41 protein-coding genes and 1 pseudogene (1 of these 42 cut by a window edge) are annotated in these 50,387 nt (G+C 65.3%); 17 read left to right on the top strand and 25 right to left on the bottom strand.

Annotated elements, in window-relative coordinates; genetic code table 11:
* Positions 1 to 270 precede the first annotated feature (270 nt).
* The 12 genes and pseudogenes from EVC45_RS24155 to EVC45_RS24100 form a co-directional block, all read right to left on the bottom strand.
* A complete protein-coding gene (locus EVC45_RS24155) occupies positions 271 to 1,794 on the bottom strand; it encodes a SpoVR family protein (protein WP_129960749.1) in 1,524 nt (507 codons plus the stop codon).
* A 244-nt stretch (positions 1,795 to 2,038) separates the two neighbouring features.
* Positions 2,039 to 3,310: a YeaH/YhbH family protein gene (locus tag EVC45_RS24150; RefSeq protein ID WP_129960748.1), complete on the bottom strand. Its 1,272-nt coding sequence runs from the start codon at positions 3,308 to 3,310 to the stop codon at positions 2,039 to 2,041.
* Positions 3,311 to 3,473: 163 nt separating this feature from the next.
* On the bottom strand, positions 3,474 to 5,396 hold the full coding sequence (locus EVC45_RS24145) for a PrkA family serine protein kinase (protein WP_129960747.1): 1,923 nt from the start codon (positions 5,394 to 5,396) through the stop codon (positions 3,474 to 3,476).
* Positions 5,397 to 6,100: 704 nt separating this feature from the next.
* Positions 6,101 to 6,862, bottom strand: coding sequence for a 2-keto-4-pentenoate hydratase (locus EVC45_RS24140; RefSeq protein WP_129960746.1), 762 nt, complete (start codon positions 6,860 to 6,862; stop codon positions 6,101 to 6,103).
* Positions 6,863 to 7,228: 366 nt separating this feature from the next.
* Positions 7,229 to 9,013, bottom strand: coding sequence for a methyl-accepting chemotaxis protein (locus EVC45_RS24135; RefSeq protein WP_129960745.1), 1,785 nt, complete (start codon positions 9,011 to 9,013; stop codon positions 7,229 to 7,231).
* A 354-nt stretch (positions 9,014 to 9,367) separates the two neighbouring features.
* Positions 9,368 to 10,297 carry a ribokinase gene (gene rbsK, locus EVC45_RS24130; protein WP_129960744.1) on the bottom strand — a complete coding sequence of 310 codons (930 nt, stop codon included), beginning with the start codon at positions 10,295 to 10,297 and terminating at the stop codon, positions 9,368 to 9,370.
* Between the two features lie 86 nt (positions 10,298 to 10,383).
* Positions 10,384 to 11,427, bottom strand: a complete 1,044-nt coding sequence (locus tag EVC45_RS24125) for a LacI family DNA-binding transcriptional regulator (protein WP_129960743.1) — start codon at positions 11,425 to 11,427, stop codon at positions 10,384 to 10,386.
* 115 nt (positions 11,428 to 11,542) lie between these two features.
* On the bottom strand, positions 11,543 to 12,619 hold the full coding sequence (locus EVC45_RS24120; protein WP_129960742.1) for an ABC transporter permease: 1,077 nt from the start codon (positions 12,617 to 12,619) through the stop codon (positions 11,543 to 11,545).
* The gene (locus tag EVC45_RS24115) at positions 12,616 to 14,211 is read right to left on the bottom strand and encodes a sugar ABC transporter ATP-binding protein (RefSeq protein ID WP_129960741.1); all 1,596 of its coding nucleotides are present in this window, start codon (positions 14,209 to 14,211) and stop codon (positions 12,616 to 12,618) included. Before EVC45_RS24115 ends, EVC45_RS24120 begins: the two co-directional genes overlap by 4 nt.
* Positions 14,212 to 14,577: 366 nt before the next feature.
* Positions 14,578 to 15,552, bottom strand: a complete 975-nt coding sequence (locus tag EVC45_RS24110) for a sugar ABC transporter substrate-binding protein (RefSeq protein WP_129960740.1) — start codon at positions 15,550 to 15,552, stop codon at positions 14,578 to 14,580.
* A 313-nt stretch (positions 15,553 to 15,865) separates the two neighbouring features.
* Positions 15,866 to 16,844, bottom strand: a pseudogene (gene corA, locus EVC45_RS24105) (magnesium/cobalt transporter CorA).
* Between the two features lie 179 nt (positions 16,845 to 17,023).
* Positions 17,024 to 17,521, bottom strand: coding sequence for a hypothetical protein (locus tag EVC45_RS24100; protein ID WP_129960739.1), 498 nt, complete (start codon positions 17,519 to 17,521; stop codon positions 17,024 to 17,026).
* Between the two features lie 302 nt (positions 17,522 to 17,823).
* Here EVC45_RS24100 and cydX point away from each other — a divergent pair, with 302 nt between their 5' ends.
* Both cydX and EVC45_RS24090 read left to right on the top strand, forming a co-directional pair.
* The gene (gene cydX, locus EVC45_RS24095; protein WP_129960753.1) at positions 17,824 to 17,970 is read left to right on the top strand and encodes a cytochrome bd-I oxidase subunit CydX; all 147 of its coding nucleotides are present in this window, start codon (positions 17,824 to 17,826) and stop codon (positions 17,968 to 17,970) included.
* Entirely contained in the window at positions 17,967 to 18,548 is a 582-nt protein-coding gene (locus tag EVC45_RS24090; RefSeq protein ID WP_129960738.1) for an ATP-binding protein, read from the top strand. Before cydX ends, EVC45_RS24090 begins: the two co-directional genes overlap by 4 nt.
* A gap of 152 nt (positions 18,549 to 18,700) precedes the next feature.
* Here the strand turns inward: EVC45_RS24090 and EVC45_RS24085 are convergent, their stop codons facing one another.
* On the bottom strand, positions 18,701 to 19,798 hold the full coding sequence (locus EVC45_RS24085) for a saccharopine dehydrogenase family protein (protein WP_129960737.1): 1,098 nt from the start codon (positions 19,796 to 19,798) through the stop codon (positions 18,701 to 18,703).
* A gap of 280 nt (positions 19,799 to 20,078) precedes the next feature.
* Positions 20,079 to 20,537, bottom strand: coding sequence for an Lrp/AsnC family transcriptional regulator (locus tag EVC45_RS24080; RefSeq protein WP_008922942.1), 459 nt, complete (start codon positions 20,535 to 20,537; stop codon positions 20,079 to 20,081).
* 340 nt (positions 20,538 to 20,877) lie between these two features.
* On the opposite strand from EVC45_RS24080, the gene EVC45_RS24075 reads away from it, so the two are divergent.
* Positions 20,878 to 21,396, top strand: coding sequence for a Spy/CpxP family protein refolding chaperone (locus tag EVC45_RS24075; protein WP_129960736.1), 519 nt, complete (start codon positions 20,878 to 20,880; stop codon positions 21,394 to 21,396).
* 345 nt (positions 21,397 to 21,741) lie between these two features.
* Entirely contained in the window at positions 21,742 to 22,179 is a 438-nt protein-coding gene (locus EVC45_RS24070) for a PGDYG domain-containing protein (RefSeq protein ID WP_129960735.1), read from the top strand.
* A 29-nt stretch (positions 22,180 to 22,208) separates the two neighbouring features.
* On the opposite strand, the gene EVC45_RS24065 is transcribed toward EVC45_RS24070, so the two are convergent.
* The 8 genes from EVC45_RS24065 to EVC45_RS24030 all read right to left on the bottom strand — a co-directional run bounded on the left by EVC45_RS24065 (position 22,209) and on the right by EVC45_RS24030 (position 30,170).
* Complete coding sequence (locus tag EVC45_RS24065; protein WP_129960734.1) at positions 22,209 to 22,574, bottom strand: DUF3022 domain-containing protein; 366 nt, start codon at positions 22,572 to 22,574, stop codon at positions 22,209 to 22,211.
* Between the two features lie 99 nt (positions 22,575 to 22,673).
* The gene (locus EVC45_RS24060) at positions 22,674 to 23,570 is read right to left on the bottom strand and encodes a YhfC family intramembrane metalloprotease (protein ID WP_129960733.1); all 897 of its coding nucleotides are present in this window, start codon (positions 23,568 to 23,570) and stop codon (positions 22,674 to 22,676) included.
* Between the two features lie 84 nt (positions 23,571 to 23,654).
* Positions 23,655 to 24,743: a LacI family DNA-binding transcriptional regulator gene (locus EVC45_RS24055; RefSeq protein ID WP_129960732.1), complete on the bottom strand. Its 1,089-nt coding sequence runs from the start codon at positions 24,741 to 24,743 to the stop codon at positions 23,655 to 23,657.
* Positions 24,744 to 24,805: 62 nt separating this feature from the next.
* Complete coding sequence (locus tag EVC45_RS24050) at positions 24,806 to 25,771, bottom strand: D-glycerate dehydrogenase (RefSeq protein ID WP_129960731.1); 966 nt, start codon at positions 25,769 to 25,771, stop codon at positions 24,806 to 24,808.
* Positions 25,771 to 27,060: an MFS transporter gene (locus EVC45_RS24045; RefSeq protein ID WP_129960730.1), complete on the bottom strand. Its 1,290-nt coding sequence runs from the start codon at positions 27,058 to 27,060 to the stop codon at positions 25,771 to 25,773. Before EVC45_RS24045 ends, EVC45_RS24050 begins: the two co-directional genes overlap by 1 nt.
* Before the next feature lie 121 nt (positions 27,061 to 27,181).
* Positions 27,182 to 28,165 carry a sugar kinase gene (locus EVC45_RS24040; RefSeq protein ID WP_129960729.1) on the bottom strand — a complete coding sequence of 328 codons (984 nt, stop codon included), beginning with the start codon at positions 28,163 to 28,165 and terminating at the stop codon, positions 27,182 to 27,184.
* Positions 28,166 to 28,256: 91 nt separating this feature from the next.
* Positions 28,257 to 29,051, bottom strand: coding sequence for a sugar phosphate isomerase/epimerase (locus EVC45_RS24035; protein WP_129960728.1), 795 nt, complete (start codon positions 29,049 to 29,051; stop codon positions 28,257 to 28,259).
* 225 nt (positions 29,052 to 29,276) lie between these two features.
* Positions 29,277 to 30,170, bottom strand: coding sequence for a LysR family transcriptional regulator (locus EVC45_RS24030; protein ID WP_129960727.1), 894 nt, complete (start codon positions 30,168 to 30,170; stop codon positions 29,277 to 29,279).
* A 136-nt stretch (positions 30,171 to 30,306) separates the two neighbouring features.
* Here EVC45_RS24030 and EVC45_RS24025 point away from each other — a divergent pair, with 136 nt between their 5' ends.
* From EVC45_RS24025 to EVC45_RS24000, 6 genes are all read left to right on the top strand, one after another.
* On the top strand, positions 30,307 to 31,386 hold the full coding sequence (locus EVC45_RS24025) for a YeiH family protein (RefSeq protein ID WP_129960726.1): 1,080 nt from the start codon (positions 30,307 to 30,309) through the stop codon (positions 31,384 to 31,386).
* 178 nt (positions 31,387 to 31,564) lie between these two features.
* Positions 31,565 to 32,302: a glutathione S-transferase gene (locus EVC45_RS24020; protein WP_129960725.1), complete on the top strand. Its 738-nt coding sequence runs from the start codon at positions 31,565 to 31,567 to the stop codon at positions 32,300 to 32,302.
* 112 nt (positions 32,303 to 32,414) lie between these two features.
* Positions 32,415 to 34,148, top strand: coding sequence for a ClcB-like voltage-gated chloride channel protein (locus tag EVC45_RS24015; protein WP_129960724.1), 1,734 nt, complete (start codon positions 32,415 to 32,417; stop codon positions 34,146 to 34,148).
* 167 nt (positions 34,149 to 34,315) lie between these two features.
* Positions 34,316 to 35,653 (top strand): C45 family peptidase, encoded by a 1,338-nt coding sequence (locus EVC45_RS24010; protein ID WP_129960723.1) that lies wholly within the window; start codon positions 34,316 to 34,318, stop codon positions 35,651 to 35,653.
* Positions 35,654 to 35,872: 219 nt separating this feature from the next.
* Entirely contained in the window at positions 35,873 to 36,127 is a 255-nt protein-coding gene (locus tag EVC45_RS24005) for a hypothetical protein (protein ID WP_129960722.1), read from the top strand.
* Positions 36,128 to 36,318: 191 nt separating this feature from the next.
* On the top strand, positions 36,319 to 36,549 hold the full coding sequence (locus tag EVC45_RS24000) for a DUF2795 domain-containing protein (RefSeq protein WP_129960721.1): 231 nt from the start codon (positions 36,319 to 36,321) through the stop codon (positions 36,547 to 36,549).
* A 31-nt stretch (positions 36,550 to 36,580) separates the two neighbouring features.
* Here EVC45_RS24000 and EVC45_RS23995 read toward each other — a convergent pair whose 3' ends face one another.
* Positions 36,581 to 37,648 (bottom strand): LysR family transcriptional regulator, encoded by a 1,068-nt coding sequence (locus EVC45_RS23995; RefSeq protein ID WP_129960720.1) that lies wholly within the window; start codon positions 37,646 to 37,648, stop codon positions 36,581 to 36,583.
* 270 nt (positions 37,649 to 37,918) lie between these two features.
* On the opposite strand from EVC45_RS23995, the gene EVC45_RS23990 reads away from it, so the two are divergent.
* Positions 37,919 to 38,131 (top strand): hypothetical protein, encoded by a 213-nt coding sequence (locus EVC45_RS23990; RefSeq protein ID WP_129960719.1) that lies wholly within the window; start codon positions 37,919 to 37,921, stop codon positions 38,129 to 38,131.
* 95 nt (positions 38,132 to 38,226) lie between these two features.
* Here EVC45_RS23990 and EVC45_RS23985 read toward each other — a convergent pair whose 3' ends face one another.
* On the bottom strand, positions 38,227 to 38,844 hold the full coding sequence (locus tag EVC45_RS23985) for a TetR/AcrR family transcriptional regulator (RefSeq protein WP_129960718.1): 618 nt from the start codon (positions 38,842 to 38,844) through the stop codon (positions 38,227 to 38,229).
* Positions 38,845 to 39,062: 218 nt separating this feature from the next.
* Here EVC45_RS23985 and EVC45_RS23980 point away from each other — a divergent pair, with 218 nt between their 5' ends.
* The 5 genes from EVC45_RS23980 to EVC45_RS23960 all read left to right on the top strand — a co-directional run bounded on the left by EVC45_RS23980 (position 39,063) and on the right by EVC45_RS23960 (position 46,650).
* Positions 39,063 to 40,211, top strand: a complete 1,149-nt coding sequence (locus tag EVC45_RS23980) for an efflux RND transporter periplasmic adaptor subunit (protein WP_129960717.1) — start codon at positions 39,063 to 39,065, stop codon at positions 40,209 to 40,211.
* Positions 40,208 to 43,336, top strand: coding sequence for an efflux RND transporter permease subunit (locus EVC45_RS23975; RefSeq protein WP_129960716.1), 3,129 nt, complete (start codon positions 40,208 to 40,210; stop codon positions 43,334 to 43,336). The genes EVC45_RS23980 and EVC45_RS23975 overlap by 4 nt, the downstream gene beginning before the upstream one ends.
* Positions 43,337 to 43,350: 14 nt before the next feature.
* Complete coding sequence (locus EVC45_RS23970) at positions 43,351 to 44,937, top strand: efflux transporter outer membrane subunit (protein WP_129960715.1); 1,587 nt, start codon at positions 43,351 to 43,353, stop codon at positions 44,935 to 44,937.
* 706 nt (positions 44,938 to 45,643) lie between these two features.
* Positions 45,644 to 46,075, top strand: coding sequence for a type VI secretion system tube protein TssD (locus tag EVC45_RS23965; protein ID WP_129960714.1), 432 nt, complete (start codon positions 45,644 to 45,646; stop codon positions 46,073 to 46,075).
* Positions 46,076 to 46,131: 56 nt separating this feature from the next.
* Entirely contained in the window at positions 46,132 to 46,650 is a 519-nt protein-coding gene (locus EVC45_RS23960) for a DUF2778 domain-containing protein (RefSeq protein ID WP_129960713.1), read from the top strand.
* Between the two features lie 349 nt (positions 46,651 to 46,999).
* Here the strand turns inward: EVC45_RS23960 and EVC45_RS23950 are convergent, their stop codons facing one another.
* Entirely contained in the window at positions 47,000 to 49,501 is a 2,502-nt protein-coding gene (locus EVC45_RS23950; RefSeq protein ID WP_129960752.1) for a penicillin-binding protein 1A, read from the bottom strand.
* 558 nt (positions 49,502 to 50,059) lie between these two features.
* On the opposite strand from EVC45_RS23950, the gene EVC45_RS23945 reads away from it, so the two are divergent.
* Positions 50,060 to 50,387: the 5' portion of a hypothetical protein gene (locus EVC45_RS23945; RefSeq protein ID WP_129960711.1), read on the top strand. It continues 368 nt past the right edge of the window; the window shows 328 of its 696 coding nt (coding positions 1-328); it begins with the start codon at positions 50,060 to 50,062; its stop codon lies beyond the right edge, outside the window.

Genomic DNA, 50,387 nt, shown 5'->3' with positions numbered 1-50,387 from the left:
GAAACATAAGAAAAAGCACAGCAAAACCCGACATTTCTATTTAGCTGGAGGCACGACATTTGAACTTAGCGGAGACAGACTTTGGCGGCGCAACTGCAGGAAAGCCCTGGGTATGGGCTCGCGGCGAATTTGCGGTGCCATAAAAGCGAAGCCCCCGTCAGCCGGGAGGCTGCGGGGCCGTCGGGTGATCGACCCGGACCGGTCGGGCAACGTCAGGAACCGTTGCCGCCAGCGGGTGAAGACGTCAAATTGGCCGTTGGATGTCGGGCATCAAATCCTCACGGACGGCGGCACATACCGGCACTCGAAGCGCTTTCTGACGGTGCCGTTTTCGTCGACACTTTCGAGGTACACGTCGAATTGCCACAAGCGCGCCATGTGCTTGAGCACCTCGTCGCTATCCGACGACAGGTGCCGGTTGTCGCTCATGAAGTGCCGCAGCGTCAGGCTGCGATCGCCACGTGTATTGACGGCCCACACCTGAATGTTCGGCTCGCGGTGATGCATGTCGTACTGCCGTGACAGCGCCTGGCGCACGTACTGGTAGCCGCTATCGTCGTGAATCGCCGACACTTCGAGCGCATCGCGCATGTCGTCGTCGAGCACCGAGAACAGGCGCATCTCGCGGATCAGATGCGGCGACAGATACTGCGCGACGAAGCTCTCGTCCTTGAAGTTGCGCATCGCGTAGTGCATCGCCGGCAGCCACGGACTGCCTGCCAGCTCCGGAAACCAGCGGCGATCTTCGTCGGTCGGCGCCTCGCAGATGCGCCGGATGTCGCTCATCATCGAAAAGCCGAGCGCATACGGATTGATGCCGCTGTAGTACGGCTTCGTGACCGGCGGCTGGTAGACGACGTTGCTATGCGAATGGAGGAACTCCATCATGAAGCCGTCTTCCAGCTTGCCCTGGTTGTACATCGTGTTGAGCAGCGTGTAGTGCCAGAACGTCGCCCAGCCTTCGTTCATCACCTGGGTCTGCCGCTGCGGATAGAAGTACTGGCCGATCTTGCGCACGATGCGGATCACCTCGCGCTCCCACGGTTCGAGCAGCGGCGCGTTTTTCTCCGCGAAATACAGCAGGTTTTCCTGCGGCTCGGGCGGATAGCGCCCTTCGACCTCTTCGGGCAGCGGCGTATGGCGCGTGGGCAACGTGCGCCACAACTCGTTGACCTGCGACTGCAGATACGCCTCACGTTCACGACGCGCGGCGAACTCTTTCTGCAGCGACAGCTTCTGCGGCCGCTTGTAGCGGTCCACCCCGTAATTCATCAGCGCGTGGCACGAATCGAGCAATTCTTCGACGCGATCGAGCCCATAGCGCTCCTCGCATTCCGCGATGTAGTTCTTCGCGTAGACGAGATAGTCGATGATCGCGTGCGCGTCCGTCCACAAGCGGAACAGATAGTTGCCCTTGAAGAACGAGTTGTGACCGTAGGCCGCATGCGCGATGACGAGCGCCTGCATCGTCATCGTGTTCTCTTCCATCAGATACGCGATGCAAGGATTCGAATTGATGACGATTTCGTACGCGAGCCCCATCTGGCCACGACGATAGCTTTTTTCGGTTGCGAGGAAATGTTTGCCGAACGACCAGTGACGGTAGTTCACCGGCATGCCGACGGACGCGTACGCGTCCATCATCTGTTCGGCGCTGATGAGTTCGAGCTGGATCGGATACACGTCGAGCTCGTATTGCTCCGCAACACGGGCAATATGCGAGTCGTACTCTTCGATCAATTCGAAGGTCCAGTCGGACGGGCACGGCAGAGGCCGTCTATCGGCTACGTTCATACGGACTTCCCTTTGCCCCTCGATGGGCGTTCCGGTGTGTCCCGTGCTGCAGCATCGCGGACTGCTCCGGCGCAAGCGGCTCCCGTGTTGGCCGCTCCCTGCCTCGGCATGCCCCGACTGTTACTGCGGCACGCCTTTGTTGCGTTGCGGCGCTTTCATACGATGGGTTGCCCCACGTCGCACGAATCGCCGCCCGCTGCGTCCTTCAGGTGCTTCAGGTGCTTCAGGTGCCACCCGCATTCCATCACGAAGTCGCCGCCTGCTTCTCGAACAGCTCGCGAAACACCGGATAAATATCGGCCGCAGTTTCGACCTTCTTCATCGCCATGTGCGGTTGCGATAGTGCCAGCTGCGCGTATTCGAGCCACAGATTCTGCTCTTCGGGCGTCACCTGAATATACGCAAAATACCGCACCTTCTCCAGGATGTCATCCGAGAGTATCTTGCGGCACTTCGGCGAGTCGTCGGTCCAGTTGTCGCCGTCGGAAGCCTGCGCCCCGTAAATGTTCCATTCAGATGGCGAGTAGCGTTCGTCCATCACCTTGCGCATCAGTTCGAGCGCGCTCGACACCACGGTGCCGCCGCTTTCGGTCGAATGGAAGAACGTGTCTTCGTCGACTTCCTCGGCGCGCGTGTGGTGGCGAATGAACACGACTTCGATCTTCTCGTAGTTACGTTTCAGGAACAGGTACAGCAGGATAAAGAAGCGCTTCGCGAGATCCTTGCGCTGCTCGTCCATCGAACCGGACACGTCCATCAGGCAGAACATCACCGCCTGGCTCGACGGCGTGGGCTGCTTCACGCGATTCACGTAGCGCAGATCGAACGGATCGATGAACGGAATCCGCCAGATGCGGCCTTTCAGATGATGGATGTCGTCTTCGAGCAGCTTGATCTCTTCGCGTCGATCGGCGGGATCGGCCTTCATTTCTTCGAGCTGCCGCTCCATCTCGTGCAGCTGGTTGACGAGCGGCGCGCCGAGCGCGATGCGCCGGCCGAGCGCGCTGCGCAGCGAGCGCACCACGTCGATGTTGTTCGGCGTGCCTTCCGCGGCCCAGCCCGCGCGGATGCTTTTCCACGTCGGCACGGCCATCAGATGGGTTTTGACGAGACGCGGCAGTTCGAGGTCGTCGAAGAAATACTGCATGAACTCTTCGCGGCTCAGCTCGAACACGAAGTCGTCCTGACCCTCGCCCTCGTTGCTGGCCTGACTGCCTCCGCCGCCGCCACCGCCGCCCTGCGGGCGCTGGATCTTGTCGCCGCGGATGTAGTCCGAGTTGCCGGGATGCACCATCTCGCGCTTGCCGCCCGGTCCATGACGGAACGACGGCTCCGCGATGTCCTTGCGCGGAATGGTGATGCTCTGGGTGTTCTGGATGTCTTTGATGCTGCGATCGCGCACCGCCTCCGAAACGGCGCGACGAATATAGTTTTTGACGCGGCGCAAAAAGCGCTCCCGGTTCGCAATGCTCTTGTTCTTGCCTGCCAACCTGCGGTCGATGATTTGATGAAGCACGCCCGGTCTCCCGTCCATGCAACCGCGTTCGCGCTGCGGCCGCACTAATATTTCGGGTGCGCGAGACGCCCGCCGCGCAGTGCAACGCTATGCGGCTTGCGCCTCGCCGGTTGCCCGTACGGTCGAACCGTACGGGCGGCACACCATGAGTATCATGCGCGCATCAAGACGACTTGCGTACGCGCAGATACCAGTCGCACAGCAAGCGCACCTGCTTCGGCGTATAGCCCTTCGCCACCATGCGATTGACGAAGTCTTCGTGCTTGCGCTGCTCTTCGGCCGAGCCCTTCGCGTTGAACGAGATCACCGGCAACAGCTCTTCCGTGTTCGAGAACATCTTCTTTTCGATCACGACGCGCAGCTTCTCGTAGCTGATCCAGGCGGGGTTCTTGCCCGCATTGGCAGCTCGCGCACGCAGCACGAAGTTCACGATCTCGTTGCGGAAGTCCTTGGGATTGCTGATGCCCGCGGGCTTCTCGATCTTCTCCAGTTCGGCGTTCAACGCGGCACGGTCGAAGCTTTCGCCGGTGTCGTGGTCGCGGAACTCCTGATCCTGGATCCAGAAGTCCGCATACGTGACGTAGCGATCGAAGATGTTCTGGCCGTACTCGGAGTACGACTCCAGATAAGCGGTCTGAATCTCCTTGCCGATGAACTCCGCATAGCGCGACGCGAGCACGTCCTTGATGAAGGACAGATACTTCTGCTCGGTTTCCGGCGGAAACTGCTCGCGTTCGATCTGCTGTTCGAGCACGTACATCAGATGCACCGGATTGGCCGCGACCTCGGTCGAGTCGAAGTTGAATACGCGCGACAGAATCTTGAACGCGAAGCGGGTCGACACGCCGGTCATGCCTTCGTCGACGCCCGCGAAGTCGCGGTACTCCTGGTACGACTTCGCCTTCGGGTCGGTGTCCTTCAGATTCTCGCCGTCGTAGACCTGCATCTTCGAGAACAGGCTCGAGTTCTCCGGCTCGTGCAGACGCGTGAGCACGGACAGCTGCCCCATCATCTTCAGCGTGCCCGGCGCGCACACCGCGTTGGCCAGCGACGAGTTGCGCAGCAGCTTCTCGTAGATCTTGACCTCTTCGCTATAGCGCAGGCAGTACGGCACCTTGACGACGAAGATCCGGTCGAGCAATGCCTCGTTGTTGCGGTTGTTGCGGAATGCCTTCCACTCCGATTCGTTCGAGTGAGCGAGGATGATGCCGTCGAACGGAATCGCGCCGAAGCCTTCCGTACCCTTGAAGTTGCCTTCCTGGGTCGCGGTGAGCAGCGGGTGCAACACCTTGATCGGCGCCTTGAACATTTCGACGAATTCGAGCAGACCCTGATTGGCGAGGCACAGGCCGCCCGAGTAGCTGTACGCGTCGGCGTCGTCCTGCGCATACTGCTCGAGCTTGCGGATATCCACCTTGCCGACCAGCGACGAAATGTCCTGATTGTTCTCGTCGCCCGGTTCGGTCTTCGCGATACCGATCTGCCGAAGGATCGACGGAAAGCGGCGCACCACGCGGAACTTGCGGATGTCGCCGTTGTATTCATGCAGGCGTTTGACCGCCCACGGACTCAGGATGTTTTTGAGGTAGCGGCGCGGAATGCCATATTGCTCTTCGAGGATCGGACCGTCTTCCTCGTAGTCGAACAGACCGAGCGGCGATTCGTTGACGGGCGAGCCCTTGATCGCATAGAAAGGCACGCGTTCCATGAGCTGTTTCAGACGTTCCGCGATCGACGACTTGCCGCCGCCGACCGGTCCTAATAGATACAGAATCTGCTTCTTTTCTTCGAGCCCCTGGGCCGAATGCCGGAAGTAGGCGACCACCTGCTCGATCACCTCTTCCATTCCGTAGAACTCACGGAACGCGGGGTATACCTTGATGACCTTGTTCGCGAAGATACGCGATAAACGCGGATCGTTGCGCGTGTCGATCTGTTCCGGTTCTCCGATTGCCGTCAACATGCGTTCGCCAGCGGTGGCGTACGCGGCGGGATTGTCTTTGCAGAGCGCGAGATACTCCTCGAGAGAGAGTTCGTCCTCCCGTGTTTTCTCGAAGCGGGTCGCGAAACTGCTGTAGATATCCATGCTACCTCCTCGCCGAAGTCTGGGGCGATGTCGTGCGCGGCGCGCTATTCGGAAACGACATCGCTCGAATTCATCCTAAACCCTTTTAAATTTTTTTTCACGGACTACGTTGCGAAAATCGCGCCGTAACCGCCACACCACAGTCCTCACTTGGAAACAAAGAATCGACCACCTACAATTCTTCACTCACGCGGCAACCCATCACTATCATCTGCCGCTCCGTTGTATCGCTGCTTTCTTCAGCACCGCATCGCTATTCAGTGCTCCTGCACGAACATCGCCGTAACGCTGCATCGCGCCACGTGATCGCGTTGCTCTTGCACATCCCGTACCTGCAACGTCGGCCGTTCACAAAAATGCGGCTGTCTGCGCACGCACACTTCGTCACGAAAAGCATGCACGTGATGACGTTTTCGCTGCCCCACCGCCCTTCATGCTCACAGCTGTTGCAAGCGCTGCGTTCACTTCATCGGCAAGCCGCCGTTGCGCGCGTGATCCGTATGACTGGATGACGGCTGCAGTTTGCGACGCTCTCATAGGTGTATACGGAAGGGACGCGGCAAAGTTGCAACAAACGCATTCGAACAGGGTAACGATTCAAAGACTGCCACCGTTTCAGATTGGTCAAAATAAAAACGGCTGCACACTGGCAGCCGTTTGCAATGAAGCGTTGTAATTTGCGGTTACAAGCGCCGCAACATCGCTCAGGTCAATTCGATTTCCACTTCACCCAGTCCGTCGATATGACCACGCACGATGCCGGGCTCGTCGATCTTGTGCGCGCCGACGTATGAGCCGGTGGTCAGGGTCCAGTCGCGCTCGATCGTGATGCCCATCGCCGCGCAATGATTGACGAACCAGACGAGCAGTTCGCGCGGATCGCCGGCCGGATTGCCGGTCACTTCCGGTAGCAGCGAGCGACCGTTGAAACTCAGCTCCAGTTCCGGCGACACGAAGTCGAAGCCGCGCGCGAGGCTCGCATAGACGGCCGGATGGCCGGCGATCAGCGCGCCGTTGTTCTGCGCGTCGGCCAGCTGCGCGAGCGGCGCGACGTTCGGCCATTCGGCAAAGCGGCTGTCGACGATCTCGATGGCCGGCAGCACGGCGCCGACCTTCGACAGCACCTCGTCGCGCGCATACGCCTGAGCGCGCGGCTCGATCGTCACGTCGAAGCGGAACGCGATCTCGAGTTCGACCAGCACGCGAAAGAAACCGTCTTGCGCGAGCCGCGCCGGCGACGGCATCACCAGCGAGGCCGGAATCGGTGCGCCCGACGCGGCGCCGCCCGGCGACTTGGCGCCGATCTTCCAGGCGCCTGTCGACTCGCCGAGAGCCGTGATCACCGCCTGCTGGATCGCGTAGGCGGTCGCCGCATCGGGCGGCAGGCTGTCGGGTGCGGGCGCGTCGATCGGCCGGTGCTGCCGGCGGGCCTCGACGAGGCAGTGCGCAAGATCGTAGCGCGTCATGTCGGTTCTTTGTGGCTGGCGCATGGCAGGGTTCACGGGATGTAGCAATATGTGGGAACCACCTGTTGAAGGTGCGGGCAGCCGCGCGCCGCGCACGCGGATCGGGGCCGTGCCCGTCAATGTACCGGATCGCGACTCGCGCCGGTGAAAGGCGGAAGCGCGCAAACGTTAATTCTTGCGCGCACCGAAAAAAAACCGCGCATGCGGATCCATGCACGGCTTTTTGCGAAGCGTTCGTCGCTGGTGCGGCGGGTGTGCCGGACGGTTAGCGCGCGAACGGGAACGGATGTTGCAGCGAACGGCGCGTCCCGAATCTTCTGACGCGCCGCAGCGTCACTACCTATGGGCCCCTGAACCCGAGCCAGCTCAGAAGGTCTCCCAATCCTGATCGCTGCCGGCCGTCGCCGCGGACCTGGCCGGCGCGCGCGTGGGCGCGGGCGCGGCCGCTACCTGCGGCGCGACCGCGGCCGCGACCGATGCCTTCGCCGGCGACGCCGCCTGCGCCGTAGCCGGCGTGAACTTGCGCGCACGCGCACCGACCGGGCTCGCGGACACCGCGCGCTTCGGCGCCGCCAGCGCCGACGCCGCTTCGTGAGCGCCACGGCCGCTGTCATCGACCTGGAACACCGCAACCGCGTGGCGCAGCCGGGCCGCCTGCTCCTCGAGCGACGACGCCGCGGCGGCCGCTTCCTCGACGAGCGCCGCGTTCTGCTGCGTGACCTCGTCCATCTGCGTCACTGCGCGCGCAACCTGGTCGATGCCGCCGCTCTGCTCCTCCGACGCGGCCGCGATCTCACCCATGATGTCGGTCACGCGCTGCACCGCGCCGATGATCTCGGTCATCGTGCGGCCGGCCTCGTCGACGAGCGCCGAGCCCGACTGCACGCGCTCGACCGAGGTGTCGATCAGCTCCTTGATCTCCTTGGCCGCCGCCGACGAACGCTGCGCGAGGCTGCGCACCTCGCCCGCGACGACCGCGAAGCCGCGGCCCTCCTCGCCGGCCCGCGCCGCCTCGACGGCGGCGTTCAATGCGAGGATGTTGGTCTGGAAGGCGATGCCCTCGATGATCGAGATGATGTCGGCGATCTTCGCCGAACTCTGGTTGATGTCGCCCATCGTGCCGACCACCTGGCCGACCACCGCGCTGCCCTTGTTGGCGATCTCCGACGCGTTGGCGGCGAGCGCGCTCGCCTGGCGCGCGTTGTCGGCATTCTGGCGCACGGTGCCGGTCAGCTGTTCCATGCTCGACGCGGTTTGCTGCAGCGCGGACGCCTGCTCCTCGGTCCGCGACGACAGGTCGATGTTGCCCGCCGCAATCTCACGCGTCGCGGTCGCGATCGACTCGCTGCCGCCGCGCACGCTGCGCACCGTTTCGGTGAGGCTGCGCTGCATTCTGGCGATTCCTTCGAGCAGTTGCCCCATTTCGTCGCGCGATGTCACGATCACCGGACGACGCAGATCGCCGGCCGCGATCGCATCGAAGTGGCCGAGCGCTTCGTCGAGCGGACGCGCGATCGCGCGGCTCAGCGTCAGATACGACAGCGCCGCCGCAAGCACGCCGACCACCAGCGCGCCGATGCTGACCATGCGGAACATGGCGAAACTGCTTTGCGCGGAGTCGAAGCCCTGCTTGGCCGAGTCGAACTGGAATTTGCGCAGCACGTCGTCGGCGCCGACGAGGTCGTTGAAGACGGCCTGCAGGTTCTTCGCATCCTCGACCAGCTTGCCCTGATCGTTAGCGGCGATCGCCGTTGCGAACGCTTCGAGCTGCTGATGCAGCGCGTTGCGCTTCGCGGCGACGTCCTGCGCGAGCCGGTCTTCTTCCGCGTCGCGCGGCAGATCGAGGTATTTCTTCCACCACATGTCGGACGTGCCGCCCAGCATGCGCGCGCGCTCGATGGTGGTCGCAGCTTCCGGCGTACCGACCATGAACGCGGCGCGGTCGAGCGCGAGACGTTCGCGTGCCGAGTAGATTTCCGCATTGCCGATATTCACCGCGCTCGGCATCGCGTTGGTGAATGTGTCCTCATAGGCGTCGTTCGTGTGGCCCATGCCGACCAGACCGAAAACGCCGATCCCCACCAGTAGCGCGGCGAGAAACGCCATCGTGAGCCCGATTCGCGCCTTGATCGTGATGCCTTTATTCAACATGCTGGGTCCTGTGGGCTGTACTAAATGAGAGGCTGCCTTCGCAGCGTTGGGCGGCGTGTGTTGGGTCCGGCGCTTTTCGAATCAGCGCTCTAATTACCGTTTACGGCAGCACTCATGGAGACTTGAAGCATTTAAAAGGTATGAACAAAGACGTTGTAAGACGTTGAAAGCAAATTGGCGGGAGGCGGACGTGGTCGCGGCGGGTTGGCGCGACCCGGCGGCAGTCGTCGAAGCATGACTTTCGACGTTTTGGCGGCGGGATTCGGTTGATGGCGCGAGCGTTCCGGGTCGCTCGCGGCGTTGGCGGGACAGATCGATCGGGCAGCTTGCGGGCGGGCTCACGCCGCGACCGCATCAGCCCATTGCGTCGACTTCGGCGCGCGTCGGAATCGACGGCTGGGCGCCAGCGCGCGTCACCGATAGCGCGGCGGCGCGTTGCGCGAAGCGGATCGCCGCTTCGACGCTCGCACCCTGCGCGAGCTGCGCCGCGAAGCCGCCGATGAAGGTGTCGCCGGCTGCCGTCGTGTCGACCGCCTCGACCCGCGGCGCTTCGTACAGCGTCGCGGCGGCGCCTTCGAGCGCCGCATGCACGCCGCGTGGCCCCAGCGTGATCAGCACGTTGCGCGCGCCGGCCGCACGCAACGCGGCAGCAGCCCGCGCGGCGTCCTCGGGCGAGTCGACGGCGAGACCGCTCAGCGCGGCGGCTTCGAGTTCGTTCGGAATCAGGTAGTCGATCAGCGGCAGCCAGTCGGCCGGCAACGGGCCGATGGCGGGCGCCGGGTTCAGAATCACGGTCTTGCCGAGCCGCCGCGCCGCGGCCAGCGCCGCGCGCACCGATTCGGGCGGGGTTTCGAGCTGGCAGATCACGACGTCGGCGGCGGCGAGCGTCGTTTCGTGTCGCGCGATGGTGGCCGGCGTGACCTCGCCGTTGCTGCCCGCGACGATCACAATGGTGTTCTGGCTCGCATCGTCGACGACGATCAGCGCGACGCCGCTCGGCTCGCTGCCGGTTTCGAGCGCCGCGCAGTCGATGCGCTCCGCTTCGAGGCCCGCGCGCAGCTGCACGCCGTTCGCATCGGCGCCGACGCAGCCGAGCATCGACACCTGCGCGCCGAGCCGCGCGGCCGCGACCGCCTGGTTACCGCCTTTGCCTCCCGCGACCTGTGCGAAGCTGCGGCCGGCCAGCGTCTCGCCCGGCTGCGGCAGGCGTGGCGAGCGCACGACGAGGTCCATGTTCAGGCTGCCGACCACCGTGACGCGCGCGCGCGTTTGGTTGCTTGCCACTTGAGTGTCCTCCGTTGCGCGACGGGTCGCGTTGCGATTGCACACGCGCCCTTCAAGTACCCGTCATGCGTCCTTCGTGCGGCGCATCAAGCCGCCAGATCCCGCCGTCCTTCGCCCGCCCATGTCGCGGTGGACTCGCGCACGATCAGCCGCGGCGACACCACGCGCCGGCGGCCCGGCGCCCGCGCGGTGCTGTTCGACGACGCCTCGGCGATCCGGTCGATCAGCGTCTGCGCGGCCGTGTCGCCGAGCGCGCGCACCGACTGCCCGACCGTCGACAGCGACGGGAACGTGAAGCGGCCCAGCTCGATATCGTCGAAACCGATGATCGAGCAATCGCGCGGCACGCTGATATTGCGCTCCGCCGCCGCGCGCAATGCGCCGATGCCCATCATGTCGTTGCCCGCGAAAATCGCCGACGGCCTGACCGTGTCGAACAGCTGCGCGGCCGCGCGGTGTCCGCCCGTCCCCGAAAAATCGCTTTCGACGATCGCATCGGCGGCAATTTCGATGCCGCGCTCGGCCATCGCGCGAATGAAACCGTGCACGCGCATTGCGCTGACCGCGGTCTGCACCGGCCCCGTGATGCAGCCGATCCGCACATGCCCGAGCTCGAGCAGATGCCGGGTGGCCAGATACGCGCCCTTCTCGTGATCGATCTGCACGAGGTCAGCGTTGATTCCTTCGATGTTGCGGTCCACCACGACGAGCGGCTCGCGCGAGTCGGCGAGGGTCTGCGCGAGCACGGCGTCGTCGCCGGCGGACGCGACGATCAGCCCGTCGATGCGCTTTTCCTGCAGCACGCGCAGATAGTTGCGCTGCTTCGCGGGGTCATCGTCGGAGTTGCAGAAGAACACGCAGTAGCCGTTGCGCGCGCAGCCGTCCTCGATGCCGCGCGCGAGCTCCGCGAAATACGGGTTGGTGCTGTTCGGCACCACCAGTCCGATCGTCGCGGTCGCGCGCGCCTTCAGCGAACGCGCGACCGCCGACGGCACATAGTGCAGTTGACGGATCGCGTGCTCGACTTTCGCACGCACATCGGCCGACACCGGCCGCGAGTTGTTTACGACGTGCGATACCGTCGTGAACGACACACCCGCCACGGCCGCTACATCCTTGATCGTCGCCATAACCTGTTGCTCTCCCACTGCCTGTTGTTCCCGCCGGCCGCACCGCCTGGCGACCCGCGGACGTCTTCATCGAAGACAGACCACACTGATTCATCGTTGCGCCGACGCGCACACCTCAGGCGCGTTTGCGGCGGCTGCGGTACGTATCGAGCACCACGGCCACCACGATCACCGCGCCGGTGATCATGCGCTTGGTCGGCTCGTTCGCGCCGATCTGCGCGAGGCCCGCCGCCAGCACCGAAATGATCAGCACGCCGAAAAACGTGCTGATCACCGACCCGCGCCCGCCCATCAGACTCGTGCCGCCGATCACGACCGCCGCGATCACCTGCAGCTCCATGCCGACGCCCGCATTCGGATCGGCCGCCTCGAGCCGCGAGATCTGGAACAGCGCCGCGAGACCCGACAGCGCGCCCATCAGCGCGAACACGATCACCTTGTACGGCCGCGGATTGACGCCCGCAAGCCGGACCGCTTCCTCGTTGGTGCCGATCCCGACCAGATAGCGCCCGAACACCGTGCGCGTCAGCATCAGCTGCGCGATCACCATCACCGCGACCGCGATCAGGAAGGCCGGCGAGATGCCGAGCGCGATCGGATTCGACAGGAAGTCGAACGCGTCGCCGATATACGCGGTGCGCGAATTGGTCATCTGATACGCCATGCCGCGCGCGGCCTCGAGCACGCCGAGCGACACGATGAACGACGGAATCCGCCAGCCCACGGTCACCGCGCCGGTCACGGTGCCGGTCAGCGCCGCGACCGCGACACCGAGCAGCGCACCGGCGGCCGGTCCCCAGCCCCACTTCAGCGTCACCACGCTGACCACCGACGCCCCCAGCGCGAGCACCGAGCCGACCGACAGGTCGATCCCCGCGATGATCAGCACGAAGGTCATGCCGACCGACATCACGACGAGATCCGGAATCTGGTTCGCGATCGTGCTGAACGTGTCGTAGGTCAGAAAGTGCGAACTCAGCAGCGAGAACAGCACGATCATCGCAAGCAGCGCGCCGGCGAGGCCCAGGTAGTTCGAAAAGCCGAGCCGCGTGCCGGCCGGCTTGCCGCTCGCGAGCGGCGCCGACGGATCGGCCGGGGGCGTCACAGTGGGCACGTCCGGCGCGCCACCGGGCTGGCCGTCCTGCTTGCCCGGTTTGACACCTGCCGCGTCGCGCCACGATCGATCGGTCATTGCAGACTCCCTGCTTCGTTGGCGCCGTGCGTGTGCAGCAGCGCCTCGCGGCCGCGGTAGCCGGCGAACGCGGCCGCGAGCAGCGCATCCTGGCTCCAGCTCGCGCGTTCGAACACGCCCGTCATGCTGCCCGCCGACATCACGCCGATCCGGTCGCAGATCAGCATCAATTCGCGCAGGTCGCTCGACACCACGACCAGCGCGCGGCCGTCGCGCGCGAGCGCGCCCATCAGGCCGTAAATATCGAACTTCGCGCCGACGTCGATGCCGCGCGTCGGTTCGTCGAACAACAGCACGCGGCAGTCGCGCGCGAGCCAGCGGCCGATCACGACCTTCTGCTGGTTGCCGCCCGACAGCTCGCCGACGATCTGCCCGGGCCCCGAGCTGCGAATCCGCATCGCGGCGATCTGCTTTTGCGCTAGCGCATTCTCGCGCTTCGCATCGACGAGGCCGTGCCGCGCGACGCTGCCGAGATTGCCGAGCGACACGTTGGCCGCGATCGGTTGCGGCAGCAGCAGACCTTCGCCTTTGCGGTCTTCGGTGATCAGCGCGATGCCCGCGCGCACCGCGTCCGCCGGCGAGTCGATCTGCACCGGCGTGGGCGGCGCGCCCGGCGTCGCGGCGAGCGACACGCTGCCGCCGTCCTTGCGGTCGGCGCCGTAGATGAGCCGCATCAGCTCGGTGCGGCCCGCGCCGATCAGCCCGCTGACACCGAAAATCTCGCCCGCGCGCACCTCGAACGACACGTCGCGCACGACCTTGCCGCGCGCGAGCCGCTCCACTTTCAACAGCGGCGCGCCGATGTTGCGCTCGCCGAGATCGATATGCTCGCCGAGTTCGCGGCCGACCATCCACGTGACGATCTGCTCGCTCGTCAGGTTGGCCATCGCGTCGACGTGCACGAGGCGGCCGTCGCGCAGCACCGCGACCCGTTCGGCCACCCGCGCCAGCTCTTCGAGCCGGTGCGAGATATAGACGAGCGCGACGCCGCGCGCCTTGAGCCGCCCGATCTGCTCGAACAGCAGATCGACCTCGCGCGCGGTCAGCATCGCGGTCGGCTCGTCGAGGATCAGCACGCGGCAGTCGTCGATCAGGTTGCGGGCGATCTCGACCATCTGCTGATGACCGATGCCCAGTTCGCCGACCAGCGTGTCGGGATCGATCGCGTCGAGCCCGACCTGCGCCATCGCCACGCGTGCGTTCTCGCGCAGCTTGCCGCGGTCGATCCAGCCGAAGCTGAATGCGCCCGCGCGCGGCAGCCGGTTCAGGAACAGGTTCTCGGCGACCGACAGCGTCGGCAGCAGATTCAGCTCCTGCATGACCATCCGCACGCCGAGCGCCTCGGCCTCGGTGCGGCTCGCGGGCGCGTACGGCGCGCCGGCCAGCTGCATCGTGCCCGCGCTCGGCTCGACCAGCCCGCCGACGATCTTCGACAGCGTGCTCTTGCCCGCGCCGTTCTCGCCGGTCAACGCCAATACCTTGCCTGCTCGCAGCGACAACGATACGTCGGCGAGCACCGGTTCGGCATACGTCTTGCCGATGCCGCTGACGGTCAGTACGACAGGCAAGGCGTCGTGGTCGGTTGAATCCATCGCGCTCCTGGTTGCATGGCGCTTCTTGCGCCTTCGCGGCGCTTCGGCGGCCGACCGTGCTTGCCGCACGGCACACCGCGCCCGGCTGCCACGAGTCATGCCTGCACGCTCGCGCGAAATGCGCGGGTGCTCGCGGCCGCGCTTCCTCTCACCACGCGAGCCGCCGTCATGACGCTTATCTCTGGAATTAACGGCGGCGCGGCGGGATTCTTGAGCGTTCGTTGAATAAAAGCGGACCGGCGGGTTGCCGGATTGCCGCTGAAGCATGCGGTTCGCGCGCTTCGTCGCGGCGATTGCGGCTATCGCGGCTTCCCGCACGCAGCTCCAGCGGCGCCCGGCGCAGGCTTCAGGCCGGGCGCGCCGCGCTTACTTCAGCGTCTCTTTCGTCACCAGAACGACCGGTGTTTCGACGACGCCCGACAACTCCGACTGTTTCTTGTGTTCGCTCAACGCCTTCAACGCGGTATCGATGCCGAACACGGCCTGCTTCGCCGCGTACTGGTCGGCGGTGGCGAGCACGCGGCCGTCCTTCAGCATCGGATGGATCGCATTGATGTTGTCGTAGCCGACCACCATCACCTTGCCCTGCTTGCCCGCCGCGCGCACGGCCGACACCGCGCCGATCGCCATGTTGTCGTTGCCGGCGAGCAGCGCCTTCAGGTTCGGATACTCGTTGAGCATCGCCGACGCGACCGCGTTGCCCTTGTCGATTTCCCACTCGCCCGACTGCACCGACACGATCTTCGCGCCGACCGCCTGCATCGCATCCTTGAAGCCGGCGGTACGCTGCTGCGCGTTGGTGGTGGTCGACACGCCTTCGAGGATGCCGACCTCGTCGCCGGCCTTCAGGCGCTTCGCGAGGTAGTCGCCGACGAGGCGCGCGCCCTTGCGGTTGTCGGGGCCGACGAACGGCACGTTCAGGTCTTTCGACTTCAGCACGTCCTGATCGAGCCGGTTGTCGATGTTGACGACGATGATGCCCGCGTCGACCGCCTTCTTGACGACCGGCACGAGCGCCTTCGAATCGGCCGGCGCGAGCACGATCGCGTCGACCTTCGACACGATCATCTGCTCGACGATGCGGATCTGGTTGGCGGTGTCGGTTTCGTCCTTGATGCCGTTGGTGATCAGGTCGAACTTGTCGGGGTTGTGCTTCTGGTAGTCCTTCGCGCCGGTCTCCATGGTCAGGAAGAACTCGTTGGCGAGCGACTTCATCACGAGCGCGACCTTCGGCTTATGAGCCGGGGCGTTCTGCGCGTAGGCGACGGAAAAAGGCAGGACGGCGGAGGCGGTGGCGAGAACTACGGCGGCAAGAATGCGACGGCGGGTTCGATGGCTCATGCGTATCTCCAGGTTATCAGGCTCGCGGGCGAGCCGTATTTTTCTGATGCGCAAACGTTTGCGATGGCTATTCTCAGCGCACGCCTTTCGGAATGTCAACGAATCGCGGTGTTGCAATGCACCGGCGCGCAATTTCCGCGGCGCCGCAATGCGCTCGATGGATCCGGGCAGTGTGTAGCAAGCTCCCCTCGCTCAGTCCGTGCAGTCGATGACGCCGGTGCGTCGCATGCGGCGCGACGTACCGGCCGCTTATGCTGGCCTGGTATCGGGCGCGCTGCAAGCGAAACCGCGAGGAAATCGAAAGGTGCGCGCGCTACAGCCAGCCGGCCTTGCGAAAACGCCGGTACAGCACGAAGTCGATCGCCAGCATCACGACCAGCACGACCGGATAGCCGAACTTGAAATGCAGCTCGGGAATGCGCTCGAAGTTCATCCCCGTAGATACCGGCGATCATCGTCGGCACCGCGAACAGCGCCGCGAACGAGCCGAGCCGCTTGGTGATTTCGCTCTCGGCGAGCGAGATCATGCCGAGGTTCACCTGCACTGCCGTGACGACGATTTCGCGGCGCCCCTCGATGATTCTGACGATCCGGTCGAGGTGATCGTAGACGTCGCGGAAGTACGCCTGCATGCCGGCGCAGATGGCCGGAATGCGCCCGCCCGTCAGTTTGCCGACCGCTTCCTGCAGCGGCACGATATGGTGCTGCAGGATCACCAGCCGGCGCTTCATCGTGTACAGGTCCTGCACGATCGCGCGCGAGGCGGCCGAATCGTTCTTCTCGAAGATGCGGTCCTCGAGCGTTTCGAGCTCGGTGCTCATCGCCTCGACGACCGGGAAATAACGGTCGACCACGTCGTCGATCAGCGCGTACAGCACGAACGCCGAACCTTCCTTCAACAGATGCGGCTCGCGCTCGCAGCGCGCCCGCACGCCCTGAAAACCGGTGCGCGTGCCGCGGCGCACCGACAGCACGTAGTTCGTGCCGACGAACACGTCGACTTCGCCGATCACGAATTCGCCCTGCTCGTCCATCTCGACCGTGTGCATCACGGTGAACAGCGAGCCGCCGTACTCCTCGATTTTCGGGCGCTGGTGGCCGTGTTGCGCGTCTTCGATCGCAAGCTCGTGCAGATCGAACTCGTCTTTCATCACCGCGAGTTCGTCGGGGCTCGGGTCTTTCAACGCGACCCAGACGAAGCATTCGGGCCGCGCGACGTAGTCGCTGATGCTGTCGATATCGATGTCGGCGAGTTTCCGGCCGTCCTGATAGGCGGCGCAATTGATCAGCATGTTCGGATTACCTTGCAGACGAAAGCAGACCTCGCCGGCCGCTCGCGCAAGCCTTGCGCAATACGCTCGACGGGGTCTGCATGAATGGACGGGCGCGCTTCCGGGCGCCCCGATCAGCCGCCATGTTAAGGCCCGCTGCGAAAGCCGCGCGTATCGAATTGTTAATGATCGACCGCATGCTATTGCGCGACCCGCTGCAGGCCGATGCGATGATCGTCGTTGAACGTGACCGAGGCGCGGTTCGTGTAGCGCGGATCGGCCGTCACGATGAAGTTCAGCTCGATGACCGGATCGAACTGCGTCGATACGCCGATCCGATGCGCGCCGGGTGGCAGATAGAACACCACGTGCTCGCCGTTCATCAGGTCGGTGATGCGCTCGCCGTCGATATAGACGAGCGCATCGCGGAACCGCACGATCACGTCGCGCGAACGCTCGCGCCGCACGTCCACCGCGACGAGGCCGGGGCCCGGCTGCGTATAGCCCTGTCTGACGATGCGCTCGGCCGGCACCGGTTTGAACGGCACCGGCTCGGCCGGCGTCGACGCGCAGCCGGCCAGCGTGAACCCGCTGATCGCGCCGACCACGCTGAATGCAACGCATGCGGCCAACGCGGCGCGGCGCGCGGACCCGGCCGGCCGTGCAGTTCGGCCGCGGCAAGACAGGCGCATCGGCATGCTGGTTCTCCCGTGTGCTCTCGATCGTGGCCCGAGTGTCCGACTACGCGGTGTGGATCGCCGCCGTGCGTGCGCCGGTTCGGCGCACACGGCACGCTCGTACGCATGACTGTTCCGCATCATAGCAACGCGCGGAGAATCCGCCAGCCGACACGAACGACGCGCGGGCCCCGCACCTCTTGCATGGCGCGGCGTTCTTCTTCATGATCGTCGACACGGCAGCCGGGCTCGCGGCTTGCCGCCGTCGGTTGCCGGCATGCCTGTCGATCCGCGTCGCCGGACGCACGATCAAGGAGACTGCGATGTGGTATTTCACCTGGATTCTCGGCGTGGGTGTGGCGCTCGGCTTCGGCATCATCAACGTGATGTGGCTCGAGACCAACGGCAAGTTCGCGCGCGACCCGCGCCCCGATGCGGCCGCCGGGCCGGGTGAGGACAAGTCTGCGTGACTTCTCTGGTGTTCTTTTGCGGTCATGCGGGCACGGGCAAGACGACGCTGGCGAAAAAACTGCTCGGCCCGCTGATGGAAGCTGGCGGCACCCCCTTCTGCCTGCTCGACAAGGACACGCTGTACGGCGGCTACAGCGCGGCCGCGATGTCGATGCTGACCGGCGATCCGAACGATCGCGACAGCCCTCTTTTCCTTCAACATCTGCGCGACCCCGAGTATCGCGGCCTCATCGATACCGCGCGCGACAATCTCGAACTCGGCGTCAGTGCGTTGGTCGTCGGTCCGCTGTCGCGCGAGGTGCGCGAGCGGCGGCTGTTCGATCATGCGTGGCTCGGCGTCGCGCCGGACGTGAAGTTGCGTGTCGTCTGGGTGCAGACCTCGGAGGACGTGGCGCGACAGCGGATCGTCGCGCGCGCGAATCCCAACGATGCGTACAAGCTCGCGCACTGGGACGACTATCGGCAGCGACGCTTCGTGCCGAGCGGCGCGAGCCGCGATGGTCTGCTGATGTTCGACAATACCGCGCCCAGCCCGGCGGACTACGAAGCGCTCGTCGCGCAGATCGTGGCTGGATGACGGCCATTTTCATCGCAAAGTCGTCAAACAACAGCAATCCTCCCCTTCTGCCCGTAGGGTGCGGCGCCGGCCCGATGATGGGCTGAAAAACGAAAAATCCCCGTACGTCACCGACGTACGGGGATTTTTATTGGACGCGAGCTATCGCGGCCTCAAACCGTCGCCATCGCCTCCAGCGACTGCCCTTCGTACAGCTTGCCGAAGCGGTTCGCCAGAAAATCGCCGAGCGACACCTGCTCCTGCCGCACGAAGCCCTTTTGCGGCAGCTTGCGCTCGCGGAACAGATCGAGCACCGCGCACATCGCGCCGGCGGTGGTGATCTGGATTGCGCTCATCGGCACCCCGCAGACGGTCTTCGCGAAGATCTTGCGGGTGAACACCTCCTGCACGAGCTGACCATCGCGCATGCCGCTCACGGTGATGAACACCAGCACGACGTCCTGCGCGGTCGACGGCACCGAGCGGCGCATGATGGTCTTCAGCGTGTCGCGGTCGCTCGACAGACGCAGGTCCTCCAGCAGAAACTGCATCAGGTTGCGATGCCCCGGATAGCGCACCGACTTGTAGTCGAGCGATTCGACGCGGCCCGACAGCGTTTCACACAGCGTGCCCAGACCGCCCGACGTGTTGAACGCTTCGTACTCGGTGCCGTCGAGCGAGAAATGCTCGAGGCCTTCGAGCGGCTGCACCCATTGCGTGCGGCTTTCGCGGATCGCTTCGCACGGCTGGCAGTACTCGTTGATCAGACCGTCGACGCTCCACGTCAGGTTGTACTTCAGCGCATTGGTCGGAAACTCGGGCAGCGCGCCGACGCGCATCTTCACGTCGCGGATTTCCGTGAAGCGATTCGCGAGTTCATGCGCGGCGATGCCGATGAAGCCCGGCGCGAGACCGCACTGCGGCATGAAGGCGTGGTCGGAGTCTTCGGCGATCGCGCGGATCGCGTGCGTCGCGCGCACGTCTTCGGTCAGGTCGAAGTAATGGACCCCCGCGCCCTTCGCCGCCGATGCGACGTTGACCGCGAGGTAGTACGGCAGCGCGTTGATCAGCACGTCGAAGCCCTGGATCGCGGCGCGCAGCACGGCGGCGTCGGCGGAATCGATGCGGCGCGTCGGAATGCCCTGGGCGGCGAGCTTGTCGAGCGCGTGCTGATCGCGGTCGAACGCGACGACTTCGTAGTCGCCGGTTTCGCGCAGCATATGCGCAATGGTGTGACCGATCAAACCTGCGCCAACGATAGCTACTTTCATCTGCTTCTCCTTGTTGTCCATGTGCTGTCTCTGAGCTTGGGAAGTGCGCCGCGCGTTGCATGCGGCGCCTCTCGGGCCGAACCCTTGAATGACAGTGTAGGAAGAAGCAAAAACAGTTCATACGCGCAAAATGCTGCGGTATGACCATCAGGTTCGACGTTCTGACGAACCCATCAAACGATTCGTCGAAAATGCGTAAAAAAGGCGTTAATAAGGGACTCGGGAAGGACTCGCGAAGGATCCGCGGATCACCCGCTAAAGGGTTACGCCGCGCGCCGACTCACACCGTGCCGCGGTCGATCTTGCGCGCGAGAATGATCGACGTCGTCGTCCGTTCGACGCCTTCGAGGCCGCCGATCTGATCGAGCAGATCGTTGAGCCGCTCAGGCGAATCGGCACGCAGCCATGCCACGTAGTCGAACTCGCCGCTCACCGCGCACAGCAGTTGCACTTCGGGCATTTTGCCGAGACGCTTCTGCACGGCCGGCCCGTGCTTCGGCGCGATGATGATGCCGACGTACGCGACGATGCTCGAATCGAGCACGTCCTGGCCGAGCCGCACGCTGTAGCCCGCGATCACGTTGCTGCGCTCGAGCCGCGCGATGCGCGCGATCACGGTCGTGCGCGCAACGCCGAGCTGCCGCGCAAGATTCGCGACGCTCTCGCGCGCGTTGGCTTGTAATAGTGCAACGAGGTTGCGGTCGAGGTCGTCGAGCTGGTCGAGGCGCGGAGGTCTCATCGATGGGCAAAGGAAGTTGGTATGGAATGTCGCGGATTATCGCGCGTCTGCGCTGGCAGCGGCGCTGTGTCACGGTGTGCGCTCACAGACGCACGGCACACTGTCGAGCCTGGGGGCGCAGCGTGTCGCTGCAATTGCCGCTCGGGTGCGAGCCGTTTCCCTTTCGTTTCGGTTGTAAGCGTTTGTGGCACAACCATCGAATCGTACGGATATCGTGTTACTAATAGCGGCCACGGGGGAATGCGGCAGCCGCTTGCGGTGCGCCGCTATTCGTCGCTGGCGCGGGGCAAGAAGCACGCCGCGCGCCGAGTCTCAATACGAACAGACATCAGGAGTTTCGATGAAAAAAGCACTGGTTATGCTGGCTACGGCCGTTTCGATGGGCGGCGCGTTCGCTCAAACCGCCGCGCCGGCCTCGGCGCCGGACACCACGGCCTCGGCCTCCGCAGCCAAGGCGGGCCACGAACGAAACGTCGAAGACCGCATCGCTTATCTGCACTCGCAACTGAAGATCACGCCCGCGCAGGAAACGCAATGGAAGGCTTTCGCCGACGTCATGCGCAACAACGGCGAGACGATGGGCAAGCTGTTCGAGCAGCGCAAGGCGGAAACCAACGTGAGCGCGCTCGACGACATGAAACAGTACGCAACGATTGCGCAGGCGCATGCGGACGGCATGAAGAAGCTCGTCGATGCGTTCGAGCCGCTGTATGGCAGCCTGTCGCCGGAGCAGAAGAAGCTCGCCGACGCGACGTTCCACAACGGCGGCCCCGAGGGTCATCATCGCGGTCACCATGGCAAGGGTAAGGGCGGCAAGCCCGCGGCCGAAGCCGCCAGCGACGCGACCGCCAAACAGTAATGAAACGGCGCCCGCGGCGGGGGTTCGCCGCGTTGCGGGCGCGGGTCCGGCTGGACGCGATTGCTTTCAGCGGTTCCTTTAGCGATTCCCTTGGCGGCCGGCTTGCGGCTTCCTCAGGCAGCCACGCAACACCGCCACAGCGTTCCCGGACCCCGTGAGGGTAGTCGCGCCGCACACGGCTCTACACTTCCCCAGCTCCTCAAACCGCCCCGCCCGCACCATGCATCTGGCATGATTCGGGTGCGCGGCGTCTGGGCCGGCTCTCCGTCCCAGCGACCCCACACACGCTCGCCGCCAAGCGGCAAGTCTCACCGCAATGCCTACCCCTAACCTCTCACCCGCTTCATGACCGAACTCAGGAATCTCGATCTGCGTGACGATCCGCACGCCCAACGCGTCGTCAAGGACGAAACGGTAAGCGTCGAATTCGCCGCGGCCGAAGGCCAGCTGATGAGCCTCGAAGGCCCGAACCGCTATGCGCGCGGCGATGCGCTGATCACCGGCTCGACCGGCGACCGCTGGGTCGTGTCGCGCGAGCGCTTCGACGCGAAGTACCTGCCCGCCGATGCCGCGCTCGCGCACGGCGAAGCCGGCGCCTATCGCAACCGCCCGGCGGTGGTGCTCGCGCGCCGGATGGACGAGCCCTTCTCGCTCGCGCGCTCGGCGAGCGGCGGCGACGTGTTGCACGGCGCGGCTGGCGACTGGGTCATGCAGTACGCGCCCGGCGACTATGGCGTCGTGCAGGCCGCACGCTTCGCGAAGGTCTATCGGCTTGCGGATTGAAATCGCGTTAGCCGCGCTTCATTTGCGCATCAAGCGAACTCGTCGCCGAGATCGACCGTGACTTCGCGCGGGACCGACTCGCCGTTCGCGTACATTTCTTCGAGCGAGCCCAGGCTCGCTTCGACGTACGCGCGCAATACCGCGAAGCTGCGGCCACGCAGCCGTGCCGGCATCGCGCGATAACGCGCGAGCGCCGCCGGCGCGATCGCGACCGTCATCACGATACGGCGCGCGGTCGAACCGAAGCGCATCGCTACCCAGTGAATCGTCAGCGTGGGCGTACCGTCGTCGGCGGCACGCTCGATGAACTGCGTCTGCTCGGGAAACAGATCGCTGATGACGCGCGCGAGCTCGTCGAACTCCGGATGCGCGCAGTCGTATTGGTAAGCTTCCATGAAGGCTGCCGGGAAATGAAGATCCTGAAACGTAGGCGCATTTTAGAGAAACGCCGAACGGATAGCGAGGCGCGTGACGCCGGCTACCTGGGCGCTCATTCACGCCGCGGCCGGCCGCCGGTAAATCCGTATCAGCAGTCCCGCGACGAACACCGCCGCCACCGCATAGATCGTATCGACCGCCGCGAGCGGCAGCAGCCGCGCCTGCGTCATTGCCGCGGGCACGTCGATCAGCGCGTGCACGACGATCGCGAGCGGCAGGATGCCGCGCGAGCCGGCCCGCACGCCACGCCACATCAGCACCGACAAGCCGATCTGGAACACCAGAGCCGCAATGCGTTCGAGCGCGAAAATGCCGGCCAGTTGCGGCGTCAGGCTAGCGAGAATCAGATGCACGCGCATCACCGACTCGGCCGGCAGATTGTCGAGGTAGTCGCCGAGCCGGCCGCGGTTTTCGAGGATGGCGAATACGAGCCACTCGAACTGCACGAGCACGCCGACCATCCACGCTTCCGCGCCGCCGTGGCCAAGGCCGTAGCTGAGCGCCGCGCCATCGTCGGCGCGCAATGCGGCGGTGCGGGTGTCGGCAGTCGTGGTCTCGCCATTTGTGCTCCCGGTGGTGCTGGTCCCCGCGTTCGCACCGACGTTCGCCTTTGCGCGAACCGCCGGCCGTGCCGCTGCGCGCTTCACGAGCAGCCGCATCCCGAAGAACCGCCCCACTTCCTCGCAAACGCCCGCGGCCAGCGCACCATAGGCGACGAACGCGAGCGGCTGCGACAGAAACGCCGCCGTCGCCTCGTTGCCACGCAGCAGATAGTCGTGCAGCGCACGCTCGATCACCATCGCGAACAACGCGAACACCGCGACGCCGGCGATCGCGTCACGCGGCCTGAGCGCGAGCGGACGGCGCAACTGCCGGTAAATCAGAAACGGTAAAGCGGCGATGACGAGCGTGGCGAGCGCGAGGCTCGCGAGGGTAAGCGGTGGCACGGCCATGAGTATCCTTGCGGGGTTCCTTGCAGTCCCCGGCGCGCAACCGCTGCGCGCCGCAGCCCCGAATGATCGCAGATTGACCGGAACTCAGCGCGCCGTCGACGCACGCACGATCAGCTCGCCGGGCAGCAGGCAGTCGCGCGCGCCCGTCTGCGCGCCTTCGATGCGCTCGTGCAGGAATTCGACCGCGCGGTAGCCGATGTCGTAGGTCGGCTGGCGGATCGTCGTGATGCCGGCGAGCTCGGCCCATTCCGGATCGTCGATCGAAAGCAGCGCGACGCGGCTCTGCCAGTGCGCGCCGTAACGCGCGTGCAGATGCAGCGCGAGGCGCAACGCGACCGGTGCGTTGGCCGCGAACAGCGCGACGCGTGGAGAGGCGCCGGCGTGCTCGCCGCCGTCCGCGCCCGGCGAGTCGATCGCACGATCCAGCTGCGCGAGGCCACGTTCGAGCGCGGCCGGATCGGCGAGATCGAGCACCAGCTTATGACCGGCCGCGCGGCCGGCGTCGCGCATCGCGCGATCGAACGCTTCGACGCGCTGCTGCCGCGAGCTGACCTGCTCGAACGGCTGCACGACGAACCAGATCTGCTCGAAGCCGCGTTCGAGCAGATGCCGCGTGCCGAGCTCGGCGGCCGCGCCATTGTCGAGACCGACCATATCGGCGACCAGCCCCTCCACCCGCCGATCGACCAGCACCGCAGGAATGCCGCCGTCGCCGACCGGCCGCAACGTCTCTTCGCGCACGCCCAGCGCGTTGACGATCACGCCTTCCACGCGATACGTGGTCAGCAGTTGCAGATAGCGCCGTTCCATCTCGACTTCGTTCGCCGCGTGGCAGATCAGCGGCATCAGACCGAGCGCGTGGCACGCGGCCTCGACGCCTTGCAGCACTTCGACGGAGTACGGATTGGTCAGGTCGGCGACCAGCATGCCGATCAGCCGGTTGCGGCCGCGCTTCAGGCCGCGCGCCATCTGGTTCGGCTGATAGTCGAGCCGCGCGATCGCGGCTTCGATGCGTGCGCGCAGCTCGGGCGACAACGCGCTGATCTCGCCGTTCAGATAGCGCGAGATGCTGGTCTTGCCGGTGCCGGCTTCGCGCGCGACATCGGTGATCGTCGCGCGGCGCGGCGCCGCGGGCGGCATACCGGGTGGCGTGCTGGGCGGGGTCGTGCTCATTCGCTCATTCGCTCATCGCTCGTGTCGGTGCGGGGGCGGGAGCGTGCGCGCCGCCCCGCGATTCACTTCGCCAGTACTTCACGGTTGACGATGTTGGTCGTCAACGTGCCGTCGAGCGCGGCGACCAGGTTCTCGGCCGCGTTGAGCGCCATCGCATGACGGGTCTCGTGCGTCGCCGAGCCGATATGCGGCAGCGCGACCACGTTCGGCATCGACAGCAACGGCGAGTCGGCGGGCAACGGTTCGGTGTCGAACACGTCGAGGCCCGCGCCGTGAATCGTGCCGTTCTTCAACGCTTCGATCAGCGCCGGTTCGTCGACGGTCGCGCCGCGCGACGCGTTGATCAGGATCGCGCTCTTCTTCATCGCGCGCAGTTCGGCCGCGCCGATCAGATGCCGCGTCTCCTGCGTGAGCGGCACCTGCAAACAGACGAAATCGGACTGCGCGAGCAACTCGGCCAGCTCGACGCGCCGCGCGCCATACGCCTGTTCCGCTTGAAGGTTCGCGCTGCGGTTCGTGTACAGCACCTTCATGTTGAAGCCGAGCGCCGCGCGTCGCGCGACCGCGCCACCGATCCGCCCCAGGCCGACGATGCCGATCGTCTTGCCCTGCACGTCGAGCCCGAAGTGCGCGGGCCCGATGCTCGCGCGCCACTGCCCTGCCTTGACCCAGTCGGCCAGCTCGACGACGCGCCGCGCGGACGCGAGGATCAGCGAGAACACGGTATCGGCGGTCGATTCGGTCAGCACGTCCGGCGTGTGCGCGAGCACGATGCCACGGCGCGTGAGGTCGTCGACGTCGAACTGGTCGTAGCCGACCGAGATGGTCGACAGCGCCTTCAGCCGGCTCGCGCCTTCGAGCATCGCCGGGGTGATCTTCACGCTCGCGCCGATGCCGCCGTCGGCGTCGCGCAGCGCGGCGACGAACGCATCGTGCTGCGACGGATCGACCTGCACGACCTGCGCATGCTGTTGCAACCAGGCGAGCACATCCTCGGGCAGCGACTTCCAGGCGACGATCTTCTTCATCAGCTAATTTTCCTTGCGACGGTGGGACGAGCGGGCTCGCGTTGTTCAGCGGCGGCCGGCTTGACGGCAAGCGTCAGGATCACCGCGGCGACGAGCGCCACGCTCATGAATGCATACGATGCGGCGGGCGATCCGGTCGCGCCGTTCAGATAGCCGACCACGTACGAGCCGACGAACGAACCGAGCGCGCCCATGCTGTTGATCAGCGCCATCGCGCCGCCCGCGACGTTCTTCGGCAGCAGCTCCGGCACGATCGCGAAGAACGGGCCGTACGGCGCATACATCGCGGCGCCTGCGATCACGAGCAGCGCATACGAACCCCAGAAATGCGTGGAGCCAAGTCCGTACGACGCCGCGAACGCGATCGCGCCGATCAGCAGGCACGGCCACACGAACACCTTGCGGCGGTTGAGTTTATCCGATGCCCACGAAGCCGCAAGCATCGCGATCGTCGCGGCCGCATACGGCAGCGCCGACAGCCAGCCGGTTTCGACCATGCCGAGCGACGAGCCGTTCTTCAGGATCGACGGCAGCCACAGCACGAAGCCGTACACGCCGATGCTCCAGCAGAAATACTGCGCGCACAGCTTGATGACCGAGGGGTTGCGAAACGCCTCACTGTAGTTGCGCACCGGTTTGATCGCGGCCTGCTCGGCGCGCAGCGTCTGCGCGAGCGCATCCTTTTCCTGCTGCGTGAGCCACGACACCTGCTCGGGCTTGTCCTTCACGAGGAACCACCAGCAGACCGCCCAGACGATCGCGGGCGCGCCCTCGGCGATGAACATCTGCCGCCAGCCGAACGAATGCACGAGATAGCCCGACACGACCGACATCCACAGCACCGTGACCGGATTGCCGAGAATCAGGAAGGTGTTCGCGCGCGAGCGCTCGCTCCTGGTGAACCAGTTGCTGATGAAGATCAGCATCGCCGGCATCACCGCGGCTTCGACGACGCCGAGGGCGAAGCGGATCACCATCAGCGACGGAATGTTGCTGACCATCCCGGTCAAGGCCGCGCAGCCGCCCCACAGAATGAGGCTCCAGAACACGAGCTTCTTCACGCTGCGGCGCTCGGCGTAGATCGCGCCCGGAATCTGGAAGAAGAAATAGCCGAGGAAGAACAGCGCGCCGATCAGCGACGCGAGTCCCTTGCTGATGCCGAGGTCCTGGTTGATGCCGGCCGCCGCCGCGAAGCCGAAATTCGCGCGATCCAGATACGCGAGGCTGTAGGTGATGAATACGATCGGCATGATCGTCCACCAGCGGCGAATCGCAAGCGATGAGGTCATGGAAGTCTCCTTGGACGGCGTCGTCCCGAATCAATGATGAAAAAATCTGGGCGCGCTGCGCGCGCTCCTGTTGTCGTCGATGCTTGTATCGATGCGCGTTGTCGGCGCGCTCCGGGCGGTGTCAGGCCGCGCTGGCAACGCCCGGCACGTCGGCCAGCTCCAGCGCGTCGAGTTCGGCGCGGCTCGGCAACCCTTCCGAATCGCCGATCACCTGGATCGCGAGCGCACCGATCCGGTTGCCGCGCGCGACCGCCTGCGCGAGCGTGCGGCCTTCGAGCAGCGCGCTGATCACGCCGACCGCGAAACCATCGCCCGCGCCGACCGTATCGACGACGTTCGCGACCGGCCGGCCGACGACCGTCGCGGCATCGGTCGCGGTGCGGTAATACGCGCCCTGTGCGCCGAGCTTGACGATCACGCCGCGCGCGCCGTGATCGAGGTAGAACTTCGCGATGTCCTCCGGTTGCGTGTAGCCGGTCAGAATCTCGCCCTCGCCGATGCCGGGCAGCACCCAGTCAGCCAGCGCCGCGAGCGCGTTCAGGCCTTCGACCATCGCCGCGCGCGACGGCCACAGCGTCGGACGCAGGTTCGGGTCGAACGAGATGGTCCTGCCTGCCGCACGCATTTCGCGGGCCAGGTGGAACGCGAGCTCGCGCGAACTCGCCGAGATCGCGGGCGCGACGCCGGTCAGATGCAGATGACGCGCGGGCAGCACGTAATCGGCGACGTAGTCGTCGAGCGACAGATGGCTCGCCGCCGAGCCCTTGCGGAAGTATTCGACCGCCGGGTCGCTGCCGTCGTCGTTCTTCGACTTCAGCTGGAAGCCGGTCGGGTAGCGCGCGTCGGTGCTCACGCACTGCTGGTCGATGCCCTCTTTCGTCAGCGTGTCGCGCACGTACTGACCGAACGAATCGTCGCCGACGCGGCTCATCCAGCCCACCTTGAAGCCGAGCCGGGACAGGCCGATCGCGACGTTCAGGTCCGCCCCGGCGATGCGCTTCGTGAAGTGCCCGACGCTCGCGAGCGGGCCGGTTTCGGCGGCGACGAACATCGCCATCGCTTCACCGTAGGTGATCACGTCGAGGGCGGGGTATGGATGGGTCATGCTGGGCTCCTGGGGGTGCTTTTGCTGCCGGTGTTTCGTGTTGCGTGGGAAGTGTGGTTGGCTGGGTTGGCGCTTCGGTTGCGCAGCGCGTCTACACCCGCGCGAGCCAGCTCACATAATGCGCGGCATCCGCGTCGATCCGGCTGGGGTCGAACGGAAACTCGATGCCGCGCGGCAGATCGCGCGGCAACCGGTCGAGGACCGCGCGGAACGGCGCGTCATCGTCGGCCGGCGCGATTGCAAAGCGCCGCGCGCCCTCGCCCGTCGTGCTCTTGCAATGGATGTACTCGACGTACGGCGCAAGCTGCGGCGCTATCCGCAGCGGCGCGACGTCGAGCCACGCCCAGTTGCCGGTATCGAAGGTCATGCCGAGCGCGCCCGCGTGGCCTTCACGCGCGAGCGCGTCGAACAGCTCGACGAACTGCGCGGGCGAGCCGCCCTGCGCCAGTTGCCCGTTTTCGACGACGAGCCGTGGCTGCGCGCCGCCCTTGACGCCCGAACCGCTCGCGACCTGCGCGACGATGGCCGCGCCGTGAGCCTCGCCCGCGAAGCCGCCGAGTTGCAGCTTGACGAAGCGCGCGCCGAGCGCGGTCGCTTCGTCGAGCGCGAGACACAGCGCGTCGATATCGAGCTGGCCGTTCGCCGCGTACAACGATGCCGGGGTCGAAAACACCGACCACAGGCCGAGATCGGCCAGCGCCGCGCCGAGCGCGCGCAGTCGTTGCGGGTCGGTGTCCGCGTCGCTCGCGAACAACTCGCGGCGCACCTCGAAACCCGCTGCGCCGGCGCGCCTTGCCGCCTGCGCCCATTTCAGATGGCCGTCGGCACGCACCGCGCTCATGCCGAACGCGCTGGCGACGATCACGATCTCTACTGCATCAGCCATGTCGAACTCACTCGAATCTGTCGTGAAACTGGCGCTTGGAACCGGTTCCAAAACCACCTCAAAAAAAAGCGCCGAGGCGCTGCGATGTGCGAATAGTGCGCGGGACGGCCATCGCGCACCATAGAGGAAATCCCCAGGCGCGGCGGGCACGAAGCGCGGCGCACCGGCCACGCCCGCGTCCGTCGCGTGCACATTCGCGCCGGACGCACCGTGCCGGCGTTCGATTCAACCGCCCTCGTCCGCGATACACATCGCCAGAAACTGCTCGACCACCCGCGACGGCGCGCTCGCATGCGGCACCAGAATCGACAGCCGCCGCGTCAGCGGCTGCGGGCTGAGCGACATCAGCCGCAGCGCGCCGTTCTCGTGCCGCATCGACATCGCCGACACGAAGCCGACGCCCATGCCGGCCCGCACCGCCTCCTTCACCCCTTCGACCCCCGCGATCTCGAGCGCCACCCGCATCGGCACGCCCGCCCGCGCGAACTCGCGCTCGACCGTCTGGCGCACGCCCGAGCCTTCCTCGCGCAGCACCAGCGGGTACGCGCCGAACGCGGCCAGCTCGATCCTCCCGCCGCTGTCCGCCTGCGCGAGCGGATGCGAGCGCGGCATGATCGCGACGATCTCGTCCTCGCGCCACGCGTGGACGGCCGTGTCCGGCGGCAGATCGGCGCCGGCGGGACCCTCGATCATCGCGATGTCGACCGAGCCGAGCGCAGCGACGATCTCGGTGGTATTGCCGTTGGCGGTATGCACGGTCACGTCCGGATAGCGGCGATGGAATTCGGCGATCAGGTACGGCAGCAGATAGCTCGCCGGCGTCGTGCTCGCGCCGATCCGCAAGGTGCCCTGCTCGAGACCGCGCAACGCGTCGCGATAGGCATGCGCCTGCCGCCAGGTGTCGCGCAGCCGCGCCGCATAGCTGGCGAGCTGCTCGCCGGCCGGCGTCAACCGCACGCCGCGGCCATCGCGCTGATACAGCGGTTCGCCGAACTCGTCCTGCAATTGCCTCAGCTGGCCGGACACCGCCGGCTGCGACAGATGCAGCGCCACCGCCGCCCGGCTGATATTGCGATGCTCAGCGACGGCAGCGAACGTTATAAGTTGATCCGGGGTCATCTCGATTAAATATCCGTTGAACCGATACTTCACATTCTAAATCACGATTTTTCATATCGATATACGTAATTTAGGATTAGCCCTGTTGCTGCTCATCCAGTTCCGTGCAGTCCGTTACGAAGCCAGGCACCCGATCATGTCCACACCTACCGTCCCGCTCACCGCCGCCTCCCCCGCGCTGTCCGCCCGCGGCCAGCTCAATGGCGTGCTGTTCGTCGCACTGTTCGCCGCCGCCGTCACGCGCATCGCGGCGATTCCGGCGATTGCCGGCCTCGGTCTGAGCCCGCTGATCGTCGGCATCGTCGCCGGTGCGATCTACGGCAACGCGCTGCGCGACGGCATGCCGGCCAGCTGGGCGGCCGGCGTCAACTTCTCGGCGCGCAAGCTGCTGCGCATCGCGGTCGCGTTCTTCGGCCTGCGCGTGAGCCTGCAGGAAATCGCCCAGGTCGGCCTGCCGGGTCTTGCGGAGTCGGTGGCGATCGTCGTCAGCACGCTCGTGATCGGCACCTGGGCCGGCATGAAAATCATGAAACTCGATCGCGACACCGCGCTGCTGACCGCGGCCGGCAGCGCGATCTGCGGCGCGGCCGCGGTGCTTGCGTTCGAATCGACGCTGCAGTCGAAGCCGCACAAGAGCGCGATGGCGGTCGGCAGCGTGGTGCTGTTCGGCACGCTGTCGATGTTCCTGTACCCGGTGCTGTTCAACGCAGGCTGGCTGCATCTCGACACGGTCGGCGCGGGTCTGTTCTTCGGCGGCACGATCCACGAGGTCGCGCAGGTGGTCGGCGCGGCGAGCAACGTGAGCCCGGAAGCAACGCACATCGCGACGATCGTCAAGATGACCCGCGTGATGCTGCTCGTGCCGGCGTTGCTGGTGGTCGGCCTGTGGGTGAATCGCGCGGCGCGCGGCGCGAAGGATGGCAGCGCGGACGGCGCCGCTCCGCGCAAGCTTGCGATTCCCTGGTTCGCACTCGGCTTCCTCGCCTGTGTCGTGATCAACTCGCTGCACGTGCTGCCGGAAAGCGCGACCTCGACGCTGAACCTGTTCGACACCTTCGCACTGACGATGGCGATGACCGCACTCGGCATGGAAACGCGGATCTCGCAGATTCGCGAAGCGGGTCCGCGCGCGCTGACCACCGGCCTGATCCTGTATGTGTGGCTGATCGCCGGCGGACTGGGCATCACATGGACCGTCCAGCACCTGTTCCACTGAGCCGTCGCCGGCTTCCCCGCCTTCCCCGACACCCCGCCGCGCGCGGGGTTTTGCGCTTTCTGACGCCCCATGCGGGCCGATCACACGGCATACTCGTTGCTGCGAACTTTGCTCCCCCAACCCGCCTGTACGCATCCTTCCCGCGACGCGTCAGGGCGACCGGAATGAGGATCGATCGATGAGCCTGGAACTGTACTACTGGGACGGTCTGCAAGGCCGCGGCGAATTCGTGCGGCTCGCGCTGGAGGAAGCCCGCGTCGACTATGTCGAAGTGGCGCGCGGCAAGCCTTCGAAGGGCCTTGGCACCAAGGCGATGATGGCGGTGATGGACAGCCCCGACGAGCCTTATCCGCCGTTCGCGCCGCCGTTTCTGAAAGACGGCGATCTGGTGATCCCGCAAACCGCCAACATCCTGTTCTATCTTGGCCCGCGCCTCAAGCTCGCGCCGGAGGTGGACAGCCTGCGCTACGTCGCGAACGGCCTGCAGCTAACCATCGCCGACGTCGTCACCGAAGCGCACGACACCCACCATCCGCTCGCGAGCGGCCTCTACTACGAGGAGCAGAAAGACGCGGCGAAGGTGCGCGCGCACGATTTCATCGACCAGCGGATTCCGAAGTTCATGTCGTATTTCGAACGCGTGCTCGCGCAGAATCCGGCCGGCGACGGCTTCATGGTCGGCGACACGCTGACCTACGTCGATCTGTCGATGTTCCAGTTGATCGACGGTCTGCTGTACGCGTTTCCGCGCGCGCTGAAGCGCTTCGGCGAGCACTACCCGCGGCTCGCCGCGCTGCACGACAGGGTGATCGCCAGACCGAACATCGCCGCGTATCTGGACTCGGACCGGCGCATCGGCCATAACGAAAGCTGCATCTTCCGGCACTACCCGGAACTCGACAAGGCGGCGAATTGAACCGCGCCGCCCGCCCCCGCCCGCTCGCCGCCGCGCGCCCGCCATTCGAGGCGGGCGCGCGGCTGTCGTGGCGCGGGTTTATCAACCTTTCATCACGCCCCGTACCGTCGACGTGCTTTCATTCCTGCTGAAGCTGCGCACCCGCGCCCAACGCCTGTTCCGTCTCTCCGATGCCCACACGATGCTGGTCTGGTCGGTGGTGGTCGGCATTGCCGGCGCATTCGCGACCATCGTGTTTCGCAAGTGCATCGAACTGCTGCAACTGGCGATGACCGGCCGCTCCGGCAGCTTCGTCGAAATGGCGCGCAGTCTGCCGTGGACCATGCGCATCTGGCTGCCGGCTGCGGGTGGTCTGGTCGCCGGAGTATTTCTGCTGATCGCGCAACGTCACGCCGTCCAGAACACCCACACCGACTACATGGAAGCGGTCGCGATCGGCGACGGCGTGGTGCCGGTGCGCCTGAGCCTGTGGCGCAGCGTGTCGTCGCTGTTCACGATCGCGAGCGGCGGCTCGATCGGCCGTGAAGGTCCGATGGTGCAGCTCGCGGCGCTCGCCTCGTCGCTGATCGGCCGCTGGATCCATTTCGATCCGCCGCGGCTGCGCCTGCTCGTCGCGTGCGGCGCGGCGGCCGGTATCACGTCCGCGTACAGCGCGCCGATCGCGGGCGCGTTTTTCGTCACCGAAATCGTGCTCGGCTCGATCGCGATGGAGAGCTTCGGGCCGGTGGTGGTCGCGGCGGTCGTCGCGAACATCACGATGCGCGAGTTCGCCGGCTACAAGCCGCCGTACGAGATGCCGGAGTTTCCGACCGTGACCGGTGTCGAAGTGCTGCTGTTCGTCGCGCTCGGCGCGCTATGCGGTGCCCTCGCGCCGCAGTTCCTGCGGCTGCTCGATGGGTCGAAGAAGGCCTTTCGCAAACTGCCCGTGCCGTTGCCGCTGCGGCTCGCGCTCGGCGGTCTGGTGGTCGGCATCATTTCGGTCGCCGAGCCCGAGGTATGGGGCAACGGCTACAGCGTCGTGAACTCGATCCTGCATTCGCCGTGGACCTGGTACGCGCTCGTGGTCGTGCTCGTCTGCAAGCTCGCGGCAACCGCGGCGACGGCAGGCTCCGGCGCGGTCGGCGGCGTGTTCACGCCGACGCTCTTCGTCGGTGCGGCGTTCGGCTCGCTGTTCGGCCAGGGCATGCACGCGTTGTGGCCGCATGCGACGTCGGCCGCCTACGCGTATGCGATGGTCGGCATGGGCGCGTTCCTCGCGGGCGCGACCCAGGCGCCGCTGATGGCGATCCTGATGATCTTCGAGATGACGTTGAGCTATCAGGTCGTGCTGCCGCTGATGCTGTCGTGCGTGGTCGCGTATTTCATCGCGCGCGCGATCGGCAAGACCTCGATGTACGAGATCACGCTGCACCGCAATCGCGAGGAGCAGGAGCGCTCGCGGCTGCGCGCGACGCAGATGCGCGAGCTGATCCGCCCCGCGCAGACCGTCGTGCCGCCGAACGCGACCGTGCACGACATGACGCGCGTGTTCCTCGAATATCCGGTCAAGTATCTGTACGTCGCCAACGACTCGGGCGCGTTTCTCGGCGTCGTCGCGCTGAAGGACATCACGTCCGATCTGCTCGACGGGCGCGACACGTCGACCAAAACCGCCGCCGACTATCTGCAGCCGCATTTCGACGTGCTGACGCCGGACATGTCGCTCGCCGTCGCGTTGCAGCACTTCATGGCGTTTCAGGGCGAGCGGCTGCCGGTGATCGAAAGCACCGCGCGTCCGTTGCTCGCGGGCGTCGTCTACAAGACCTCGCTGCTCGATGCGTACTTCCGCATGAATCCGTCGCGCTAAAGCCTGCGCCGAGGCCTGGCGGCTACCCTGTTCGCGGGGCGCGATGCAAAGCGCCGCGGATTCTCTACAATGAACAGACCGTCGGCCCTTCATGCGGCCGACACGCGTGAGCCCAGCATGGGCGCGGCGACAGCGCCCGCCCTATACGCCGGATAGTCGGAGCGAACATGAGCGAACCGTCCCCCGAGGCCGTACGCCGCGATCAGGCCGGCTGGATTTTCGTGCATATCGAAGGCGAGCCCTATGATCGCGGCGAGCAGCACGGCCAGTTGCTCGCCGACGAAATCAGAAACGCGATCCGCACCGCGCGCTATCTCGCCAAATGGGACACCGGCGAGGAATTCGACACCTTCGTCAATGCCGCGACGAGCCAGTTCGCGAGCAAGCTCGACACCGAATTCGCCGACGAAATCCATGGCATCGCCGACGGCGCGAAGCTGCCGTTCGCCGAAGTGCTCGCGTGGAACGGCTACATGGATCTGCTGCAAAGCTGGTGGCCGACGCATGCGTCGCAGCAGCAGCCGCAGCTGGGCGCAAAACTGTGGCGCGGGCGGCGCGGTCACCACTGCAGCGCATTCATCGCGACCGGCAACGCGACACGCGACGGCCGCATCGTGATGGCGCACAACTCGTGGGACCGCTACGCGGCCGGCGACGCGTTCAACGTCGTGTTCGACATCGTGCCCGACCGCGGCAACCGGATCCTGATGCAGGGCCTGCCGGGCTGCATCTCGAGCCTGACCGATTTCTGGGTTACGGCGGCCGGCCTGATGATCACCGAAACGACGATCTCGAACTTCGCGGGCTACAACCCGGCCGGCGCGCCCGAGTTCTATCGCTCGCGGCGCGCGTCGCAATACGCGAACAGCATCAAGGAATGGTGCGACATGTTCTCGCTCGCGAACAACGGCGGCTACGCGAACAGCTGGCTGCTCGGCGACACCAAGACCGGCGAGATCGCGCGTTATGAACTCGGGCTGCACTATTCGGGCTTCGAGACCACCAAAGACGGTTTCTACAGCGGCTACAACACCGCGACGGATCTGAAGATCCGCAATCAGGAATGCACCGGCGAAGGCGAGGACTATACCGACGTGCGCAAGAACGGCGCGCGGCGTCTGCGCTTCATGCAGCTCGAGGAAATGCATCGCGGCAGTATCGACGTGGAACTCGCCAAACAGATGATCGCCGATCATCACGACGTCTATCTCGATCGCAACGACAACCCGTGCTCACGCACGATCTGCGGGCATCTGGAGCTCGACGACGCGCGCTTCGGCGGCACCGATCACGGCCCGTTCAATCCGTGGGGCGCGAACGACGGCAAGGTGGTCGACAGCGAAATGGCGAGGGAGTTGGCATTCACCGCGCGTTGGGGCCATCCGTGCGGCCGCCCGTTCGACGCGCAGGCGTTCATGAAGCGGCATCCGCAGTGGAACTGGCTGAATGGCTATATGCGCGACCGGCCGTCGTGGCCGTGGACGCGCTTCGACGTACTGCGCTAATGCATGGCCGGACGAGCGGGCCGGTTCGTGCGATGATGGAATCTACAATACGGTTTTGTCGCAAATGTGCGCGCGCTTCGCAGTATTTGCCATCTAAGATGGTAAGGAGTCCGGGCCGCGCAGCGACACGCCGTCCTTGGCTTGCACCGTCCTTACGACGCGGGACGGCACAGAGTTTGCTCGATTGTCAGCGCCGCATGAGCTTTAGGAGGTCGGGCGATGAAAACCTCGACACTGTTAATCATGGTGACGCTGTCAGCCTCGTGCTTTGCCGCGCCGGTTCATACCGCGTCTGACAGCACGGATGCGATCATGCTTGCCCAACGCGCCAACGCCGCGCCGGTCGCGCCGCCGGCTCCAGAGATCTCGAGCACCGACCCCAGCCGTCCGCAGCACTGGGACCATATTGCGCTGCCGAAGTCCCGACATCTGGAACGCAGCCTGACCGGGCAGAACGAGCATCTGACCACCTGAGGGCGGCCGTATCGGCGGGCGACGGCGCGGCCGCAAGTGCGCGGCGGTCCGGTTTGCGCCGGCTGTCATCATGATGGCGTGGCGATGCGCGCGGGATTGCGACAGACTGCGAGAAACTCATCGCGGCGAGGCGCTGGCCGTCGCGGCGGCAATCACAGCGTGACTAACTTGAGCTCAACAGGAGCATGCCCATGACGGCCTCGGACATCCCCGGCGAATCGATCGATCTGCAGATTAGCGATCTTCTCAGCGAAGTCGAATTTCCGACCAACAAGGATGCGCTCGTCGATGCGGCGCGCGAAGCCGGCGCGAGCAACGAGGTACTGGCGATGCTCGATAGCATGCCGGAGCAGGATTACGTCGACATCGAGTCGGTCACGCGCCTGATCGGCGGCAATTATGGTCCGGGCTTAGGGATCTGAACCCGGATTCAGATCCGCCTCACCTCGCGTTTCAGAACTGCGACGACGCCGCGATCCGCGTGCGCGGCACCCGCGTCACACGGCGGGTCGTACCGCTGCTTTCGAAGGGGCCGCCGGCCATCCCGCGCGCCGTCAGATCGTCGGCACCGTTCACCTCCGCCACCGCCCGCACCTGCGTTGCGCTCCGGGAATCCCGCGCCGCCGCGCTTTCCGGCTGAAAGTGCTCGACCAGATGATCGATGAACGTGCGCACCTTCGCCGGCAGATGCAGCCGGCTCGGATACGCGATCGTGATTTCGATGGGCGGCAAACTGTAGTCGTCGAGCAGACGCACCAGTCGCCCGGCCGCCAGATCCCGCCCGATCAGGTAGCTCGGCAGGATCGCCACGCCCATGCCGAGCAGCGCGAACTGCCGCAGCATCTCGGCGTTGTTCGCCGCGATCGCGTTGGTGGGCCGCACCCGCACCTCGCCTTCCGGACCCTTGAACACCCGCTCCTCGCCGCCGCCCTGCTCGGCCGGCCGGCTCAGACACGAATGCCTGAGCAGATCTTCGGGACGGGTCGGCGTGCCGTGTTGCGCGAGATACTCGGGCGTCGCGCAGACCGTCATGTAGCCGGTCGTCAGCCGTCGCGTGACGATGCTCGCGCTGCGCATGTGCCGCGCAGCCAGGATGCCGACGTCGAAGCCCTCTTCGACGAGATCGACGTGGCGGTCGGCCAACGTGACGTCAGGCACGACATCCGGATAGCGTGCCGCGTACGACTGCACGACCGGCGCGAGACTGTGCAATCCGAATACGACCGGCGCGACGATGCGCAGCGTGCCGACCGGCTCGTGATTGCGCGCCACCACCATCTGCTCGACGCCTTCGAGATCGGCGAGGATGTGACGTACGCGCTCCAGATAGGTCGCACCGGATTCGGTCAACGAAAGACGGCGGGTCGTGCGGTTCAGCAGTCGCGTACCGAGCCGCGCTTCGAGATCCGCGACGTGCCGCGTGACGACCGCGGTGGACAGATCCAGCGCGCCCGCCGCGCCGACGAAACTGCCGAGGTCCGCCACCTTGACGAACACGCGCATCGACTGCAGTTGATTCATGGGACGACTCCTGCCTCGGTAAAGCCGGGCCGGCGCAACCCTTGCCGCCTGTGTCGACCCGCGCCGCGTCGGCGTGCGCGGGTCTGCCCAACGCAACCGATTCTAGCGATCGGACATGTCCCAACCCTGACCCAGACATGACATTCCGGTCAGATTCGACGCGGCGTGTCCATCGCGCCGCTATTACGGCGTCTATTGTGGATTTTGGCTAGGTATAAACCCTAGTCTACTGATAAGATAGCGGCCAAAGGAAATTACCGCTATACCGCCATGCCACATCGTTTTCATCTGCTGGAAAAAATCGCGTTTTCGCTGGTTTGCTGGTCGGCCGCCGCGAGCTCGGCCTATATCGGTTACGAGCGCTGTCCCGACATCAAGGTCGCGCTGCACGCTGGAGAAAAATTCCTCGACGCCAGCAGCCAATACGCGTTCGCGTGCGCGGCGCCCGCCGCCGAAGCCTGCGCGCAACTGCCGGTCGACTGATTGTTCCGGTTTTAGCCGAGTATGGCCGTGCTTGACGCGCGATCCGTCCGGGTCGCGCGTTCGCGCATCTGCGCATCCGGGCTCAACGCCCACGCTCACGCATCGCGCCCGAACACCACGCGCGCGAAAAACCCCGCCAGCACCGTTTCGGCCATCTCCGACGGCACATTCTGCGGATCGACCGTGTAGAAGAACTGCACGCCGTCGCACAGACCCATCAGGCCGATCGCGAGCTGCTCGGGCGGCATCGACATCGGCGTGCCCACCCGCTCCGAGAACTCGCGCACGTAGGCGCTCAACTGTTCGATCTTTTCGTGCATGAACGCGTTGAAGCGCAGCCGGAAGCGGCCGTCGCGCACCGCGAGCAGCTTCGCCTCGACCCACAGCAGAAAACACTTGTTCTCGCGATGCAGCGAGCTGTAGTAGCGCAGCACACGCGCCTCCATCTCCTCACGCGATGCCGCGCTTTCGAAGATCGCATGCAGGCCCGCCTGCATCGCTTCGTGATCGCGCCGCAACAGCTCCAGAAACAGCTCGGTCTTGCTGCGGAAATTCGAATAGAACGCGCCGCGCGTATAGCCGGCCGCCGCCGCGATGTCCTCGACACTCGCCGCGACGAAGCCCTTCTTCATGAAAGTGGCCTGCGCGGCATCGAGCAGCCGCTCGCGCGTCTGGTCCTTGCTCTGCTCTCTGGTCAGTCGTTGACGTTTCATGGCCGCAAGCCTAGCACTCCAAAGATTTCAAATCCAGCTATACATTCAGATACAGGAGTGTATTAGAATGCATTTCGTCATCCAAAGCCATACCTGTATGCAATCAGCATGACGCGGCGTGCAGGTCTTCGCTGGCGGGCCGCGCGGCTTGCCGTGTTCGTTCGCTGTCTCCAGTTGGGGTAATTGTGAAGCGTCCCGGTTCTCCCGCATCGTCAGCGATGCGCCAGCAGTCTTCCCCATCCCCCCACCGCGGTTTCTCCAGGCAGACCTGCGCGCTGGCGCTGGCCGGCTTGCTCGCGCTTGCGGCCTGCTCGAAGAAGGAAGCCGCGGCACCCGCGCCGCGCCCGGTGGTCGCGCTCGCCGTGCATGCGGACGGCCACGCGCTGCAGGCGGCGTCGCTGCCTGGCGAAGTGCAGGCACGCTATTCGACGCCGCTGTCGTTTCGTGTCGCCGGCAAGATCATCGAACGGCGGGTGCGGCTCGGCGACACGGTGAAAAGCGGCGAAGTCGTCGCGCTGCTCGACCCGGCCGATGCGCAGAAGAACGCCGCGAGCACACAGGCGCAGCTCGACGCCGCGCAGCACAATCTCGTGTATGCACAGCAGCAGCTCGAACGCGACCGGGCCCAGGCCAAAGAAAACCTGATCGCGCCGGCCCAGCTCGAACAGACCACCAACGCCTACGCGTCCGCGCTCGCGCAGCGCGATCAGGCGCAGCAGCAGGCCGCGCTCGCGAAGAACCAGCTGCAGTACACGACGCTCGTCGCCGGTCATGCGGGCGTCATCACGGCTGAGCAGGCGGACACCGGACAAAACGTGTCGGCCGGTCAGGCCGTCTACAACCTCGCATGGAGCGGCGACGTCGACGTGCTGTGCGACGTGCCCGAAAGCGCGCTCGCCGCGTTCGCGGTCGGCCAGAACGCGAGCGTCACCCTCGCCGCGCTGCCGGGCCGCAAGCTCGGCGCGCGCGTGCGCGAGCTGTCGCCGGCCGCCGATCCGCAAAGCCGCACGTGGCGCGCGCGTCTGACGCTCATCGATGCCGGCGCCGACGTGCGCCTCGGCATGACCGCCGACGTCACGCCGGCCGTGCCGCTCGCCGCGGCGGCCGCGCAACACGGCGTGTTCACGCTACCGGTCACCGCGCTGTTTCACGAGGGGCGCGAACCGGCCGTGTGGGTCGTGCGCGCCGCGGACCACACGCTCGAGCTGCGTCGCGTGACCGTCACGCGCTACTACGAGCGCACGTTCGTCGTCAGCGACGGCCTGAAAAATGGCGAAAGCGTCGTGCTGCAAGGCGTGCATACCGTGAGCGCCGGCGAGAAAGTCCGCGCGATCGCGCCGCTGCATCCCGAGGACTTCGCTTCATGAGCACGTCGCACGAAGAAGGACGCTTCAATCTGTCCGCGTGGGCGCTGCGTCATCAGGCACTGGTGGTGTTCCTGATCGCGCTCGCCACCGCGTTCGGCATCCTCGCGTACACGCGGCTCGCGCAGTCGGAAGACCCGCCCTTCACGTTCCGCGTGATGGTGATCCGCACGTTCTGGCCGGGCGCCACCGCGCGCCAGGTGCAGGAGCAGCTGACCGATCGCATCGGCCGCAAGCTGCAGGAGACGCCGGAAATCGATTTCGTGCGCAGCTACTCGCGTCCCGGCGAATCGCTGATCTTCTTCACGATGAAAGACTCGGCGCCGGTGAGCCAGGTCCCCGAGACGTGGTATCAGGTGCGCAAGAAGGTCGGCGACATCTCGGCGACTTTGCCGCCGGGCATCCAGGGCCCGTTCTTCAACGACGAATTCGGCGACGTCTACACCAACATCTATACGCTCGAAGGCGACGGCTTTTCCGCCGCGCAACTGCACGACTACGCGGACCAGCTACGCTCGGTGCTGCTGCGCGTGCCGGGCGTCGGCAAGGTCGACTATTTCGGCGACCCCGACCAGCACATCTACATCGAGATCGCGAACACGCAGTTGACGCGTCTGGGCATCTCGCCGCAACAGCTTGGGCAGGCGATCAACGGGCAGAACACGATCGCGCCCGCGGGCACACTGACCACCACGGACGACCGCGTGTTCGTGCGCCCGAGCGGCCAGTTCAACGACGTCAACGCGCTCGCCGACACGCTGATCCGCATCAACAACCGCACGTTCCGTCTCGGCGACATCGCGACGATCAGGCGCGGCTACGACGATCCCGTAGTCACGCAGATGCGCTTCGGCGGCAAACCCGTGCTCGGCATCGGCGTGACGATGCAGCCGGGCGGCGACGTGATCCGTCTCGGCCGCGCCCTCGATCAGCAGATGACCCAGCTGCGCGCCGCGCTGCCCGCCGGTTTGAACCTCGTCGAAGTATCGAGCATGCCGCACGCGGTCGCGCGCTCGGTCAACGACTTTCTCGAAGCGGTGGCCGAGGCGGTCGCGATCGTGCTGGTCGTGAGCCTCGTGTCGCTCGGCGTACGCACCGGCATGGTCGTCGTGATCTCGATTCCGGTGGTGCTGGCGGTCACCGCGCTGTGCATGTACCTGTTCGACATCGGCCTGCACAAGGTGTCGCTCGGCACGCTCGTGCTCGCACTCGGCCTGCTCGTCGACGATGCGATCATCGCGGTCGAAATGATGTCGGTGAAGCTCGAGCAAGGCTGGAACCGCACGCGCGCCGCGGCCTTCGCGTACACGAGCACCGCGTTTCCGATGCTGACCGGCACGCTCGTGACCGTGTCCGGCTTCCTGCCGATCGCGCTCGCGAAATCGAGCACCGGCGAGTACACGCGCTCGATCTTCGAGGTGTCGGCGATCGCGCTGATCGCGTCGTGGCTCGCGGCGGTCGTGCTGATTCCGCTGCTCGGCTATCACATGCTGCCCGAGCGCAAACGTCATGCGCACGAGCCCGACGACCACGAACACGACATTTACGACACGCGCTTCTACACGCGTTTGCGCGGCTGGATCGGCTGGTGCATCGAGCGGCGCTTCGTCGTGCTCGCGATCACCGTGCTGCTGTTCGTGCTCGCGATGGCCGGCTTCTCGCTGGTGCCGCAGCAGTTCTTTCCGAGCTCGGACCGGCCGGAGTTGCTGGTCGATGTGCGGCTGCCGGAAGGCGCGTCGTTCGATGCGACGCTGCGTCAGGCGCAGCGCCTCGAACAGGCTCTCAAAGGGCGGCCTGAAATCGATCACACGGTCAGCTTCGTCGGCACCGGCGCGCCGCGCTTCTATCTGCCGCTCGATCAGCAATTGCAGCAGCCGAACTTCGCGCAGTTCGTGATCACCGCGAAATCGGTCAAGGATCGCGAGAAGCTCGCGCAGTGGCTCGAACCCGAATTGCTGAGCAACTTCCCGGCGATCCGCACGCGCCTGTCGCGCCTCGAGAACGGGCCGCCGGTCGGCTATCCGGTGCAGTTCCGCGTGAGCGGCGACGACATCGCGACCGTGCGCTCGATCGCCGAACGCGTCGCCACGACGATGCGCGCCAACCGCGGCACGCGCAACGTGCAGTTCGACTGGGACGAACCCGCCGAGCGCTCGGTGCGCTTCGAGATCGACCAGAAGCGCGCGCGCGAGCTCGGCGTGAGCTCCGAAGACATCTCCAGCTTCCTCGCGATGACGATGTCCGGCTATACGGTCACGCAGTATCGCGAACGCGACAAGCTGATCAGCGTCGATCTACGCGCGCCGCGTGCCGAACGCGTCGATCCGTCGCAGCTGACCGCGCTCGCGATGCCGACGCCGAACGGCCCGGTGCCGCTCGGCACGCTTGGGACACTGCGCAACGACCTCGAATACGGCGTGATCTGGGAACGCGACCGTCAGCCGACCATCACCGTGCAGTCCGACGTGTCGGCCGGTGCGCAGGGCATCGACGTCACGCACGCGGTGGACCGCGCGCTCGCGCCGATCCGCGCAACGCTGCCGGTCGGCTACCGGATCGAGATCGGCGGCTCCGTCGAGGAAAGCGGCAAGGGTCAAACCTCGATCAACGCGCAGATTCCGATCATGGTGATCGCGGTGCTCACGCTGCTGATGATCCAGCTGCAAAGCTTCGCGCGCGTGCTGATGGTCGTGATGACCGCGCCGCTCGGCCTGATCGGCGTCGTGCTTACGTTGCTGCTGTTCGGCCAGCCGTTCGGCTTCGTCGCGATGCTCGGCGTGATCGCGATGTTCGGCATCATCATGCGCAACTCGGTGATTCTGGTCGATCAGATCGAGCAGGACATCGCGTCGGGGCACAAGCGTTTCGACGCGATCGTCGGCGCGACCGTGCGGCGCTTCCGGCCGATCACGCTGACCGCCGCGGCCGCCGTGCTCGCGCTGATCCCGCTGTTGCGCTCGAACTTCTTCGGGCCGATGGCGACCGCGCTGATGGGCGGCATCACGAGCGCGACGATCCTCACGCTGTTCTATCTGCCCGCGTTGTACGCCGCGTCGTTCCGCGTACGCGCCGACGAGCGCGAGCCGCAGACGCCGTCCGGTTCCGGCGCCACGCATACGGGTAACTGAGCATGAGCACGAGCATGACTATTCCCGCCCTGTCCCGCCGCCGCCGCGCGCCGTTCGACGCGCTGGCCCGCACCACGCTTGCCACGAGCATCGCGAGCCTGACCTGCATGCTCGGCGCCTGCTCGTTCGGACCGAACGGCGACCCGCCCGCGATGCCGCAGCCCGCGCACTACGGTGCAGAAGCGCTGCCGACGCAGACGGTGCCCGCGCAGGGCATCACGCAGCAGTTCGTGACCGGCGCGCAACCGGTGCCCGAATGGTGGAAGCTGTACCGCTCGGATGCGCTCAACACGCTCGTCGACGAAGGCCTGCGCAATAGTCCGACGCTTGCCGCGACCGACCGCAGTCTGGCCGCCGCGCGCGAGCAGTTGCGCGCGCAGGTCGGCAGCTCGCTGCTGCCGACCATCGACGCCGGCGGCCAGGCCACCCGCAATCGCGCGCTCGCGATCCCCGAGATCGGACCGAACACGTTTCTGTACAACGTGTTCGTCGGCCAGTTGCAGGCGCACTACACGTTCGATCTGTTCGGCGCCGCGCGTCTGGCGAACGCGGCACTCGCCGCGCGCGTGAACGTGCAGGTCTACCAGCTGGAGGCGGCGCGGCGCGCGCTCGCCGCGAACATCGTCACCGCGACGATCACGAGCGCCGCGCTGCATGCGCAGATCGATACGACCGAGCGGCTCGTGAACCTCGCCAACGATCAGGCGCGCGATACCGAGCGGCGCTACGAACTCGGCGCGGTATCGCATGCCGATCTTCTGAGCGCGCAGCAGAGCGCGGCGAGCGTATCGGCGAGTCTGCCGGCGCTCAAGCAGCAGTGGCTCACCACGCGTCACGCGCTCGCAGTGTTGATCGGCCGCACGCCCGATGCCGCGCCCGACGACGTCGATCTCGCGCAGCTGCATGTGCCGGAGCAGGTGCCGGTCGTCGTGCCGTCGGAACTGCTGCGCACGCGGCCGGACATCGAGGCCGCCGACGCGGCGCTGAAGGCCGCGGCGACCGACGTCGGCGTCGCGACCGCGCAGATGTTTCCGAGCCTGTCGCTGTCGGCATCGATGGGACAAGGCGGCTTCAGCTGGCCGCTCGCGATGTCGGGTGCGGGCGCGATCTGGAGCATCGGCGCGTCGCTGTCGCAACCGCTGTTTCATGGCGGCGCGCTGCTCGCGCAGCGGCGCGCGGCGCAGCACACGTACGAGGCGAGCGTGTCGCAGTACAAGCAGACCGTGTTGGCCGCGTTCCAGAACGTCGCCGATACGCTCGCCTCGCTCGAGCACGACGCGCAGTCGCTCGACGCCGCGAACGTCGCCGCGCGTTCGGCACAAGGTGTGTTCAACGACACGTCGGCACGCTATCGGCTCGGCGCGCTGCCGGTCGCGGCGACGCGTTCGAGCGAGCAGCAATGGCGCAACGCGCAGCTCGACGAGATCCGTTATACGAGCGCGCGGCTGACTGATACGGCCGCGCTGTTTCAGGCGATGGGGAATCCGCCGCTCGACCAGGGCGGGACGTCGTCCGCACCGGCGGCGGCTTCCACTCCTGCGTCTACTCCTGCTTCCGCGTCGGCGTCTGTCGGTACAACGAACACCACCGCCTCCAACTAAACCTGGGATTCCGTACGGAACGCGGCGCACTTATCCCCAGTTCGTGTTGATGAACCTGTTGAAAACTTTCTGAAAAACGGACTAACGCATTGAGCGCACGGGGAATTGTCGATGAGGTGCGAAATCGCACAGCGGATGCCGCATGATGGCGTGCTTCGCAGTGCGAGCGCCTGGGATCCCTCAACGTTATCCCCAGTTTGTGTTGACAGACTTGTTGATAAGCCTGGGGCGAAGCGTCTAAGTGCTTGAGGCGAATCGCTTTGTCCCGCGCGTAACGGGGCGAAGCAGGTTCGAGGCAACGATGCGCGATTGAGCGGAGTCACGACGGGAAAATAGCGGCCAACGCCGTTATCCACAGAATGTGTTGAAAGACCTGTTGATAAGGCCTGGAGATCGCGCCCAAGTGCTTGAGCGCGCGAGGGATTCTGGCGGCGATGGATTTGCGCACGCGGCGCGCAAAGCAGGATAGGTCAGGATTCCGACCTGAACGACTGAACCGTGCGCGGCTTGCCGAGGCCAACCCCACACGGACTGTCAAAGACATCAGCGCTGCTGGAGACGTGAATCACCACCTCCCCGCACGCCATCAATCATTGCCGCAATCCTTGGCACTTTCTTACATTCACCATTCAATTTCTGTGTTCATATACAACTTCTTCCCGTAGGGAATCGCTAACCAACCACTCAACGGAGGGCGCAAACCAGCATGCCTATTCCTGCATACATGTGGCTTAAGGATGACGGCGGAGCAGACATCAAAGGCTCCGTAACCGTTCAGGGACGAGAGGGAAGTGTCGAAGTAATGGGATTCGGTCACGGTCTGAATCTGCCGGTCGATAACAAGACCGGGCAAATCGCCGGACCGCGCAACCATTCCCCAATGAGCATCGAAAAGGAATTTGACGCTTCCAGTCCTTACCTCTATAAGGCAGCCTCCAAAGGACAGACGTTGCAATCGGCAGAGCTGAAGTGGTATCGAATCAACGACGCAGGCCGGGAAGAGGAATACTTCATCATGCTCATGCAGGGCGTGAAGGTCGTCGGCGTTAACCCCGGCATGGCAAATACCAAACTTGCGGGGCTGTCACAACTCAATCACGTCGAGGCCGTCTCGTTGATGTATGACCGCATCACGTGACATTACACCGATGGCAATATCAAGTTCACGGACAGTTGGAGCGAGCGGTCCTGATTATGGCGCTACAAGGCAAATTCATCGTCAACAACAAGACGCTCTCACCCCTCGTCATCTACGGGGTAGGAGCGTTTCAGGCCTTCTCCGGAAATAACATCTATCGCAATCGGAGCGGCTGCACAGCCGTTCGCGACAATGGTCCCATCCCCGCCGGAAAATACTGGGTTGTCGATCGCCCAACAGGAGGTGTTCGCTCACAGATGGAAGCGTGGATCAAAGATGCGGCCAATTCCATGGTCGGCAAACCATCCAATCACGACGAATGGTTTGCCCTGTACCGCGATGACTGGCAGATTGATGACTGGACCTGGATAAACGGCGTGAAACGTGGAAACTTTCGACTTCACCCCGCAGGTGGGCGAGGAGCATCACTTGGATGCATAACTCTACCAAGTTATCCTGACTTTCAGCGCATACGCGATGCGTTTCTGCATACCACCACTATTGCTGCGTGCAATTCAGGTTTGAATGCTTATGGCTGGATCGAGGTAACCGCAAATGGCAGTACTTGCCCGTAGCTGTTTCAAAGGCCTTCTATTCTTCAGCCTGTTCTTTTTTTCGATCAGATACGTCTATGCCCTGCTGCTCTTTTTCCCACCATGGAATCAGCATTACTCATATAGCGTCTCCGAATTTCTAGGATTTCACGACATTGAGTTCTTTGATGCTCTATTTGGCGTGGTGACAAGTTTGATCATGGCTACCTTCGCGTACACGGTGGTCATGAAAATCTGGCGACGCTACAGATCAAAACAACGCCCAGCGTTGGAGCACTAACGAGAGCGCCCCAAGCGGCGAACGTGGATTCATCCAGACCAGTCAAGGCGGGTATGCCGAGCGGCACGCCCGCCGTTCAAGACCTCTACATCACGGCTTATTCGACTCGAACAGATCCATAATCTGCTTCTTCTCGGTCGTCGACACGCTCGGCGGCGGTACCGCCGGCGGCGTCATGCCCGCCGGCCCGACACCACCCATCGCATCGCTCGCGCCGGCCATCGGATTGCCCGAATCGAGGCCGATGCTCGCGACGAAGCCTTGCCCCGGCACCATGTCGGTAAAGAACAGCTCGCCGTTCATCACCGTCACGCCGTCGGGCTGCTGCGGCTCGGCCTGCGGCACGCCGCGCAGCGCGCGCTGCATGTACTCGACCCAGATCGGCAGCGCGAGCTGCGCGCCGAATTCGCGGCTGCCGAGGCTCTTCGGCTGGTCGTAGCCCATCCACGCGACCGCCACCAGCGACTGCTGATAGCCGGCGAACCAGCCGTCCTTCGCGTCGTTGGTCGTGCCGGTCTTGCCCTGCAGGTCCGAGCGCTTCAGCACGTTGGTGCCCGCCCCCGTGCCCGCGGTCGCGACCGAGTGCAACAGGCTGTTCATGATGTACGCGTTACGCGGCTCGAGCGTACGCGGTGCGTCGCGCCCCGCGACGAGCGGCTGCGCGCGCGAGATCGCCACGCCGTGCGCGTCGGTCACTTCGTTGATCAGATACGGATTGATCCGGTAGCCGCCGTTCGCGAACACCGAGTACGCGCCCGCCGACTGCAACGGCGTGACGAGGCCCGCACCGAGCGCCATCGGCAGATATGGCGGGGTCTTGTCGGCGTCGAAGCCGAAGCGCTGCGTGACGAAGTCCTGCGCGTACTTGGTGCCGATGAACGACAGGATACGGATCGACACCAGGTTCTTCGACTTCTGCAGCGCGAGGCGCATCGACATCGGACCATCGGGCTGGTCGTCGTCCTTCGGCTCCCATGCGTCGCCGCCCGGCGTGCTCGGCGGGAAGTACAGCGGCGCATCGTTGATGATCGTCGCCGGTCCGAGTCCCTTGTCGAGCGCCGCCGAATAGATGAACGGCTTGAAGCTCGAACCCGGCTGGCGCCACGCTTGCGTCACATGGTTGAACTTGTTCTTGTTGAAGTCGAAGCCGCCGATCAGCGCGCGGATCGCGCCGTCCTGCGGCGTCAGCGATACGAGCGCGCCCTCCACCTGCGGCAGCTGTGTGATCTGCCAGTTGCCCTTGTCGTCGGCGACGAGGCGCACGATCGAGCCGGGCCTGATGCGCAGCGTCTGATTCGCGCGCGGGCTCAGCGCGGCGGCGACGAAACGCAGGCCATCGCCCGACACCGTCACCTGGGTGCCGTCGACCAGTTGCGCGACCACCTGCTTCGCGCTCGCGTCCGTCACCACGCCGGCGATGATCTCGCCGTTGTCCGGGTGATCGGTCAGCGCGTCGTCGATCGTCTGGTCGCGGTCGTCGCCCGCCTCGGGCAACTGCACGAAGCCTTCCGGTCCGCGATAGCCGTGGCGCCGCTCGTAGTCCATCACGCCCTTGCGCACCGCGCGATACGCGGCGTCCTGATCGGCGGAATCGATGGTCGTCGTGACGTTCAGGCCGCGCGTATAGGTTTCGTCCTTGTACTGCGCGTACATCATCTGCCGCACCATTTCGGCGACGTACTCGGCGTGCACGTTGTATTCGTTGCCCGGATTCCTGGTGTGAATCTCTTCCTTCACCGCCTGGTCGTACTGCTGCTGCGTGATGTAGTTCAGCTCGAGCATGCGTCGCAGGATGTACTCCTGACGGATCTTCGCGCGCTTCGGATTGACGACCGGGTTATACGCGGACGGCGCCTTCGGCAGGCCCGCGAGCATCGCGGCCTCGGCCAGCGTGATGTCCTTCAGGTCCTTGCCGAAGTACACGCGCGCGGCCGCGGCGAAGCCGTACGCGCGCTCGCCCAGATAGATCTGGTTCATGTACAGCTCGAGGATCTGGTCTTTGGTCAGCGCGCGCTCGATCTTGTACGCGAGCAGCATTTCGTAGACCTTGCGCGTGTAGGTCTTCTCGCTGGACAGGAAGAAGTTGCGCGCGACCTGCATCGTGATCGTGCTCGCGCCCTGCGATGCACCGCCGTGCGCGAGGTCGGCGAAACCGGCGCGCAGGATGCCGAGGAAGTCGACGCCGCCGTGTTCGTAGAAGCGGTAGTCCTCGATCGCGAGCACCGCTTTTTTCATCTGGTCGGGGATGTCCTGGAAGCGCACGAGGCTGCGCCGCTCCTCGCCGAATTCGCCGATCAGCACGTGATCGGCGGTATAGACGCGCAGCGGCACTTTCGGGCGATAGTCGGTCAGCGCGTCGAGCGACGGCAGCTGCGGCCCCATCACGACGAGCGCATAGCCGACGATCAGCGCGCCGACCACGACCATGGTCGCGATCAGGCCGACGAACCACAGCACGAGCGACGCGCCGATCGAACGCCGGCCGCGGCCGGCGTCGCGCGAAGCGGCGTTGCGTCCAGGGGTGCGTTGTTGGGAGTCCCGGTCTTCACCGGCCGGAGAGTTCGAGGAATGCGGTCGTTTGATGATTGGCATGACTGGAATAATGGGCCCGCAACTGCGCGCCTGTCTGCGCGCGCTCGCGGCGCGCGCATGGGTCGTGTTCGACATCGTGGCCTGGACGTACGCCGCCCTGCGGACCTTGCCCCCGGCCGGCCGCACGGCACGCCTCGGACCATGTCCGGCGCAACGTAACAGCGCATTTTAAAGAAATCGGCAGTGGTCCAACGCAGTTTTTTTGTAAGAATTCCCTTCGCCAGCCGCCTTTTCCTGGTAAGGGTCTGTAATTTCGCGCAGCGCACGTGGCGGCCTGCGTGCGACGCGCCGTTTATGCGGGGTTATCAACATTTTCTGTTGAAAGGGCTGTGGACAAACCGGCCGCAAACACTACAACTCATTGATGTCACGGGATTTTCGCACCGCGCTTGTTCCGTGGCGGCGCAACTCGTCATATGATGAACCCCGCGCGCGTCCCTCGATGCGCGCGACGGGGACCCCAACGGCGGTTCCAACGGCAGCTCCGATGACGGGTTCCGACACCGTACCCGGAGGCACGCGCCGACCCGCCTATGCCAACAAGACTGCGAGTCGATCATGTCCAAGCCCAGCGAGCGCATCGTCGTATTCGTCACGACCGCGCAGAAACGTGCGATCACCGCGACCGCGGAAGATCTGGGCATCAGCGTGAGCGAACTGATGCGGCGCGCGGTGCTGAGCTTCGGCGCGACCAGCGAACAGGTCAAGGCCGCGAGCATCGTCGACCGGCTGCGCGCGCCGCGTGCGCCCGATGCGCTGAACGCGGCGCTGCAGCGCGTCGCGCGCGGTACGCGCTATGCGCGCGCCGCGGTGCCGGTGGCGCTGCAAGCGCCTGAGAAAGACGGTGCGGGTACGGCGGGCGCCGCGTCAAGCGCTGCCGCTAACC

Source organism: Paraburkholderia sp. UYCP14C (assembly GCF_004197395.1).
Classification (GTDB): domain Bacteria; phylum Pseudomonadota; class Gammaproteobacteria; order Burkholderiales; family Burkholderiaceae; genus Paraburkholderia.
The sequence above is the reverse complement of the archived record's forward strand: the minus strand, read 5'-3'. Positions and strand labels throughout refer to the sequence as shown.

Excerpts from the sequence above, each read along its gene's own strand:
- EVC45_RS24155 (WP_129960749.1), bottom strand. The coding sequence starts at position 1,794 with ATGAACGTAGCCGATAGACGGCCTCTGCCGTGCCCGTCCGACTGGACC.
- EVC45_RS24145 (WP_129960747.1), bottom strand. The coding sequence starts at position 5,396 with ATGGATATCTACAGCAGTTTCGCGACCCGCTTCGAGAAAACACGGGAG.
- EVC45_RS24140 (WP_129960746.1), bottom strand. The coding sequence starts at position 6,862 with ATGACGCGCTACGATCTTGCGCACTGCCTCGTCGAGGCCCGCCGGCAG.
- EVC45_RS24135 (WP_129960745.1), bottom strand. The coding sequence starts at position 9,013 with ATGTTGAATAAAGGCATCACGATCAAGGCGCGAATCGGGCTCACGATG.
- EVC45_RS24125 (WP_129960743.1), bottom strand. The coding sequence starts at position 11,427 with ATGGCGACGATCAAGGATGTAGCGGCCGTGGCGGGTGTGTCGTTCACG.
- EVC45_RS24120 (WP_129960742.1), bottom strand. The coding sequence starts at position 12,619 with ATGACCGATCGATCGTGGCGCGACGCGGCAGGTGTCAAACCGGGCAAG.
- EVC45_RS24115 (WP_129960741.1), bottom strand. The coding sequence starts at position 14,211 with ATGGATTCAACCGACCACGACGCCTTGCCTGTCGTACTGACCGTCAGC.
- EVC45_RS24110 (WP_129960740.1), bottom strand. The coding sequence starts at position 15,552 with ATGAGCCATCGAACCCGCCGTCGCATTCTTGCCGCCGTAGTTCTCGCC.
- EVC45_RS24100 (WP_129960739.1), bottom strand. The coding sequence starts at position 17,521 with ATGCCGATGCGCCTGTCTTGCCGCGGCCGAACTGCACGGCCGGCCGGG.
- cydX (WP_129960753.1), top strand. The coding sequence starts at position 17,824 with ATGTGGTATTTCACCTGGATTCTCGGCGTGGGTGTGGCGCTCGGCTTC.
- EVC45_RS24085 (WP_129960737.1), bottom strand. The coding sequence starts at position 19,798 with ATGAAAGTAGCTATCGTTGGCGCAGGTTTGATCGGTCACACCATTGCG.
- EVC45_RS24080 (WP_008922942.1), bottom strand. The coding sequence starts at position 20,537 with ATGAGACCTCCGCGCCTCGACCAGCTCGACGACCTCGACCGCAACCTC.
- EVC45_RS24075 (WP_129960736.1), top strand. The coding sequence starts at position 20,878 with ATGAAAAAAGCACTGGTTATGCTGGCTACGGCCGTTTCGATGGGCGGC.
- EVC45_RS24070 (WP_129960735.1), top strand. The coding sequence starts at position 21,742 with ATGACCGAACTCAGGAATCTCGATCTGCGTGACGATCCGCACGCCCAA.
- EVC45_RS24065 (WP_129960734.1), bottom strand. The coding sequence starts at position 22,574 with ATGGAAGCTTACCAATACGACTGCGCGCATCCGGAGTTCGACGAGCTC.
- EVC45_RS24060 (WP_129960733.1), bottom strand. The coding sequence starts at position 23,570 with ATGGCCGTGCCACCGCTTACCCTCGCGAGCCTCGCGCTCGCCACGCTC.
- EVC45_RS24055 (WP_129960732.1), bottom strand. The coding sequence starts at position 24,743 with ATGAGCACGACCCCGCCCAGCACGCCACCCGGTATGCCGCCCGCGGCG.
- EVC45_RS24050 (WP_129960731.1), bottom strand. The coding sequence starts at position 25,771 with ATGAAGAAGATCGTCGCCTGGAAGTCGCTGCCCGAGGATGTGCTCGCC.
- EVC45_RS24045 (WP_129960730.1), bottom strand. The coding sequence starts at position 27,060 with ATGACCTCATCGCTTGCGATTCGCCGCTGGTGGACGATCATGCCGATC.
- EVC45_RS24040 (WP_129960729.1), bottom strand. The coding sequence starts at position 28,165 with ATGACCCATCCATACCCCGCCCTCGACGTGATCACCTACGGTGAAGCG.
- EVC45_RS24035 (WP_129960728.1), bottom strand. The coding sequence starts at position 29,051 with ATGGCTGATGCAGTAGAGATCGTGATCGTCGCCAGCGCGTTCGGCATG.
- EVC45_RS24030 (WP_129960727.1), bottom strand. The coding sequence starts at position 30,170 with ATGACCCCGGATCAACTTATAACGTTCGCTGCCGTCGCTGAGCATCGC.
- EVC45_RS24025 (WP_129960726.1), top strand. The coding sequence starts at position 30,307 with ATGTCCACACCTACCGTCCCGCTCACCGCCGCCTCCCCCGCGCTGTCC.
- EVC45_RS24020 (WP_129960725.1), top strand. The coding sequence starts at position 31,565 with ATGAGCCTGGAACTGTACTACTGGGACGGTCTGCAAGGCCGCGGCGAA.
- EVC45_RS24010 (WP_129960723.1), top strand. The coding sequence starts at position 34,316 with ATGAGCGAACCGTCCCCCGAGGCCGTACGCCGCGATCAGGCCGGCTGG.
- EVC45_RS24005 (WP_129960722.1), top strand. The coding sequence starts at position 35,873 with ATGAAAACCTCGACACTGTTAATCATGGTGACGCTGTCAGCCTCGTGC.
- EVC45_RS24000 (WP_129960721.1), top strand. The coding sequence starts at position 36,319 with ATGACGGCCTCGGACATCCCCGGCGAATCGATCGATCTGCAGATTAGC.
- EVC45_RS23995 (WP_129960720.1), bottom strand. The coding sequence starts at position 37,648 with ATGAATCAACTGCAGTCGATGCGCGTGTTCGTCAAGGTGGCGGACCTC.
- EVC45_RS23990 (WP_129960719.1), top strand. The coding sequence starts at position 37,919 with ATGCCACATCGTTTTCATCTGCTGGAAAAAATCGCGTTTTCGCTGGTT.
- EVC45_RS23985 (WP_129960718.1), bottom strand. The coding sequence starts at position 38,844 with ATGAAACGTCAACGACTGACCAGAGAGCAGAGCAAGGACCAGACGCGC.
- EVC45_RS23980 (WP_129960717.1), top strand. The coding sequence starts at position 39,063 with ATGCGCCAGCAGTCTTCCCCATCCCCCCACCGCGGTTTCTCCAGGCAG.
- EVC45_RS23975 (WP_129960716.1), top strand. The coding sequence starts at position 40,208 with ATGAGCACGTCGCACGAAGAAGGACGCTTCAATCTGTCCGCGTGGGCG.
- EVC45_RS23970 (WP_129960715.1), top strand. The coding sequence starts at position 43,351 with ATGACTATTCCCGCCCTGTCCCGCCGCCGCCGCGCGCCGTTCGACGCG.
- EVC45_RS23965 (WP_129960714.1), top strand. The coding sequence starts at position 45,644 with ATGCCTATTCCTGCATACATGTGGCTTAAGGATGACGGCGGAGCAGAC.
- EVC45_RS23960 (WP_129960713.1), top strand. The coding sequence starts at position 46,132 with ATGGCGCTACAAGGCAAATTCATCGTCAACAACAAGACGCTCTCACCC.
- EVC45_RS23950 (WP_129960752.1), bottom strand. The coding sequence starts at position 49,501 with ATGCCAATCATCAAACGACCGCATTCCTCGAACTCTCCGGCCGGTGAA.